This is a genomic window from bacterium (genome assembly GCA_035308905.1).
Taxonomy (GTDB): Bacteria; Sysuimicrobiota; Sysuimicrobiia; order Sysuimicrobiales; family Segetimicrobiaceae; genus DASSJF01.
On sequence record DATGFS010000029.1, the window covers coordinates 1 to 56,401 of the forward strand.

The window sequence follows — 56,401 nt, forward strand, 5'->3', positions numbered from 1 at the left end:
CGCTCAACGGATAAAAGGTACGCCGGGGATAACAGGCTGATCTAAGCCAAGAGTTCACATCGACGCTTAGGTTTGGCACCTCGATGTCGGCTCATCGCATCCTGGGGGTGTAGTAGCTCCCAAGGGTTGGGCTGTTCGCCCATTAAAGCGGTACGTGAGCTGGGTTCAGAACGTAGATCACACTGCGTCCCTCAGGAGTAATCCTGAGGTGTCTAACCGGCTGATATCGGTGGAACCCTCCCGCAGTTCCGAACGCTGCGGAGGGCAATACCGAGGGAAGAACGGGAGCCGATCAATGAAGGAGACGTTGATCGGGACTGTGTTGGGGGATGGATATCTCGAGCCACACGGCCGAGGCATCCGGCTTCAGGTGAATCACGCGGCCCGCTACAAAGCGTACGTCGCGTGGAAGCACCGGCAACTCACGGCGCTTCGACCTGGTCCCCTGCACCAGCACGACAACGGTGGGTATCCCTTCTGGCGGTTTGTGACGCGGTGCCATCCGTACCTGGCTGAACTTCGAGAACTCTTCTATGCGAACGGCAGGAAGATCGTCCCCGAGACGATCGGAACGCTGTTCAGACACCCGGAGTCGCTCGCAGTTTGGTTCATGGACGATGGCACGTGCGATCGACGGCAAGGATCGATGCTCTTCGAGACTCAATGCTTCGGCCCCGAGGATCTTCAACGGCTGCAAGCGGTCCTGCGGGACAACTTCGGCGTGAAGACCGCGGTGCACCGAAGCGGAGTGCGGAGAGGCCGGTGACTGTACGTGACAGTCGCCGAGGCCAGGAAACTGGTAAGTCTCATCGGTCCATATGTGCTGCCGGAAATGCGATACAAGCTCCCGTTCCCTGTAACGACTGATGGCTGCAAAGCCTGAGATGGAGCGCCTGCCGAAAAGGCAATCTGTGGTCTCCATCACACGCCGGCTCCTTCCGACTCCTTGGAAGGATGAAGCTATAGTCTGTGCCTCTGGAGACAGAGGGAAATCACACGCGTGAGACAGTTCGGTCCCTATCCACTGCGGGCGCAAGAGGCTTGAGGGGTGCTGCTCCTAGTACGAGAGGACCGGAGTGGACGCACCGCTGGTGTACCGGTTGTCCTGCCAAGGGCAAGCGCCGGGTAGCTATGTGCGGACGGGATAAGCGCTGAAAGCATCTAAGCGCGAAGCCCACCCCAAGATGAGGCCTCTCATCGGGTAACCGAGTAAGACCCCAGGAGGACTACCTGGTTGATAGGCCGGAGGTGTAAGGGCCGTAAGGTCTTGAGCCTACCGGTACTAATCGGTCGAGGGCTTGAGGGTACGAATTGTAGGGGCAGCTGTATGGAGCTTGCACCGTGGCTCGGAGTCGCAGGCAAGGGCTTCTGATGCACTAAGAAGCCTGGGATCCGAACGCACGAGCCATGGGCGAAATGTGCGGACGCGCGCGCTCGGATGCAACTGCGTCCGCGGCAAGGTTCCCGGCGGCGTTGCCGGAGGGGTCACACCCGTTCCCATTCCGAACACGGTCGTTAAGCCCTCCAGGGCCGATGGTACTGCGCCGGCACCGGCGTGGGAGAGTAGGTCGCTGCCGGGGTTATGTCGGTGGGGGAAGGTCAATCCTTCCCCCACCGCATCCCCTTCGAATCTCGAACGATACGGCGCAGAACCGTGGGCACACGTTAGAGATACGTTAGTCATTCTGTTGCGCACATCGCTCAACAGCCGATCGGTGCGCGGCATCATCGTGGAGGAATCGGCATGTCGATGATCCGCCCTCCGCTTGAGACGCTCTTGGACAAGGTCGACAACAAATACGCGCTCGTCATCGGCGTGGCCAAGCGCGCCCGTCAGCTCAAAGAGGGCCAACTGCCGATGGTCGATATCCCGAGCACGAACCCGGTGACGGTCGCGCTCGAGGAAATCGCCGCCGGCAAGGTGCGCGCGGAGAAGTCTACGGAGCCGATCAAGGAAGACTAGCGGGCGCAGAGAACGCACGGCGGCGGGGTCCGGATCTCAGATCCGGACCCCGTTTCGTTTTTCCGGGCCCGCGCGGCCGCCCGCCGGCGGCGGCGGCCGCAGGGGCTCGACTTTTAACTCCCGAAGGCTCATGCAGTGACAAGCCGTCGCCCGGAGCACACGCCGGGCGACGAGTCGTCGGCGCAGCGTGGAGGACAGTCGTGGAGAGCGGCTGGCAGTTTCGTAAGGCGCTGGTCACGAGTCACCGCGGCGTCGTCGCGGCGAAGCATCCGCTGGCGGCGCGGGCGGGCGTCGACATGCTGAATCGCGGCGGCAACGCGGTCGACGCCGCGGTCGCCACCGCGTTCGCGATCGGCGTGATCGAGCCGTGGATGAGCGGGTTGGGCGGAGGCGGCTACATGGTGGTCGGCCGTCCTGCCGGCGCCTCGGGCCCCGCGGACGCGGCCAGTGTCGTCGAATTCGGCATGCGCGCGCCGCTCGCGGCGCACGCCGAGATGTTCGAACTCGAGGACGGCTACGATACGGAGCTGTTCGGGTGGCGGCGCGTCCGCAACCAGGCCAACATTCACGGCCCGCGCTCGGTCGCGGTGCCCGGCGTGCCGGCGGGCCTGGCGCTCGCGCTCGAGCGCCTCGGGACGATGCCGCTGGCGGAGGTGCTGCGGCCGGCGATCGCGCTCGCGCGGAACGGCTTCCCGGCGGACTGGACCACCACGCTGCAGGTCGCGCTCGACGCCGCGACGCTCCGGCGGTACGAATCCGCGGCGTCGCTCTTCATGCCGGGCGGGCTGCCGATCGTCCCCGCCGCAACGCCGCAGCCGCATCTCGTCAAGCAGCCGGACCTCGCCCGCACGCTCGAGGCGATCGCCGCCGAGGGCCCGGATGCCTTTTACCGCGGGGCGGTCGCCAAGCGGATCATCGAGGATGTTCGGAGCCACGGCGGCATTCTGGACACGGAGGACTTCGCCCGGTACGAAGCGCGGGTCGCACCGGCGCTCGTCTCGCGCGCGCTCGGCTACGACGTGATGCTGTCCTCGGGTCCGAGCGGCGGCGCCACGCTTGCGGAGATCGCCGGCCTCACGGCGGGATCGCCGCTGGGGCGGCTCGGCCACAACACCGCGCCGTACCTGCATCTGTTGATCGAAGCGACGCACGCCGCGTTCGACGACCGGCTGCGCCTTCTGTCGGACGAGGGCGGGTGGGACGCGCTCACCAGCGATGCGCACATCTCAACCCGGCGGACGGGGATCGGCGAGCGCGCCTCGGCGCCCGCGGGGGCAGGCGGGCGAACCGGCGCCGACCCCACGAGCACGACGCATCTCTGCGCCGCGGACGCGTCGGGCACCATGGTCTCGCTGACCCAGACGCTGCTGTCCCGGTTCGGCTCGAGAGTGCTGGTGCCGGGCGCGGGAGTTCTATTGAACAACGGGATGATGTGGTTCAACCCCGAGCCCGGCCACCGCAACTCCGCCGCGCCGGGCCGGCGCCCGCTCGCCAATATGACGCCGGCGGTGGTGGGCGTGGAAGGCCGTCCGGTGTTCGCGGTCGGCGCATCCGGCGGGCGCCGCATCATCGACGCCGTGCTGCAGCTCGTGCTCAACCACATGGAGTTCGGGATGGACGCCCAGGCCGCAATCGACGCGCCGCGCATGGACGCGAGCGGAGACGAGGTCGTCGTCGACGCGCGCATTCCCGCGGCGGTCCGAGACGATCTCGCGCGGCGCGGCCACCGGATCGTAGCGGCGGAAGAGACGATGGCTCCGAGGTTCTTTGCGAGTCCCGTCGCGGTGGCGCGGGATCCGTCGACGGGAGCGCTGTCCGGCGGCGCCGACCCGTACCATCCAGCGGCGGCCGTGGGAGCGTAGTCCCGGGGTTCTCGACGGCGGCCCGGCTCGCGCCGCCGGCTATCGGGCGCGCCGTCCGCCGCGCATCGCCGCGGCGAGCGACTGCCGGTGCCGCAGCATATCCTTCCAGGGGTCCGGCTCGTCGAGCCGCCGCGCGTAATTTCCGAGATTGAAGCGGGCGGGATCGAGCTTCGGCGACACCTCGGACCAATCCAGGGGCATCGAGATCGGCGCCTTCGGGCGGCGCCGCACAGAAAACGGCGCCACCACAGTCTGCGCGAATCCGTTCCGGAACGGATCGAGATAGACGCGTCCGCGGCGCGCCCGCACGCGGGCGGCGACGGTCAGTTCCTTGGGGTGCGCGTCGGCCAGGATGCGCGCGAAGGCTTCCGCGAACGCGAGCACCGCGGCGTTATCCGGGCCCGGCCGGAGGGGGACGAAGATGTGCATGCCGCGGCCGCCGGATGTCTTCGGAAACGACTTGAGACCGAGGGTGTCGAGTCGTGATTTGATCACCACCGCCGCCCGGGCGGCGTCGGAGAACTCTCCGGAGGTCGGATCGATATCGAAACACAGCCAGTCCGGCTTGTGAGGTGCGCGCCTCCGGCTCAGCCACGTGTGCACCGGGATGCAGCCGAGGTTGACGAGGGCCAGCTGCGTTTCCAATTTCCCGCCGACGACATACGTCGTGGAGCCGGTGTGATCGCGTACGTTCTGCGTCGGGGTGCCGGGCGGCAGTCCTTTCGGGGCCTCACGCTGATAGAAGCACTGCCCGCGCATGCCGTCGGGGCACCGTTCCAGGACGAGCAGCCGGTCTTCGACATACGGCCGGAGGCGCGGGAACACAGCCTGATAGTATTCGGCGAGATTTCCCTTGGTGTAGCCCTCGTCCGGCCAAAACACTTTGTCGGGGTGGCCGATCGCGACGGCGGAACGGCCGCCGCGCGCCCGGGGCCCGGCGGTGCGGCGCGCAGGGGTGTGGCTCATGACGCGGCCTCCGGCAGAACGACTTCGCGGGCGTTCTTGTCGTCGCGCAATCCCAGAAACGCCGGCTGGCGGAGCTTCCGGTCCGCGGTCAATTCCTCGTAGGCGATCTGCGCGACGAGGCGCGGCTCGAGGTACGTCGCGTCGCGCTCCCGCGGAGGATTCTCGAACGGGGGCGTCCGGCGCACGAGGGGCCGGAACATCCGGTACAGGGAGGCCAGCGTGCGCTCGGTGAAGCCCGTCCCGACCTTCCCGACGTATCGAAGCCGGCCGTTCCTGTCGTGTGCGCCCAGCAGCAGCGCGCCGAATTTCGTCCGCGCGCCCCGCGGCGGCGTGTACCCGCCGATGACGAACTCGTCTTCCTGCCTTACCTTGACCTTCAGCCATTTGTTGGAGCGGCCCTGCACGTAGGGCGCCGCGGTGTCTTTCGCAATGATCCCTTCGAAGCCGCGCTTCTTTGCCTCGCCGTAGGCGGTCAGGCCGTTCGCGGCCATGCGCCTCGCGCGATGGACCGTTCCGCGGATCCCGACGACGGTCTCCAGCGCGGCGCGCCGGACCGGCAGCGGCTCCCGCCGCAGATCCTTTCCATTCCGGTAGAGGCAGTCGAACACCACGTAGGAGCGCGGGGCCCGGCCCTGCTGAAGCAGTTGAAAGCGGGACACGCCTCGACGGTCGAACGCGGCGACTTCGCCGTCGAGGAGCAGCGTGCGCGCGGGAAGATCCTGCACCGCCCGCGCGACGTCGACGAACGCGGCCGTCCGGTCGTTGCCGTTCCGCGACACGAGACGGACGCGGCTTCCTTCTTTATACGCCAGGATCCGGTAGCCGTCGTATTTCTCTTCGTAGACCCATCCCGGCCGGTGAAACGGATCGCGGACCAACGTCGCGAGCATCGGTTTGACGCGAAAAGGAATGCGGCCGGACGCCGCGGAGGCGCCGGACGTCCGGCGCGCGCGCTCCGCGGTCACGCCGACCCCGACGGCGCGGCCGATCGGCGCTGCCGGCGGCGGGTACGCGGCGCGGAAGCCGGCGGCGTGCGCGGAGCCCCGGACTTCGTCGCCGCGGCGGACCCGGCGGTGGACGGCGCGGCGGCTTCACGCCGCTTGATCAGCAGCCACGCTTGCCGCGACCGGCCGGCGACGCCCAGCCCCGTTCGGACGAGCACCCAGGCGCCTTTGAGCCGCCGTCCGTCCAGCGTAAACCGGAGCTCGCCGCGGCGCAGCGCCGCATCGACGTTCGGATCGTCCGGGCGCCATATCCCCTCGTCCCAGATGACGACCGTTCCCGCGCCGTACTCGCCTTCAGGGATGCGGCCTTCGAACTTCGCGTAATCCAATGGGTGATCTTCGACGCGCACGGCGAGCCGCCGCGTGCCGGGATCGCTTGATGGACCCTTCGGCACCGCCCACGAGAGCAGCACGCCATTCCACTCGAGTCGAAAGTCGTAATGCAGCGTCCGCGCGCGGTGCTTGTGGGTAACATAGCGGAGACGCCTCGTCCCTCCGCGCGGGCGACGGTGAGCGCCCGACGGCTCGGGCGTCGCGGTAAAGTGCCGCTTGCGCCGGTACTCCTGCAGGCTCATGGCAGACGCTCCGGTTCTCCGCCGCCGCGGAGCGGCAGTCCTTCGTCTCGTCTTTCACCTTTAGCGTACCCGCGAACCCGTGGGATCTCATTCGGGACGTCACACGAGATATCCACGGCTTGTCCACAAGAACGATCGTTCCGGATTGTTTGCGCGTGTGTGATGTGCTACATTCTCGCATGCCGGCGAGCGCTGCACGCGGGTGAGAGTGAGGTAGCTCTTCGGAGCCAACCCGGCTTAACCCGTGCGGTCTCGCCGGCGCTACATTTCCTCGAAGAACCGCATCAGCGCGCGAATGCCCTTGTGGAAGTGCTCGAGATCCAAGCTCTCGTCGGGGCTGTGGGCGTTCGCATCCGGCAGCGACCATCCGGTGACGACGACCGGGAGCCCCAGCCGTCCCGCGAACTCGGACACGATCGGAACCGACCCGCCCATGCGCACGAACACCGCCTCGCGGCCGAACGCTTCCGTGAGGGCGCGCTTCGCCGCGGCGATCGGCGGCGCGTTCGATGAGATGACCACCGGCGGCGCCCCGTGGCCCATCTTGACCTCCGCGCGCACGCTCTTCGGCGCGACCGCCAGCACGTGCGTGGTAAAGGCGCCCGCGATTTCGTCCGGGCGCTGGTCGGCGACGACACGCATGCTCACCTTCGCCGCGGCCCGCGCGGGGATCACGGTCTTGGACCCGGCGCCCGTAAACCCGCCCGGCATCCCATGGATCTCCAACGTCGGCCGGGCCCACATGCGCTCGAGCGCGCCGTACCCGGGCTCGCCGATCAACGCCGGCGCGCCGATCTCATTCCGGAGAAACGCCGCTTCGTCGAACGGCAGCCGCTCCCACCCGGCCTTCTCCTCGGCCAGCGGCGGCGCCACGCGATCGTAGAAACCGGGGATCAGGATGCGCCCGTTCTTGTCCTTGAGCGCGGTCAGGATTTCGGCGAGGGCCTGGAACGGGTTCGGCGCCACCCCGCCGTAGATGCCGGAGTGAAGATCCCGCGCCGCGCCCGAGACCTCGATCTCCCCCCCGACGATCCCGCGTAGTCCGAGCGTGATCGCGGGAACGCCCGGCGCGGCCATGCCCGAGTCGAGCACCAGGCAGGCGTCCGCCCGCAGCCGGTCCGCGTGGTCGCGGACGTACGCCTCGATGCCGGCCCCGCCCGACTCTTCCTCGCCTTCGATGAGCAGCTTGACGTTGATCGGCAGCCTGCCGCTCGTCTGAAGGTACGCCCTGATCGCCGCGATGAGCGTGAGGATCTGTCCTTTGTCGTCGGCCGCGCCGCGGGCAAACAGCCGTCCGCCGCGGACGGCAGGTTGAAAGGGCGGCGACGTCCAGAGATCGACCGGATCGACGGGCTGCACGTCGTAGTGGCCGTACCCGAGGAGGGTGGGGCGGCCGGGGGCGCCGAGCCACTCCGCGTAGACCAGCGGATAGCCGGCGGTCTCGATGAGCTCCACCGGCAGGTCCATCGACCGGAGATTCTCGGCGAGCCAGTGGGCGGCGCGGCGGGTATCGTCGCGGTGCTCCGGCAGCGTGCTGATGCTCGGAATGCGGAGCAGATCGCTGAGCTCGGACTCGAAGCGTGCGCGGTGGGCGTCGGCGAACTCGACCGGGCTGGGCATCACGTCCTCCTGGCGTCTCGCGGTGATGCGACGGTGCCGACGGTTCGGGTTCCGCGCGGACCTGGAGCGCTCCTTTGGCGACTCCGTGGTGGCCTGGCCGCGCGCGTCCCGGTGCGGCCAGGCCACCAGCTAAGCGTCTTACTCGGCAAAGTCCTCCGTCACCAGTAGTTCGGCGCCGGCGGTGGCGATGCCGATCCCGACGCTGCGGAACCGGGGGTCCAGCATGTTCTCCAAATGACCGCGGCTTGCCTCAAACGCGGCCTCCACTTGGGTGATCGTGCCGCCACACGCGACGTTCTCCCCCACAAACTCGCCGGGTCGCAGCACCGTGCCCAGGCGCTCGAGGAACGCTCCGGAGGACGGCGATCCGTGCCCGATGAACCCGCCGAGTGCCATCTCGCGTGAGTGGCTCCGTGCGGTGTTCCGCAAGACGCCGTTCATGACAAGGAGCGGCAGGCCGTGTTGCCTCCGGGTTCGGTTCAAGAGGTGGAAGAGCGCCGTCTCGGCATCGGGGACGAATTCAGTTTGTGTTGCCGGCATGTTGGTCGGCACCATCACGGCGCCGAGGTCGAGGACGGTCTGGCCCGCCGCGCCCTCCGCCATCACAAGGCTGAGGGCCGTCGTAACCAGCACAACCACGGGCAATGCCGGGAAGCCGCGAGTGCGGGCAACCGATCGGGTCTTCATCTATCGCTCCTCCTTCGGCAGCCCGGCTGACCCTATGCGGGTCCCGTGGCTTTGCGCCCCTGGGTCGCCCCAGGTTTGCCGTTATCGGGAGGAGGGCCGAACCTGCGAAGGCACTCCCCCGGCCTATAGGCACCGGACACTGCGCCGGTGCGAAGAACCTACCTCGCGAGCATCGCGGGTGCGCGGGCGGTCTTCTCGCTCTTCTTCATGTCATAGAGGCGGGCGTCGGCCACACCCATCAGGATCTCCAGGGAGTCGCCGTCCGCGGGCCACGATGCGACGCCCCACGAGACGGTGAGCTGCGAACTCCCCGGCGCGTCGCGCAGCGGCACCGCGATGCGCCCAACGCGCTCCAGCAGTTGGTGCGCCTGCGCCGCGGTCGTGCCGGGGAGGAGCAGCACAAATTCATCGCCGCCCCACCGGACCACTCGGTCGTGGGTGCGGGTACACGTTCTGAGCGCCTCGGCGACTCGAATAAGCGCCATATCGCCCGTTGCGTGGCCGAGCGTGTCGTTGACGGCCTTGAAGCCGTTGATGTCGAGCATGGCCACGGCGAACGGACGGCCGGTCCGGCGGCTGAGGCTGATTTCGGTTTCGGTCTGATCGAGAAACGCCCGCCGATTCATCAAGCCGGTGAGAGGGTCGGTGGCGGCAAAGGCGCGGCGCTCCTCGGACAGCCGTGCCACCTCACAGGCACCTGCCAGGTACCCGGCCACCGCGGTTAGAACCTCGAGTTCCGTCGCAGAGAACGCGTCCACCTCGCTGCGGTGGGCGCTCAGGACCCCGATGGCGCGCCCCTGTACGCTCAGTGGGGCATAGATCCCCGAATGCATGCTATCGCCCAGGGAGAACACCCACGGCTCGGTTCCCGCGTCGGGAACGTACAAGGGCCGGCCGGTTTCCAGCACCGCCCAATGCTGTCCTTTCTCCCGAGGGATCGTCAATCCACGAAAACGCCGCCACAGCCCTGAGGCTCCGACGAGCGTCAAGATCGAAGGATCGCGCTCGTCACGCAGGCCAATCGTGCAGGATTCGAAGCCAACCTCCGCGTCGAGCGCCTCGAGGGCGCACTCGGCGAGTTCCGGCAGACTGAGGAGGACGGTAAAGTCGGTCGCCAGGCGGGCGACAAACGCGGTCGGTTTGTGAGCCTCCGTCGCGGTGATCATTTAGATCGCCACCCGATCGCTGTGCATTCCGCGCAAGGCGTCTGCCGCCGTCGCGGAAGTCGGCAACAGATCGGCCCTCGGCGCCAGCACCCCATCGCGGATGCCGTTGAGCGACGCCGTGAGCGGGGCCAGCATGCTCACGCGGTGGTCGTCCGCGCCGCTCACCTCATCCTGCACCAGCATCTTGAGAAAGGCCTCGCCGACCCGGGGGTCAAAGTGGCGGCCCAGTTCGGCGCGAATATACTCGCGGGCGCGATCCTCGCTCCACGCCCGGCGATAGGGTCGATCCTGTGTGAGCGCGTCCCACACGTCCACCACCGCGAAGATTCGCGCGGCCAGGGGGATCTGCTCGCCCTGCAGCCGGCGGGGATAGCCGGTGCCATCCCATTTCTCATGGTGGCAGTACGGAATGTCCAACGCCGGTCGCAGGTAGGGGATCGACATCAGCAGGTCACGGGCGTATACCGGGTGGCGCTCCATCAGCTCCCGTTCGGTCGAGTTGAGCCGGTCGGGCTTCAGCAGCACCGTGTCGGATATGGCCATCTTCCCGATGTCGTGGAGCAGCGCTCCGTGCCGGAGGTGAATGAAATCAGAGTCCGCCACGCCGAGTTGACTTGCCAGCCGCAGGGCCAGCTCCGTCACCCGTTGTGCGTGGCCGGCGGTTTCCTTATCTCGGAGTTCGAGCGCGCGGGCCCAGCCCGCCAGCGTCGTGTCGTAGGCCAGCATGAGGTCGTCGTGGGATCGCTCGAGCGCCCGGAGCTGCTGGGCATCGCTGATCGCGATCGCCGTCTGCCGGGCGAGCATGTCGAGGAACTCCAACCATTCGTGGTTGGGCGTCAGCGGCCGCCGGTAGAGCACGTGCAGCACGCCGAGCAACTGGCCTTTCGCGATCAGCGGGACGGCGTAGGCGGCCCGGAACCGCTCGCGGCGTCGATGCGTGACGCCAATCAACTTCAAGGCATCCGGGGCCTCGTCGAGGTTCGCCACGCCGACGCACCGCCGTTCGAGCGCGGCCAGTCCGGCCAGACCCTCCCCCAGCTTGATCCGCACGTTACGGGACCCGTCCGTCAGAAACCCCTGCCCCGCGGCGTACTCCAGCGCCTGCAGGCGAGGATTGAACAGCAGCACGCAGGCCGCATCGGCATCGAGTTGTGCCGCAGTCTTGGCCAGCACGACGCTGAGGCTCGCCTTCAGGTCCAGGCTGCCGGTGATCACCTGATCGATTTCGTGCAGCGCCTGGAGCTGAGCCAATCGCCGGGTCGCGTCGTCATACAGGCGCGCGTTCTCCAAGGCCGCCGCCAGCTGGTGAGCGTATGCTTGGAAGAACTCGACGCGGTCCGGCGTAAAGAACGCGGCGTGATTCGCGTACAGGACCAGCGCCCCGAAGGTACTCGTACGGCTGATCAGCGGAAAGATTCCCGCCGCCCGCACACCCAGGTCGGCCGCGAGCGCCGCAGGCACCGTCGCGTCGGGGTCCTCCCCGACGTTCTGCACCACGACGGACCTGCGGGCCGCGAGCGGCGCACGAATGGCGTCGCAGGCCGTCGAGCCGGCCCAGTCCTCAATGAGCGAGCCGAGGCGCGTCTCACTCGGATGGTGGGCCAGGCATTGCAACCGGTCAGCCTCGTCAAACTTCGCGATCCATGCGACCGTCGCGCCAAACACGTGCACGCAGCGGTCCACAGCTTCGTCCGCAAGGCTCTGGAGATCCAACGTCTCGGCCATGCGCTGCGCACCTTCGTAGAGGCCGCGGACGTTTGCCAGTTCCTGCGCGACCTGCTGCGTGAGCTGCGTGCGGTCGATCGCATGACTCGAGAGTTCGGCCAAGGCCGTCGCGAGATCCGCGTCGCGTCGCGCAAACGGTTCGCGTATGCCGCCCCGGCGGCGCGCGATCACCAGAGCGCCGATCACGCGCTCCCCCTCTCGCAGGGGGACGGCGACGCAGGGCCCCATGCTGCCGCCGGGTACCGCGCCGCCACCCGCCCCAAACGCCGTGGTCAGGTCGGGAATCACGAGCGCACCCGCGCGTTCGACGGCCGCGGCCGCGATGCGCGGCCCGACCGCGACGGTGGCATCCAGCGCCACCCCTTTGACCGCGCGCACGCACACGGGTTGGAACGTACGACCGTCCGGCTGAAGCAGCACGAGCGCGGCGTGGTCTCCGCGCAGGAGCGCCATCGTACGCTCGGTAATGAGCGCGTAGATCTCGCCGAGGCTGGTGGTCCGTCGCAGCGCGGCCCCGAGGCTGTGCAGGGCCTCCATATCTCTCGCATGGGCGCGCACGTCGTCGAGCAGCTGCAGCCGCTCTGCCACCGTCCCGATCTGACGGCCGACGGCTTCGACCAGGCGAAGGTCCGCCGCGAGCCAGCGCCGCGGGCGCGCCGTCGTGATGAGCAACCCCCCGATTGGCCGGCCGTCTACCAGCAGAGGGCCCATGATCGACGCCCGCACCCCGGCCCGGCGAATCGCCGGCGCGAGGGCCTCGGGCAGAAGTCCGGCAGCGGCCTCCCAATTCTCCACAGCCTGGACCTGGGTCAGTTCGAGCCCGGCGGCCTCGGCCGCGGACATGACGGTCTCCATGCGAAAACCGGGGGGCATGTGGCGATTGAGGAAGGTGCCGGTACCCAGCCAGACGCCGCCGTGAGCGCCTTCGAGCGCCGCCAGCGTCCGGTCGAGCAGCGTGTCCAGGAACGTCTGCAGGTCGGCCGCCGCCGCCGCCGCCGTCACGATCTCGTTGAGCGCCTCGACGTGCGCCTGCGCCTGCTTGCGCTCGGTGATGTCGACGATCGCTCCTTCGTAGTAGGCGACGCCGGTGGAGGCATCGCGCGTCGCGCCGATGCTGGCCTGGACCCATACGAGCGAGCCGTCGGAGCGATTCATTTGGCTCTCGAAATCCATTACGCTGGCGTCGCCCTCGAGCTGAGTGCGCCATCGCTCCCAGAGCTCGGGGTCGAGGTAGAGATTGGCCGCGTTAACGGGGTCGAGCGCGTCGCGGCTCGGGTAGTCGAGGATGCGCAGAAATGCGGGGTTGACGTCGAGGATCTGCCCGTCTTCGGCAGCGCGATAGAGCCCGACAGGGACTCCCTCGAACAAGCTCCGATACCGCTTGTACAGCCCTGAGTTTTCGAGTGCGAGCGCCTCGCTCTTCAGCGTGCGGCCGGTCACAATGAGGAGCAACGAGGTGAGCAGGCCGATGAACGCGAGCCCGGTCGCGAACATCGCCCACAACTGCCAGGACCCCCGCGGGCCCAGGTATCGGAATCCCGGGGTGGCGTGAACGACCACGGCCAGCGCGAAGGCGGCGACCAGCGGAAGGCCAACGGCGAGCCGCCTGGCGCGCCACACCGCGCGGGGCTGCCCCACCCAGATAAGAATCAGCGGGGTCACGACCATGACGCCGATTGACCCCCCGACCCACCAAGTCCACCAATTGAACGGATAGTAGAACCACGGGTCGATCCCCGCGAGCGCGAGCACGGCAACACTCCACGCCGCGCCGAGAACGCAGGCCACGGGTCCCCCGAGGATCAGGAATTTCGCGACGTCGGCGGCTTCATCGAGTGCCGCCGGAAATCCGACGAACCGCCGGATGAGCGCCGCCCCGGTGGATGCCTGGAGCACTACGCCGGCCGCAAGACCCGCCGCGACACCGGCAGACCGAAGGACCGCGGCGGCGCCGGCCGGATGGAACGACGGTCCCATTGCGGTGAAAAACGCGCCTATCAGGATGCCGGGCCACACCCGATATCCGAAGAGCAAGAGCCCGGCGAGGGCGATTCCCGCCGGAGGCCATACGGCCGTCGGGTAGTCCGTGGGGTTGGCCGTCAGCAGGTACAACCGGCCGAGGGCGTAGTAGGCCAGCGCCAAACCAAGTGCCCAGATCACGCCGCGGTCGAAGGCTGGCTCCAGCCTCGACTGGCCCTCCGTGCGTACCGCCGCCGCGGTCGATTCAATCATCTGACTCGTCGGTGCCGATCAGCCGAAGAGCGTTCACCGGGACCTTGTTGTCACGGTCGCCGGCGCGTGCCGCGTCGATCTCAAGCCGCAGCTCGACTTCCGCGAGCCATTCGTTCTCAACGGCGAACGCCGCCCGAGTATCGGCCAGCCGGCGGTACTCCGCCTCAAGCGCCGCCCGTTCCGCCGCGAGCCGCGCCTGCTCAGCCTGCAGGTCTCGCTGCAACGTCGCGAGGCGCTCCCGCTCCTCGCGCAGCTTGGACTGGGTCAACGAAAGCGCCCCAATCGAGCCCTGTTCGAGTCCCGCGCGTCCCGCTTCCACCGACGGACGCACCTCGCGGAGCGATCCCTGCGGCGCGTCGAGGGTCGCAGGTCCGGCCGGAACCGCGGCAGCCGCCTGCGGCGCGAACGAGCTCATGGCCTCCTCTTCCTCGGCCGAGCAGACGTGGGGCGCATCGAAGTAGTACACGACCGCGCCGATCACCCGGCCCGCCCGGCTGAGCGGCCAGGTGCAGACCGACCGCAGGCCGGCCCGTTCGAGCCGCTGCCGCACGGCATTGCGGAACGGCAGCTCGCGAGCGTCGGGCAGGAACCACGGCTTAGGGCTGTAGGCCCGCCCGCCCTTTGGCATATCCATGCACGTGAACTCAGGACACCGCATCAGGTGAACCCAGGGGTTGATGCCGTCCGGCGTGACCAGTTCACCGATGTAGGCGTCCGGCAGGTCATGGGACCACGGACAGGTGACCGTGCCTTTCGACGAGCGGAAGAACACCGCGGCGCGCGGCGCGCCGGTCAACAAGAGGACAGCGCGCCCGATCGCCTCGGCGGCCGACGCTGCCGAGGTGGCACCCGTGAGCATCTCCTCGGCTGCCGCGAAATTCGCGCGCTGCTCGGCGTGATCGATGAGGGGCCAGGCCGCGGCCATGTTACGCTCCCTCCCCGGACACGAAGATGACGCGCAGCAGTTCCTCGACCGTCGTAACCCCCTCGAGGACCTTCTCCACCCCGTCCTGACGCATGAGCCGCATCCCATCCTCTCGCGCCGAGGCCCGCAGCTGATCCGCCGAGCCGCCGCCCAGCACGATCGCGCGCAGCCGGTCCGTCATGACCATGAGCTCGAACACCCCGATCCGCCCACGGTATCCCGTGCCCCGACAGAAATCGCAGCCCCGGCCCCGGTATAGCCGCAAGGCATGGGGACGGTCGGAATCAAGCCCCAGCCGGCGAAGGGCATCCGGGGGAGGTGTGTACGCCTCCTTGCACTGCGGACAGATGACCCGCACCAGCCGCTGCGCCAGCACCCCGGTCAGGGACGCGGTGACCAGAAACGACTCGACTCCCATGTCCGCCAGCCGAGTCGCCGCCCCCGGCGCGTCGTTGGTGTGCAGCGTGGTCAGCACCAGATGTCCCGTCATCGACGCCTGCACCGCGATCTGGGCGGTCTCCCGGTCACGGATCTCACCGATCAGCACGACGTCGGGGTCCTGCCGTAGAATGCTCCGCAGGCCGCTCGCAAACGTCAACCCTGTCCGCGCATTGACCTGCACCTGATTGACCCGCGGGATCTGGTACTCGACCGGGTCCTCAACGCTCACGATGTTGCGGTCCGGCGTGTTGATCCGCTCCAGCGCGGTGTACAGGGTCGTCGTCTTGCCGCTGCCGGTAGGCCCTGTGACGACGACCATCCCGTGCGGCCTCGTGACCAGGCCTTCCCACGCCGCCAAGAGCTCGTTGGGCATCCCGATCCGGTTCAGCGCCACCCTCGTGCTCGACTGATCCAGCACCCGGATCACGATCTTCTCCCCCAGCACCGTTGGCAGCGTGCTGACGCGCAGGTCATACTCCTTGCCCTCGAGGCGCAGATGGATATGCCCATCCTGCGGCAGGCGGCGTTCCGCGATGTCGAGATTTGCGAGGATCTTCACACGCGAGATCAGCGCCGCCTGGATCTGCTTTGGTGGCGCCATGACATCTTGCAGTTGCCCGTCGACGCGGAACCGCACCTTAACCTCGCGCCGGTGCGGCTCGAGGTGGATGTCGCTCGCCGCCGCGCGCACCGCTTGGTGAATGATCTGGTTGACCACCCGGACGATCGGCGCTTCTTCCACCATCGTCCGCAGGCGCTCCACGGCGACCTCGTCGGTCCCCGCCGGTTCGTCTATCACCTCAGACTCGGGGGCCGGCGCTCCTTTGAGCAGGGCTTCCATTTCCGCATCGATCCCCTGCAGGCGGTTCTGCGCCCGCGCGATGTCGTCGGCGCTGGCGATGATGATGTCGACCTCCAGGCCCGTCAGCAGCCGGACATCATCGATCGCCACGACATTGGCCGGGTCGGCCATTGCGACGACCACACGATCCGCCGTCCGGTCGATGGCGACGACGCCGTGGCGCTGCGCGAGGGCCGGCGGGATCAATCGCGCCACCTCGGGGTGGCCGTCGTCCGAGAGTTCCGCAAAGGGGAGACCCCACTGCTGGGCCACCGCCCGGGCTAGCTCCCGCGCGCTGACGGCGCCCATCTCGACGAGAATGCGGCCGAGCTGGCCGCGGCTTTCGCGCTGGATCTCGACTGCCTGTCTTAACTGGTCCTCGGTGACCGCCCGTCGGGCGAGCAAGACGGTCCCGATCGAGTCGTTGCGCGACGGGAACGACTTGCCGTTTCGTTTGGTGGAGGGCGCCGGCGACGGCATGACCGCCATGAGTGCGGTCCCATCACCGGTTGACGGTACCTGCGTGGCGAGCACTTCGTGCATTGCGGTTTCCCCCCGGATCCTTATCGGTCGCTATCGAGTGGGTTTAGGGTACTCGAGCCTGTATCGTCAAGCGAGAGGAAGCCCACCCCTTTCATATGGGTGCCAGCATCTTTTGTGACCGAACTTTCACCTAACTGCTAGCGAGCTCAATGGAATATCCTGGACAGCTTGGCAGGGCCGGCCTGGGTGTTTTAGTTAAGATTTCGAGATGTCATATAGCTTGGACGAACTTTGAATAGGCCATAAGTTGATTTTGCCGATCAGCCGCAATTCAGCGAAATAATATCAACGAGTTTGCCTGAAATCATCTGGGAAGGGGCATCAAAGTTAACCGCGCCGGGACTTTCGAAATCCTGTCGTGGCTCACAGTGGCAGCAGGGGGGAGATCATGACCACCGACACGCGCGAGGACGAGGACTGTTCATGTTCTAAGGCGCTCCGTCTTTCCAACGGAAATCTGGCGAGGGCCTGCACTCTGACTGTTGTTCTTCTTGCAATGGCGATCCGTATCGCCTTGCCGGTCCCTGCGCATGCCGCCACGAGCGGCAGCGGCAACGTGGTTATCACGGTGACCCCCGGCCAGTCCGTTGCGGTCACCGTCACCCCGGCAACGCTTAGCCTGTCCGAGGACGTTACGAGTCCGGGGACCGGATGGATGTTTGACGCCACGAACGCCGCCTGGATGCCAAACGCCTGGACCCACGGCACTTACTTCTACGGGGTCAGCGGGAGCGGCAATTGTCTCGCGATCACCATCAGCACATCGCTGTCGAACTGGGGGTTAACCGCCTATTACGGGGTTAGCGGCGGTCTGACGTCGGGCAATACCAGCCTGGCGCTCGCGCCATCGACCGCCGCCTGCGGCACTCCCACCAGCAGCCAGGTATTGAGCGCCAACAGCGGCGCTCAAACAACCCTCCAGACGAGTCAGAACGGTTCGCAGACGTTTTACTACTACGTCGCGGTGCAGCCAACGATCGCAACCGCCGCGAACGCGACGATCACCATTACCTTCACGGCGCAGTAGCTGCCCGCAAGCTGATGCGCCTTCCCCGGTTCTTCGCCGCGACGCTGCTGATCGCCGCGCTTGCGGTTCCGCTCGAACAGGGCGAGGCCGCCAATCCCACGATGGCGGTTTCGCCGGCGGCCACGAGTTTCGCGGAGGACGTCAACAGTCCCGGCTCGGGCTGGACGTTTGGCACCGGCGCCGCGTGGTTCCCCGCCGTCTGGAGCGACAACGCCGCCTATACGTACACGAGCTGTGTGCGGGTATCGGCGGCAAACGCCAACGGCAACTCCTCGTGGAGCGCCGAGTATACGACGAGCCCCTCCACCTCCCTACACGTGGGCCTCGCCGTCGCCGGTACGGCGTCCTGCGGCACGCCGGCAGCGGCCGGCACGGATATCGGCAACTCCAGTTTCACGACGCTGAATCAAACGGGCAACGCCACTGCCTATTACTATGTCGTCGTGCAGCCCACAGTGGCGGTCTCCTCCACTGTGACCATTAGCCTCACGTTCAAAGTCCAAAGCACCGCCGCCACGTTGGCCATTACGATGAGCCCCGGCAACGCGATCGCCGTCACGATCACACCGTCGTCTGCAGGCCTCCTTGAGGACGTTACACTTTCGGCCGGCAACAACAGCGGCTGGGCGTTCGCCGCCGGCAAACCATGGATCCCAGGCACGACCTGGAACGACAACAGCGCGTATACCTACGGCACCGGCGCGGCCGGCTGTTTCACCGTCTCCGTCCGCACGTCGGTGCAAAACTGGAATCTATCGGCTTTCTACACCACGAGCCCGACGCCGTCCAAGCCGATCAACGTCGCGCTCGCTCAGGCAGGCACGGGCAGCACCTGCAACGCTCCCGCCGCGGCAGGCACGGTCATCGGTTCGAGCCCCGCGACCGTGCTTGCGAATCAAGGCGGCACGCAGACCGTCGACTACTACGTTGTCGTGCAGCCTGCACTGGCGGTCACCTCGAACGTGGCCGTCACGATGACGTTCACGGCCCAGTAAGACGGAGGCAATGAAGATGAGCATGCCGCATCGTCTCATAGGGATAGCCGTCGTGATGGCCGCCCTCGCGGCGGCGCCGGGGCCGGTCCACGCGGCCGCCACGGTCCCGATTGCCAGCTTCGCCGCCAGTCCCCGGTTCCAAGCCGCCTCCGCCGCCAGCGGCGAGCCGGCCACCTTCCTGATCGACGTCCGAAACTTCAACGAACGTGCCCCGCTGCCGGTGAGTTTCGAGCTCGCCGACCTCGACGAACGGGGCTGGATTACGGCCCCGCATACGACGCCGTACAGTCTCGTCGGCTTGGCGACCCTGCCCGAACCCATGACCTTCGGTCCGGGTGAAACAAAGCGCGTGGCGGTTGTTGTCAAAAGCGATGGACGCACGCACTACGGCTCGGTGGTCGTCGTGGCGGGTCCCCCCGGCGCTCCGTTCGCGCGGATCGCGCTCAAGATCGTGATCACCGCTCCGGACGCCGCCGCGGAGCCGGACATCCAGGTCACCCCGGCGTCCTCCGGCACGATCAAGTTGGATCTTCGCAACACCGGTGACGGGCTCTTGAGTCTGCGCGGCGTGATCTTCTTATTGTCGCCGGACAACCGCTTCCTGGGGCGCCTGGATGTTCCCCTGGTGGCGATACTGCCGCATGGGAGCGCGTCGATCACGCTCCAGTGGCCGGAGAAGTTGCCTTCGGGCACGATCGCCCGCACAGTACTTACGCAGGAAGGGAGAAAGCCATTCGTCGTAAACGCCACCGTACCATAGCCGCGGTCATCGCGGTCCTCGGCGCGCTCCTGAGTCTTGTCCCCGCTCCCGCGGCCGCCCAGGACCACGGCCCGTCGTCCCCGGGAGCTCTGCGGGTGCGGGTCGGAGAGCAGCTCGTCCTGCGCGCACCGGCGGGCATGATTCATGCCGAAGCCGCAGATCCGTCGATCGCCGAGGTCACGATGCCGTCCTCCGACACCGTTCTCGTGCGGGGGATTCGCCCGGCCGATACGGTCTTGCTGCTTGTGAACAGCACGACCGCCGTCGCGCAGCCCCTCCGCGTCGCTCCGGCGTTGGCGATGTCCGGCACCGCGGCGGATGCGGCATCGCCGGTGGGATTCGTCGACCTCACCTACATTCCCGACGCACATGCGTTCTGGGCGGACGTCCACCGCCCGGGTCTTGATGCGACGATCAGTGCAGGCGGCTGGCAGGTCCATCTCCTCAGCGGCGGGCTCACGGTCGTCGGGGCGAGCGCGCTGCAGACCCCGCTTCAGAATTTCGGCGTGGCGCCGGGCGCAGGCGCGAGCATTCGCACGCCCGACGGATGGGAGCTTATCGCGAGTACAATGCAATCGCAGATCGTCCATCACTGGCCGCTCGGCGGGACTAATGAGGTGGCCCTCGCCGCCACGATGGCCGGACCACTCGCCACGCTGCACGTCGAGCGCGGCGGGGTGGCCGTGGACCTCGGGACCCTGTACGAGAACGGGGCGGCGCAGAGTGCGGGCGCGCTGACCGCGGCGATCGGGGCTGTTCTGGTGGCGTACACGTTCGGGCCGCAGGGAACCAGCCTGTCTGCCGAGATCCCCTTGGGCGGGTGGACGATCAGCGCGGCTACCGGTTCACAGGGTTTACAGATCGGTTTTGGCGGATCGCTTGGTACCGGCAACCGCGCGACTGTTTGGACCGGCTCTGGAAGCTACGGGTTCGGCATGACCGTGCCGATAGGCGCCGGAGGTACGATGACCATCGCCGCGAACCCAGGCGGCGTCTCCGCATTCGCCAGCACGGCGGAGAGTCCCGCCGCCGGGGTGACGACCACGACGGGGTTCGGCGCCGGCGCACTCACGTTGACGAGTCCGCCTCATGACGTTCCGGTCTTGGCCTCCGCCGCGGCGTTTGGGGCCTCTCCGGCGACGCAGGCCGAAGCGCGCGCGCCGTCCCTTCTTGTTCCCTATCTGGCGCGGGCGAGGATTGAAATTCCAGCGGAGCCCGTCGCCGCGCTCGCCAGAGCACCTCGATCGCCCAACGGCTTCGCAGGGGAGCCCGTGTCGATTCCGTCCGGTTCAGCCGCGCTCATTCTCCATGTGTGTCTCCATAGTGCGAGCCCGAAGACCATCTGCGATCCGGCCGATCCTACGGTAAGCCTTCGTCTTTATGTGGATGATCGGCCAATCGAACCCTCCGGGGTCGCGCTGCCGATCGTCCCGGGACCGCATGCCGTTGCGATCCGTCCGGAGGACCTCCCGCAATTTCTGGTCCCGCTCGGCGCGTTGACCTGTCCCATCAACGCAACGGCGGGCGGCATCGTTGTGTGCGACTTTGCCTTCCGGCGCGCCGGGGCGCAATGACACACCGCATCACGACGGTGGCAGCGACACTTCGAGGTCGATCGTTGGCGACACAACGAACTGTGCCGCTCGCGAGAGCGGTTAACCTCGTGCTCGTGGCGGGTACCGTATCAGACATCGGCGGCGGCGCCGGTGATTCGGGTTCCGCACGAACGGAGAGCGCTCCTTTGGCCTATGCTATAATGAGCGGTGCGCGGCGGCGTAGCTCAGGTGGTCAGAGCACGCGGTTCATACCCGCGGAGTCGGGGGTTCGAAGCCCTCCGCCGCCACCACCAGTCTCCCTGTCGTGCACCGTCGCGCTGTCACAGTTCGACCGGCCTCGCCGTCCGCATGGAGGTGAGCAGCGCCGTGATGACGCGCAGCGTGCCCACGGCGTCGTCGGGAGAATAGGGCACGCCGGTGTCTTGAAGGACGGCGTCGGCGAATCGCTCTGCCATAACCTGATACTGGTTGACGCCCGGCACGGTGAGCACCGTGCGCTCCGCTCCTCGTATGAGGTGGATCTCCGCATCGCCGGTCCCGGGGAGAAAGGCCTTCGGGACGGCGAGCCGTCCCTCCGTGCCGATGATGTCATACTCCTCACGCCGGGGCATCGTGAGGCCGCAGTCCAGCAGCGCCAGGCGGCCGGAGCCGAACGCCAGCACCGCGCCGACGAGTTCGTCGACCCCGGTCTCCCCGACGTACCCTTGAGCGAATACCTGCTCAGGTTCTCCCAGGAGCATCCGGGTCACGTTTACGGCGTAACACCCGACATCGTAGAGCGAGCCGCCGCCCAACGCCGGGTTGAACCGAATGTTCCGGCTTGGGTCCCGGGCCGGAAACGTGAACGATGCGCGCAGGAGTTTGAGGTCGCCCACCACGCCGCGGGCGACCATCTCGACGACCCGTTCTGTTCGCGGGTGGAACCGGTACATGAAGGCTTCCATGAGTTTCACGCCGGCCCGCGCGCACGCCGCGACCATCTCCCGGGCGTGCTCCGGCGACGTGGTCAGGGGCTTCTCGCACAAGACGTGCTTCCCGGCCGCCGCGCACCGCAGCACCCAATCGTGATGCAGCGCATTCGGCAATGGGACATACACGGCCTGGACCTCGTGATCGTCCAGCAACGCCGCGTACGAGCCGTAGGCCCGCGCGATGCCGAGACGTTGTGCGGCCTCGTCCGCTCTGGCCGCGTCCCGGCTTGCAATCGCAACGATGCGTCCGTTGCGAGACTGCTGGATCGCCGGGAGCACGACGCGCATGCCGATGTTGGCCACACCGAGGACTCCCCAACGGACGCGGTCCATTCGTGCGCTTCAACCTCTCCCGCGCTCCCGGAGGGGCGCCCGCCGCTTACGCTGTGAACAGCGCGTAATACCCGATTCCGAGCACCACGACCACCGAGACCAGCACCAGGACGACGACCGTCGTCGGGTCCATCACCGGAAGCGGCAGGCGCGCGTGGATCAGTTGCTGCAACGGCATCGTCACCGCGCCGGCCGCGCGCGACAGAGCGTCCCCCAGTCCCTGGACCGAACTGGTCAGCGAACCGGCGTTGACGGAGTTCAGGACATATTCCATGGCGGACCTCCGTTCAGCATGCCTTCGGGGGTTTCCTCTGGAGCAGGTGGAACCGGGCGCGGCGCCGCGCATGTCGTCGATCACCCAGTTCCGACCGTCGGGAATTGCGCGTGAGGCCGGCAGGGGCTACACTGAAGCCACGACGGCTTTGGACACTCGCAGGGATGGGAGAGGCCGCTACCACGACTTTTCGATCTCTTCATCATGAGATCTCATTCACACGGGAAGAATATGGGAACAGCCGCGTGACCCGCCCACGTTGTACGCGGTAGCGTCATTACGAGGTCGATCGCCGGTGACACAACGGATTGCGCCGCTCGCGAGAGCGGTCATTGTCGCACTCGTGGCGGGCACCTTGTCCGGCGTCGGAGGAAGCGCGCCCGGCGCGGTCATGCTGCCTGCCGCGGGGACACCCGCCGCGCCGGCGGTCCCCGGCCAACCCTGGCAGACACCCACAGTCCTCGTTCCGATTGGAGCCCAGGTCGCCGGCTCCGTGCTCAAGGTCGATGTCGACGACCGCCGCTACGTCACCGCCGGCACGGTGCTGATCGAATTGGACCCGAGCCGCTACCGGACCGCGCTCGCACAGGCGCGCGCCCGCGCGGCGGCGCTGACGGCGCAGGTCAACGCCGCCCAGGCCAGGCTTGCCGCGGGGCGGCATCAGGCCGCCGCCGGCGTCACCGCCGCGGTCGGCAGCGCGTCCACGATGCCGCCGCTGCCTTCTCTGCCGCCAATCGCCGTCCCGAAGGTCGACGCGGCGACCAAGGCGCAGCTCGCACAGGTCCAGCAGCAGATCGTGGCCGCCCGGACCGAGGTGTTGAGCGACGCGCAGTCCGAGGCGGCGTCCGCGCGCCAGACCGTTGATCGCGACCAGGCGCTGCTTGCGCAGGGCCTGATCGCCGCGCAGCAGCTCAATGCCGATACGGCCGCGTACACCGCGGCGCAGGGACAGGTCTCCGCCGCACGCACCGAGCTTCGGAGCGCGCAGGCGGGTGCGCTGCGGGCGGCCGAAACCGTCGCGCAGGCTCAGGCCGCGATCGCGGCGGCGCAGCGCCGCGTAAGCGCCGCGCAGGACGATGCCGCGGCCGCGACGACCGCGGTCGATCGCGACAAGGCGCTGGTGGCGCAGGGAGCGGTGGCCGTGCGGCAGATCACCGCCGATACCGTGACGCAGGACGCGGCGCAGGCGCGCCTCCAGGCGGCGACCGCCGAGCTCCACCGCGCGCAGGCCGAACTGACGGCGGCGCAGGCCGAGGCCGTCGCCGCGGCCGCCGTCCGCCGGCAGGCGCAGATCCTCCAACAGGCCGGGGCGGTACGCGCGCGGCATGCCGCGCAGACGCGGGTGTTGGCGCAGCAGGCCGCCTCCACGATCGTGACCGCCGCGGAGGGCGCGCGCGCTCTCGCGGCGCTTCAGACGGACGCCGTCAACGCGCAGACCGCCGCCCGGCGCGCCGAGGCGAATCTCGCCGAAACGGTCGTGCGCGCCCCGGCCGGCGGATGGGTGGTGCCGCCGGTCGTGCGGCCGGGCGACTCCGTCCGGCAGGGGCAATCGGTGGCGATGCTGGCCGTCGACGCGCAGCGTCAGACCGGTACGGCCGCCGCCGCGCCCGCGGGGGCCACGCCCGGCGCGTCGCAGCCTCGTGCCGGTCCGGCTCAACTCGCCCAGATCGCCGCGGGCGAACGGCAGGTCCTCGCGGAGCTCAACGCGGAAGCGGCGCGCATCTCGTCGATCAGCGCGACCGCCATCCCCGAGATCCCGCCCCGCCCGGGCGTCGTCCTGTACGGGCTACCGAACGGAGGAGCCGAACCGTTCAATCAGGCGAACGGCACCGTGCCGACGCTGCTCAACGGCGGAATGCCGTGGCCGATTCTCGGTCCCATCACGTCCGGCTTCGGATGGCGGGTTCATCCGATCTTCGATACGCCGGAGTTTCACACGGGCGTGGATATCGCGGCCTCGATGGGCGCGGTGATCGACGCGCCGGCCGCCGGCACCGTGATCTTCGCTGGCTCGCTGCCGGCCAACGGGACGCTCGTGATCCTGGACCACGGCAACGGAGTCACGACTACGTACTCGCACCTGTCGGTGTATCGCGTGTACGTCGGCGAACACGTGCAGCGCGGCCAGGTCATTGCCCAGGTCGGCAGCACGGGATGGAGCACCGGTCCGCACCTGTTCTTCGAGATCCGCAAGAACGGGCACCCGATCAATCCCCTGAGCTTGTAGCCGCGGCCTGCTATCCACGGGGCGCGGCCAACCGAACGCGGGCGAGGTGGGACATGGGCCGTGAGTGGTTCCATAACCTCCGCGAGGGGGGCATTCCGCGCACGCTGGCCGCCGGCATCCGCGCGCGGGTGTTTCCGGGCACGCACGTGATGCTCTCCGTCGTCGAGATCGAGCCGTGGTCCGAGTCGCCCGTGCACGCGCATCCCAACGAGCAGTGGGGGCTGTGCCTGGAGGGGGAATGGATTCGGATCCAGGACGGCGTCGAGTATCCGGTCCGGGCGGGCGATTTTTGGGAGACGCCGCCGAATGTGCCCCACGGGGGACGCGCGCTTGCCGGCCGCTGCGTCGTGCTCGACGTCTTCGCGCCGCCGCGGGACGATTATCGCCGCGCGGGCGCGGGCTACGGCGACGCTGAAGTGCGGGGGAAGGCGCGGGACGGCGCCTAGCGGGATGGCACGCGATCCGCTCGCGGCGCAGGTTCGCGAGACCATCCGAACGCACGCGATGCTCGCCGGCGGCGAGCGCGTCGTCGCGGCGGTGTCGGGCGGACCGGATTCGACCGTGCTGCTGTCGGTGCTGGCCGCGCTGCGGGAGGACCTCCGCCTCGATCTGCACGCCGCCCATCTCAACCACGGCCTCCGGCCCGAGGCGTCGCTCGATGCCGCCGCGGCGGCCGGGATGGCCGCCTCCCTCGGCTGTCCTTACCATGAAGCGACCGAGGACGTCGCGGCGGCGGCCGCGCGCGAGCGGCGCTCGATCGAGGACGCCGGCCGCGAGGCGCGGTACCGGTTCCTCGCCGGCGTCGCCGCGCGGATCCAGGCGGCGGTCATCGCGACGGGGCATACTCGGGACGATCAGGCGGAGACGGTGCTGATGCGCCTCCTTCGGGGGAGTGGACCGCGGGGACTGGCGGGCATCCCGCCGGTGCGGCCCCACGGCGGCCTGCGCGTGATCCGTCCGCTGATCGAAACGCCGCGCGCCGAGATCACCCGTTATCTCGCGCGGCACGCGCTCGACGCGCGCGAGGACGCGTCCAACCGCGATCTCAGCGTGCTCCGCAACCGCGTCCGCCTTGTCCTTCTGCCGATTCTTGAAGGGTATAATCCCGATGTGCGGCGGGCGCTCGCAAGGCTTGCCGGCGTGATGCGAGACGAAGCGGATGCGCTCGACGCGCTGAGCGCGCGTGATGTGGACGCGGTGCTTCGCGGCACCCGCGCCTCGGTGCGGATCGCTCCGGACGCGTTTGAGCGGCTCCCGGTCGCCCTGCAGCGTCGCGCGCTGCGGGAGGCGATCCGGCGGGTGCGCGGGAACGGCGACCAGATTGCGTTCGTTCATATAGAAGAGGCCCGTTTAGGGGTCCTCGGCGGCCGGTCCGGCGCGGTGTGGGAGGCGCCGGGCGGGGTGCGGATCTTTCGGCGGCCGGATGTGATCGAAGTGACGGCGATGTAGGCCCGGCCGTGTAGTAGGGATTACGTATTTCGAGGGTAACGGCGTGTGCTATAATTTATCGAAGTCGCGGCACGCTCAGGCTTCCGGACGGGTGACACCGGCGGGCCGGCTTCCGCGCGGAGGTCCCCGCGGTGTTCAATAAGTACGTGCGGAATTTGTTGGTCTGGGCCCTCATTCTGGTGGTCGTATTGTACCTCGTGCTGCCGCTGTACCACCAGCGCGCCCCCCGGGAAGAGATCTCCTACAGTGAGTTCATCGACAAGGCCCGCAGCGGTCAGGTCGCGCAGGTGACCGTCAGCGACGAGAGCGTCTCCGGGCAACTGAAGGACGGGCGGTCGTTCCGCGCCTACATTCCGTCGGGCGACGCGTCGTACATCGACCTGCTGCAGTCCAAGGGCGTCACGATCACGGTCGAGCCGCGGTCGCGCTCGTCGATGTGGCCCAACCTGCTGACGACGATGCTCCCGTTCATCGTGCTCGTGGGCCTGTGGATGCTGATGCTCCGTCAGGCGCAGTCCGGATCGAACCAGGCGATGTCGTTCGGCAAGAGCCGCGCCCGTCTGCACACCGAGGCGAAGACGCGGGTGACGTTTGAGGACGTCGCCGGGGTGGACGAGGCGAAGGAAGAGCTGGAGGAGATCATCGAGTTCCTCCGCCATCCGAAGAAGTTCCAGGCCCTCGGGGCGAAGATCCCCCGCGGCGTGCTGCTGGTGGGCCCGCCCGGGAGCGGCAAGACGCTGCTCGCGAAGGCGATCGCGGGCGAGGCGGGGGTGCCGTTCTTCTCCATCTCCGGCAGCGAGTTCGTGGAGATGTTCGTCGGGGTGGGCGCGAGCCGGGTGCGCGACCTGTTCGAGCAGGCGAAGAAGTCGGCGCCGTGCCTCGTGTTCATCGACGAGATCGACGCGGTGGGCCGGCAGCGCGGGGCGGGGTTGGGCGGCGGGCACGACGAGCGCGAGCAGACCCTCAACCAATTGCTGGTCGAGATGGACGGCTTCGATCCCAATGCCGGGATCATCGTGATCGCGGCGACGAACCGGCCGGACATTCTGGACCCGGCCTTGCTGCGCCCGGGGCGGTTCGACCGGCGGATCGTGGTGGACAACCCGGACGCGAAGGGCCGCCGGGCGATCCTGGACGTGCACGTGCGGGGGAAGCCGGTGAGCGAAGACGTGGCCCTCGACGTGCTGGCGCGCCGGACCCCGGGGTTCAGCGGGGCGGACTTGGCCAACATGGTGAACGAGGCGGCGCTCTTGGCGGCGCGGCGGGGGAAGAAGCGGATCGGCCGGTCGGAGATGGACGAGGCGATCGAGCGCGTGATCGCCGGCCCCCAGCGCAAGAGCCGCATCCTCTCGCCGAAGGAGCGGGAGCTCACGGCCTATCACGAGGCGGGGCACGCCCTCTTGGGCAAGCTCCTGCCGCAGGCCAACCCGCCGCACAAGGTGACGATCCTCCCGCGCGGGATGGCGCTCGGCTATACGCTGCCGCTGCCGCAGGAGGAGAAGTACACCCTCACGCGCGGGGAGATCCTCGCCAACATCACGGCGATCCTGGGCGGCCGGGTGGCCGAGGAGATCGTGTTCGGCGAGATCACGACCGGGGCGGCGAACGACTTCGAGAAGGCGACCGACCTCGCGCGCAAGATGGTGACGGAGTTCGGGATGTCGGACAAGCTCGGTCCGCTCACGCTCGGGGCCAAGCACGGGCCGGTGTTCCTCGGGCGCGACCTCGTGGAGAGCCGCAACTACTCGGAAGAGATCGCCTACGAGATCGACAAAGAGATCCGGCACATCATCGACGAGTGCTACAGCCGGGCCCGCCAGGTGCTGACCGAGCACAAGCCCGTGCTGGAGCGGATCTCCCGGGCGCTCCTCGAGCGGGAGTCGCTCGAGAGCGACGAGCTCGACCTGCTGATTGCCGGCCAGCCGCTGCCGCCGGACATGCCGGAAACACCGCCGCCGCTGCCGGGCGTGACGCAGGAGGTCAAGTCGTTCCCGCGGTCCGAGAACAAACCGGTCACGCCGTCGCTGAAGCCCGAGGCAACCGGGTAGTACCCGACCGAACCTACCGAAGCAATCCGGGAAGGAGGAGCCGCGCGGCTCCTCCTTCTTCGTGTAGAATGGACCGGTGAGGTTGGCGTAGGATGGCGAAGATCGGGCAGCTGCGGGGACGCCGCGGACATCGCACCAACTGGGTGCCGGTGGCGGTCTACGTGCTCCTCGTGCTGCTGGTCGGCGGAGGACTCTTCGCCTGGGACCAAGCCTACGAGGCGCGGCAGCGCGCGTTGTTCGCGCCGGCCTCTCCGCCGGTGATCGTCCGCAACATGATCGAGAGCATCGTCGGCGCCGGGGCCGTGTCGAACGTCAAGATCGACGACAAGGCGGGCACCCTCGACGTCACGGTCAAGGACGTGCTCGTCAAGCCCGGCCAGCCGCTCGACGAAAAGAAGAAAAACCTCTCCACCGAAGGCGCCCTCGCGATTCAGTTCGTGCAGAGCCGGCTTCGCTACAAGACCATGACCGTGCATCTCGTCCAGGCCAAGGACGGCAAGCCGCTGGCCACGGTCACGGCGGGCGGCCAGGCCGCCCCGAAGACCGAGTACGCGCCGGACTTGAAGTAAGGTTAGAAGGCGAAGACCGCGCGGACCTCGGCGGTCACCGGCATCGTGCCCGGCAGCACCGGCGTCGCCGGCGCCGCCTGCATCACCGCGAATCCCGGCCGCGGCCCCGTGACCACGCCCACCTGCTCGATTCTGATGAGGCGCAGGCCGCCGACGCCGGCCGCGCCCGCGATCGCGTTGGCGGTGGCCTGCGCGTTCTGCACCGCGAGCCGGACCGCCTGCGCCCGGTACGCCGTCGCATCGCGCAGGGTCCAATTCACGCTGTCCACGCCGTTCGCGCCGGCGCCCACGCCCGCATCGATGACCGCGCCGACGCGGCTGATATCGTCGACGGTGACGAGCACGCGGTTCATCGATTGGTATCCGATGATCGGTCCCGTCCCGCCCGAGTCCGGACGGTGCTGCGGGTACAGGGACACCGTCGTCGTCCGGCTAGCGGTTTGGGGAATCCCCGCGGCCACGATCGCGCGGACCACCTGCGCCATGGTGGCGGCGCTCTGCTGCTGCGCCTCCTGCGCGGTGGGGCGCTGCACGATCACGGAGAGCGCCACGGTCGCGCGGTCGGGCGTGGCATCCACCGAGCCGTCGCCGGTGACGACGATGGTGCGCTCGCGGGCGGCGGGCGGGCCTTCCGGCGCGGGCCTCGGCGTCGGGGCGGTCTGGCTGTAGGCGACGCCGGCGCACCCCACGGCGACGAGCAGCACGGTCGGGACAAGCCAGCGGAACGGCGACATTGTCATCACACCTCCTGATGGTAGCGCACGACTGCTAAAACGCCGCGGAGACGCGCGCGGTTCCTGCGGGGAAGGAACCCCCGCGGTTGGGCAGAACAAAAGGGAGTTCTCGCGCCCCGTGCCGGCGGACCGGCTGCTGTCGGCGGACCGGCTAACGCCGGACTCACCGACCACCATGAAATTACAGCCGGACCCGTCGGCCACCATGAAATGAAAGCACACGGCTCCGACGGAGGGTTGCATGTTCGCATTGAACTTTTATTCGCCGCTGCTGGCCGCCGCGCTCCGCGATGGGACGAAGACGCTGACGGTGCGGCTGGGGGACAAGCGTCCCAAGTATCAGGAAGGTCAAATTGTCTGGGTGACCGTCGGCCAAAAGCACGGCACGCGGCAGAAGGTCTTCACCGCGGTGATCGACCGCGTCGAGGCCAAGCTGCTCCGCGACGTGACGCCGCGCGAGATCATCAAGGACAATCCCGCCGCGCGGGAGCACGGCGATCTGCTCGAGTTTCTCTCGACGATCTACAGCCGGCGCGTCGGCCTCGAGGACACCGTCACCGTCATCCACTTTTCCCGCATCGCCAACGCCAGGGAGGAATGACGCGCCCACTCCGCTGATCGAATGCGTTCCCAACGTGAGCGAGGGCCGGCGGGCCGGCGTGATCGCGCGCATCGCCGGCGCGGCCGGTGCCGGGCCGGGAGCGCGCCTGCTCGACGTCTCTTCGGACGCCGATCACAACCGTACCGTGCTGACCGTGGCGGGCGCGCCGGACGCCGTGTGCGAGGCGGCGCGCCGGGTGGCCGCCGCGGCGGTCGCGGAGATCGATCTCAACGGACATGAGGGCGTGCATCCGCGAATCGGCGCCGTCGACGTCGTGCCGTTCGTTCCGCTCTACCGGGCGTCCATGGCGGAGTGCGCGGCGCTGGCGTACCGGTTCGCGGCGTACGCCGCCGAGTGTCTGCATCTCCCGGTCTACCTCTACGCGGAGGCGGCGCGCCGGCCGGAGTTCCGCAGCCTCGCGGCGATCCGCCGCGGCGGCTTCGAAGGCCTGCGGACCGCGATCGGGACCGCCGGGCGCGGGCCGGACCTGGGGCCGGCGCAGGTGCACCCGACGGCCGGCGCCGTGGCCGTCGGCGCCCGCGGGGTGCTGATCGCGATGAACGTCGACCTGACCGGCGCGGACGTGGCGGTCGCGCGCGCGATTGCCCGCGCGGTCCGGGAGTCGTCGGGCGGTCTGCCCGCGGTCCAGGCCATGGGCGTGTGGCTCCCCCGCCGCGGCGCGGCGCAGGTCTCGATGAACCTGCTCGACTACCGCCGCACGCCGCCGCTGGCCGCGTTCGAACGGGTGCGCGACGAGGCGCAGCGCCGGGGCGCCGGCGTCGCCGCCGGGGAACTGATCGGCTGCGCCCCGCGTGACGCGCTGCCCGCCGATCCTGTGACCGCGCTGCGCCTGCGGGCGTTTCACCCGGGTCAGATCCTGGATCCGGAGCGTCTCGCGGGCGAGCTCGACACCGCCCGCGCGGACGGGCGCCCCTGATCGGGGAGTCCCGGGTGCCGGAGCCGCCCGCCCGGCCCGCCCCGCTGCGGTGCGGGCAGACCGTGTTCGAGTTCGGGCGGCGCACCTTTCTCGTCGGCATCGTCAACATGACGCCCGACTCTTTTGCCGGCGACGGCCTGAACGGCGACGCCGGCGCCGCCGAGGCGATGGGGCAGCGGTGGAAAGAGCAGGGCGCCGACGTGATCGACGTCGGCGGGCAGTCCACGCGCCCGAGCGCGGTGCGGGTGCCGGTCGACGAGGAACTGCGGCGAACGATTCCCGCCGTGCGCCGGCTCGTGTCGGTCGGACTGCCGGTGAGCGTCGATACGTCGTCCGCGCGCGTCGCCGCCGCGGCGCTCGACGCCGGAGCGGCCCTGATCAACGACGTGACCGCGCTCACCGGAGATCCCGCGATGGCCGGTGTCGTCGCGCGCGCCGGCGTGCCCGTCGTGTTGATGGACGGGCGCAACCGCCGCGGCGCCGCGGACATCATGGCGGAGACGCACGCCTACCTCGCCGGCCGCCTGCGCGCGGCGGGCGCGGCCGGCATCGAGCCCGTCCGGGTCGTCGTCGATCCGGGGTACGGATTCGGCGTTTCGCTCGCGCAGAACATGGAGATGCTGCGGCGTCTCAGGGAACTCACCGCGCTCGGCCGTCCGATTCTAATCGGCACGTCGCGCAAAGGGAGCATCGGCAGGGTGTTGAACCTCCCCGTCTATCAGTTGATGGAGGGCACGGCCGCCACGATTGTGATCGCCATCGCCAACGGCGCCGACTTCGTGCGCGTGCACGACGTCCGGGCGATGGTCCGCGTCGCGCGGATGACGGACGCGATCGTGCGCGGTCTTCCGTGAGCGACCGCATCGTGCTGACCGGGCTCGCCTTCTACGCCCACCACGGCGTGGGCGGGGAGGAACAGGAGCGCGGGCAGGTGTTCACCGTGGACGTCGCGGTCGAGGCCGATCTGCACCGCGCCGGACACACCGACGAGCTCGCGGACACGCTCGACTACCGCGACCTCTACGCGCGGATCAGGGATGCGATGACCGGGACGCGCTATCATCTGCTGGAAGCCGCCGCGGAAGCGGTCGCGCACGCGGTGCTCGGCGTCGACCGCGTGCGCGCGGTGACGGTGTGCGTGCGCAAGCCGCACGTGCGGCTCGGCGGCCCGCTCGAGAGCGCCGCCGTCGAAGTGACCCGCCGCCGGGGACCGGTGTGAGCCGCGCGTTTCTCGGTCTCGGCTCGAACGTCGGCGACCGCGCGGGATACCTGCGTGACGCCGTCCGCGGGCTCGATGCCCCGGATCTCCGCGTGACGGGACGATCCGGCGTGTACGAGACCGTCCCCTGGGGGCTGACCGGCCAGGCCACGTACCTGAATCAGGTGGTCGCCGTGGAGACCACGCTCTCGCCGCGCGCGCTGCTCGGCCGGTGCCGCGCCGTCGAGGCGGCGCTGGGGCGCGTGCGGGGTGAGCGGTGGGGTCCCCGCACCGTCGATGTGGATATTTTATTGTACGGAGACGCGACCATCCGTGAGCCCGGCCTGGCGGTGCCCCACGTGGATCTGGCCCGCCGCGCGTTCGTGCTCGTGCCGCTCGCCGAGGTGGCGCCGGGGTTGCGGCTCCCGGACGGGACGGCCGTCGACTCGCTGCTCGCGGCCAGCCCCGACCGCGAGTCGGTCTGGCGCTGGGACGACGCCGACGCCGGCACGATCGGCCGCGAGGTTCGCTGGTACGACACGCTGCCCTCGACCAACGAGCTTGCCCGCCGCGAGGCCGAGGCCGGCGCGGCGGAGGGGCTGGTCGTCGTCGCCGAACAGCAGACCGCCGGGCGGGGACGGCTCGGCCGCGTCTGGGTATCCCCTCCGGGTGGACTCTGGTTTTCGATCATCTTGAGGCCGTCTCTCGGGGTGGCGCAGATCCCGCTCGTCGGGCTGGCCGCGGCCATCGCGACGGCCGCAGCGATCGAGGAGACGACGGGCCTGCACCCGCGCCTGAAGTGGCCGAACGACGTGCTCGTCGGCGGCCGCAAGGTCGCCGGGCTGCTGCTCGAGGCCGGACCCGTCCGCCGCGACTCGCCGGCATGGCTCGTCGCCGGCATCGGCATCAACGTGAACGTGGCGCCGGAGGCCCTGCCGTCGCGCCCGCGGTATCCCGCGACCTCGCTTGCCGCGGCGACGGGCGGCTCCGCCGATCGCGGGCGGCTGCTGCGGGCGCTGCTCCGCCGGCTGAACCGGGACTACGATGAACTCCGGACGCGCGGCGGGGAGGACATCCTGGCGCAGTGGCGGGCGCGATCGGAGACGCTCGGTCGGGTCGTGCACGTGTCCACCGCGTCGGAGACGATCGAGGGCTTGGCCCGCGACGTCGACGAGACCGGGGCGCTGCTGGTTCGAACGCGCGGCGCCGACCGGCGGATCGTCGCGGGCGACGTCACCGGCGAGGCGGAGGCGGGGGCACAATGACCGGGCCGGGGAGCCGGCGGTGACGCACCGCGCCATCACCGACGTGCCCGGCGTGGCGGTCGGGCATGCCACGGATGGCGGGCATCTCACCGGATGCACCGTCGTCGTGTGTGAGGCCGGCGCGATCGCGGGGGTGGCCGTGCTGGGCGGCGCGCCCGGCACGCGCGAGACGGATCTCCTGCGTCCCGAGGCGCTCGTCGATCGCGTGCACGCGATCGTCCTGGCCGGCGGCAGCGCGTTCGGCTTGGCCGCGGCGGACGGCGTGATGCGCGTCCTCGAGGCCCGCGGCATCGGATTCCAGACCGGTGCAGGGCCGGTGCCGATCGTCCCCGCGGCGGTCCTCTTCGATCTTGCGATCGGCAGCGCCGCGGTGCGTCCGGACGCGGCGATGGGTGAGGCGGCGTGCCGCGCGGCCCGGCCGGGACCGGTCGAGGAGGGGAACGTCGGCGCCGGCACGGGCGCCACCGTCGGCAAGCTGCGGGGCGCGGAGAGCCGGATGAAGGCAGGCGTGGGCACGTGGAGCGTGCGCCTGCCCGGCGGCGCAACGGTGGGCGCCCTCGTGGCGACCAACGCGTTCGGCGACGTGCTCGATCCCCACACCGGCCGGATTCTTGCCGGCGCCCGAGATCCCAAGACCGGCGCGTTTCTCGACACCGCCTCGCGGCTCATCGAGGACGACGCGCCGCTCCGCCGTCCGTTCCAGAACACGAGCATCGGGGTGGTCGCGACCGACGCGGTCCTCACCAAGGCCCACGCCGCGCGGCTGGCCATCGCGGCGCACGCCGGCCTCGCGCGCGTCGTCTCGCCTTCGCACACGTCGGCCGACGGCGACACGTTCTTTGTTCTCGGCACCGGGACGACGGCGGCCGGCCGGCTGGCGCTCGAAGCCGCGGTCGCCGGCGCAGTCATGGAGGCCGTCGCGCGATCGGTGCGGCTCGCGAAGAGCGCCGGCGGCGCGCCGGGGCTCGCCGGGTAACGCCCGGACTCCTTTGCGCGTTTAGACAGGAGAGCCGCTCGGGTGGGTCAAACGGACGGGGGCAGATGAAGCGCGTCGTGAGCGTCAGCCTCGGCAGCAGCAAGCGGGACCATCGCGTGGAGACCGAGATCCTCGGCGAGCCGTTCGTCATCGAGCGGATCGGCACCGACGGCGACATGGGGCGCTTCGAGGCGCTGGTGCGCGAGCTCGACGGACGCGTGGATGCGATCGGCATGGGCGGGATCGACCTGGACCTCCGCGCGGGGCGGCGGCGCTACCGGATTCGGGACGCGGCCCGCCTCATCCGCGGCGTCCGCCGCACCCCGGTCGTCGACGGCAGCGGGATCAAGGCGTCGTGGGAAAAGCACCTCATCCTCGAGTACCTTCCGCGGACTTCGGGGATCTCGTTCGCCGGGCGGCGCGTGCTGCTGGTCAGCAGCGTCGACCGGTACGGCATGGCGGAGGCGTTCGCGGAAGCCGGCGCCGTCACGCTCTTCGGCGATTTCTACTTCGCGCTCGGTATTCCGATCCCGATGCGCCGGCTCGTGACCGTGCGCATCCTGGCGGCGTGCCTGCTGCCGGTGATCACGCGGCTGCCGTTCCAGTGGCTCTATCCCACGGGGGAGAAACAGGAGCGGGTCACCCCCAAGTACCCGCGGCTGTTCGAGTGGGCGGAGGTCGTCGCGGGCGATTTTCACTTCATCCGCCGCTACATGCCCGACGATCTCGCGGGCAAGACGATTCTGACCCAGACGATCACCGCCGACGACACCGAGGCGCTCCGACGCCGGGGCGTGCGCCGGCTCATCACCGCGGCCCCCGAGATGGAAGGACGGTCGTTCGCCACCAACGTGCTGGAGGGGATCGTCGTCGCGCTCTCCGGCCGGCGCACGGACACGATGGCGCCGTCCGAGATCATCGGCTGGCTGGAGCGGGCCGGCGTGCGGCCGCGCGTGGAGACCCTCACACCCGACCGCGACGGGACGGCGTCGTGAGCGCGCCCGCGTCCGCCGGGCAAGGTATCGTGGGCACGCCCGCATCCGCCGGGCCCGGCCGCTTCGCCTTCGTCATCCATCCTCTGTACGTCCAGCAGTACGCGCAGAAGTTTCCGATTACGCGCTACCTGCCCGGCCGCCTGGTCGAGCGGGTGTTCCGGGCGGTGCCGCCGTTCGAGGCCTCCCACATCACCGGCATCGTCTCGCCGCTCGGTGCGCGCGCGGAAGGCTGGTTCATCGCGCTGCCGTGGACGCCGCGGGTGCTGCTCGAGGCGCCGGTCGAGCTCGTATACCGGCGGCTCGTCCAGGCGGGGCGGATCGCCGAGCGGCTCGGCGCCGGCATCCTCGGCCTCGGCGCCTTCACCAAGATCGTCGGGGACCGCGGCGTGACCGTGGCGCGCGAGCTCGCGATCGGCGTGACGACCGGGAACAGCCTCACCGCGGCGACGGCGGTGGAGGGGGCGCTGGCGGCGGCGGCGCGGATGGACATCGACCCGGCGCGCGCCCGCGTCGCGGTGCTGGGCGCGACCGGCTCGATCGGCGCGGTCTGCTGCCGGCTGCTGGCCCCGCAGGTCGCGGGGCTCGTGCTGGCGGCCCGAAACCTCGAGCGGCTGGAGTCGCTCGCATCGCGGCTCCGCGCGGAGGGACCTGCCGACGTCGCGGTCACCTCCGATGTGCGGGAGGCCGTGGGGGCGGCCGAGATCGTCCTCACCGTGACCTCGGCCACCGACGTCCTGGTCGAGCCGGAGGACCTGCGTCCGGGCGCGGTTGTCTGCGACGTCGCGCGCCCCCGGAACGTCTCGCGGCTTGTGTACGAGCGGCGGCGCGACGTCCTGGTGATCGACGGCGGCGTGCTGGAGGTGCCGGGCCCGGTCGACTTCGGCCTCGACTTCGGTTTCCCGCCCGGAACCTGCGAGGCGTGCATGGCCGAGACGATGCTGCTCGCGCTCGAACACCGCTATGAGGATTACACGCTCGGCGGCGACCTCGATCTCGACCGCGTGCGGGAGATCCACGCGTTGATGCACCGCCACGGGTTCCGGCTGTCGGGGCTGCGGCGGTTCGAGCGCCGTATCGCCGACGAGGAGGTCGACGCGATCCGCCGCGCAGCGCGGAGCGCGGCGCCGCGATCCCCGGCGCGGGTCGCCGACGCGCCGGCGGACTCGGCCGTCCGGCGGGCGTGATGCCCGCGCCGCCGCAGCGGGCGCCTTTGACATTGCAAATCGCCTTGGGTATACTCAGGGCCGAGGTCGAGACTGAGGGAACGTCCCTCGGTCTCGTCCCCTGTTATTGTCGAAAAAGTTGGAATGGACCGGTGAGCTGAGCCGCATGGACGAAAAAGAAACGATCCTGACCCCCGAAGGCCTGCGCAAGCTGGAAGAGGAACTTGAGTTTCTCAAGTCCGTCAAGCGAAAGGAAGTCGCGGAGCGGATCAAGCAGGCGAAAGAGTTCGGGGACCTCTCGGAAAACTCCGAGTACGAGGACGCCAAGAACGAACAGGCCTTCACGGAGGGGCGGATCCTCACCGTCGAGGGCATGCTCCGCAACGCCAAGGTCATCAACAACCACGACGTGCGCTCGGACGTGGTGTCCATCGGCAGCACCTTGAAGCTCTTGGACGAGTCCGGCGAGGAACTGACGTTCACGATCGTGGGCTCGCCCGAGGCCGATCCCGCGCACGACAAGATCAGCAACGAGTCCCCGGTGGGGCGCGCGGTGCTCGGCAAGCGGAAGGGCGACACCGTGACCGTCCAGGCGCCCGCGGGTACACTTAAGTACACGATCAAGGGGATCAAGCGGTAATTTCCGCGTCCGCGGGCCGTCCGGTCCTCCGCGTTGCCCTGGGGTAGCCCCCCGAATCAGTCCCGTCACCCGTTCCCGTCCACCCGCGTCCCCGTCCGCCTCGGCGTGCCGCCGTGCCGTCCGCGCGCCGCCCGGTTCTGTGAAGGCCGTGTAACGGCGGCCGGAGGCGACGAGGCCGGCGCACGGCGGCCCGGAGGTCCGATGTCCGGCCGGTGGTCGGACCATGAGGGTCTGCACCTCGACGCAGCGGGGAAAAACAGTAGTGCACGAACGGTGTCGCAGAACCTCGCGCGCCGTGAACCACGCAGACGGCAGGAGTCGGAAGACAGGCGAAGAAAGAGGACGCAGCGGCGGAGCCCCGGATCTGGATCGAATCATCATTTCGAGGAATCGTCGGTGAAGCCGCGGCGTATCATTCTGATAGGGAACGTGGGAGGGGGGAGAGCCTTCCCAGACTCTGCCGGGCCTGCCGGGGTTCAGCGATCCACCCGAGCCCTTGGTGCGAACATAGAGAATGCATGGATCGTAGAAGCGAGAGAACAACGATGCTGACGACGCAGCAGACGGCGCACTTGAGGCTCAGGCAGAGAGGGGGTCGACCGCAGGATGTTTGAACGGTTCACCGAGCGTGCACGCCGCGTCATCATCCTGGCGCAGGAAGAGGCCAAGCGGCTCAACCACAGCGCAGTCGGCACCGAGCACATCCTCCTGGGCATCATCCGGGAGGGTGAAGGCGTTGCCAGCAAGGTTCTCGAGTCGCTCAACATCAACCCTGAGCGCGTCCGCGCCGAGATCGAGAGCGCCATCGGCCGCGGCGAGCGCACGCCGTACGAAGAAGTCGCATTCACCCCGCGGGCCAAGAAGGTCCTCGAACTCGCGCTGGACGAGGCCCGCCGGCTGGGTCACAACTACATCGGGACGGAGCACCTGCTCCTCGGATTGATCCGGGAGGGCGAGGGAGTCGCCGCCCGCGTGCTCGAGGCGATGGGTGCCGATCTCGAGCGCGTCCGTTCCCAGGTGGTCTACCTGCTCGGCGAAGAGGGCACCGCCTCCTACACCAAGCAGGCCAGCAAGACGCCCACCCTCGACGAGTTCGGCCGCGACCTCACGAAGCTTGCGCGCGAGAACAAGCTCGACCCGGTGATCGGCCGGGAGCGCGAGATCGAGCGCGTGATTCAGGTGCTGTCCCGGCGGACCAAGAACAACCCGGCGCTCATCGGCGAGCCGGGCGTCGGCAAGACCGCGATCACCGAGGGCCTCGCCCAGCGCATCGTGCGCGGCGACGTGCCCGAGGTGCTGCGCAGCAAGCGCGTGGTGCAGCTCGACCTGGCCGCGCTCGTCGCGGGCACCAAGTACCGCGGCGAGTTCGAAGAGCGGATGAAGAAAGTGATGGAAGAGATCCGCAAGGCGCAGGGCGAGGTCATCCTGTTCGTGGACGAGCTGCACACGCTCGTCGGCGCCGGGGCGGCGGAAGGCGCGATCGACGCGAGCAACATCCTCAAGCCGTCGCTGTCGCGCGGCGAGCTGCAGTGCATCGGCGCGACGACCCTCGACGAGTACCGCAAGTACGTCGAGCGCGACGCCGCGCTCGAGCGGCGCTTCGCGCCGATCCTCGTCGCGGAGCCCAACGTGGATCAGGCCGTCGAGATTCTGCGCGGGCTGCGGGAGCGGTACGAGGCGCACCACGGCGTCAAGATCGGCGACGACGCGCTGGTGGCCGCGGCGCAGCTCGCGGACAAGTACATCTCCGACCGGTTCCTGCCGGACAAGGCCATCGATCTGATGGACGAGGCGGCGAGCAAGATCCGGCTGCAGGCCAGCTTCCTGCCGCAAGAGGTGCGGCAGGCCATGGAAAAGGCCGACCGGGCGCGCCGCGAAAAGGAAGACGCGATCAAGAACCAGGACTTCGAGAAAGCCGCGGGCCTGCGCGACAAGGAAAAGGTGCTCCGGCAAAAACTCGAGGAGCTGGAGAGTTCCTGGAAGACCGACAAGGGCCGGGACATCACGACCGTCTGCGCCGACGACATCGCGGACATCGTCTCGAGCTGGACCGGCATCCCCGTGACCCGCCTCGTCGAAGAGGAGACCGAAAAGCTCCTCAAGATGGAGGACCAGATCCACAAGCGGATCGTGGGCCAGGAAGAAGCGGTCACGGCGGTCGCCCGGGCCGTTCGGCGGGCGCGGGCCGGGCTCAAGGACGCGCGGCGCCCGATCGGCTCGTTCATCTTCCTCGGGCCGACCGGCGTCGGCAAGACCGAGCTGACGCTGGCGCTCGCGGAGTTCCTCTTCGGGGACGAGAACGCGGTCGTGCGGATCGACATGTCCGAGTACACCGAGCGGCACACCGTATCCCGCCTCGTCGGCGCGCCTCCGGGCTACGTCGGCTACGAGGAAGGCGGCCAGCTCACGGAGCAGGTTCGCCGCCGGCCGTATTCGGTCGTGCTGCTCGACGAGATCGAGAAGGCGCACCCGGAGATCTTCAACGTGCTCCTCCAGATCCTGGAGGACGGACGCCTGACCGACGCGCAAGGGCGCGCGGTCGACTTCAAGAACTGCGTCGTGATCATGACGAGCAACGTCGGCGCGCCGCAGATCCAGCGCGAGGGCCAGGGGCTCGGCTTCCGCGGCGTGGCGGACGTGGAGCTCGACGCGCAGCGGCAGTACGACAAGATGAAGTCGCACGTGATGGACGAGCTGCGGCGGGCGTTCCGGCCGGAGTTCCTGAACCGCGTGGACGAGATCATCGTCTTCCGCCCGCTGAACCGCGACCAGATCACGGCGATCGTCGACATCTTGATGGACCGCGTGCGACGCGAGATCCGCGGCCAGGGCATGGGTCTCGCGGTTACGGAGGCGGCGCGCGAGGTACTCGCCAAGGAGGGCTTCGATCCCCAGTACGGGGCGCGGCCGCTGCGGCGGGCGATTCAACGGCTCGTGGAAGACCCGCTGTCGGACGCAATGCTGCGCGGCCGGTTCAGCGCCGGCGACGAGATCATCATCGACGCGCACGACAACGAGCTCGTCTTTGAGAAGAAGCGCGAGCCGGTGACGGTGGACAAGGGGTAGATTCAAGTCCGCCCAGGCGGACGACACGCTGCGGTACGACGGCCCGGGCTCTGAGCCCGGGCCGTCGCATAGTCCGGGGGGCGAGCAATGCCGAAAGCCACGCGTTCAGGCGGCGCGGAGCCGCGGACCGTTTTCGTCTGCCAGGAGTGCGGGTACGAGTCGAGCAAATGGCTCGGCCGCTGTCCCGGGTGTTCCGCGTGGAACAGCCTCGTCGAGGAGCGCCTGGCGGCGCCCGCGGCGGGACGGCGGCCCGGACCGCGGCGTGACCCGGCGCTGACCGCCGCCGCCGACCAGGCCGGCGGGCCGGGTCCGGCGGGGGCCGTGCCGATCGCCGAGGTCGTCCTCGACGACGCCGTGCGCCGCCGGACCGGGCTCACCGAGGTCGACCGGGTGCTCGGCGGCGGCGTCGTGCCGGGATCGCTCATCCTCGTCGGCGGCGACCCCGGCGTCGGCAAGTCTACGCTCGCGCTCGCCGTCGCCCACCACATGGCCACCTCCGGCGGCGCGGTCCGCGACACCCACCCGGTGCTCTACGTCTCCGGCGAGGAGTCGGTCCGCCAGACCAAGATGCGGGCCGCGCGTCTCGGCGTCGATGCGCCGAACCTGCTCGTGCTGGCGGAGACCGATCTCGACCAGATCATCGCCCAGATCGACCGGCTCCGGCCGTCGCTCGTCGTCGTCGATTCGATCCAAACCGTATACCGCGCCGACATCACCGCGGCGCCGGGCAGCGTCGCCCAGATCCGGGAGTGCACCGGCGATCTCCTCCGCGTCGCGAAGACCGACGGCGGGCCGGCGGTGCTGGTGATCGGCCACGTCACCAAAGAGGGCGCGATCGCCGGGCCGCGCGTGCTCGAGCACATGGTCGACACGGTGCTGTACTTCGAGGGCGAGCGCCACCACGCGTACCGCGTCCTGCGCGCGACGAAGAACCGGTTCGGCTCGACCAACGAGATCGGGGTGTTCGCGATGAGCGGGCGGGGCCTCGCGGAGGTCGCGGATCCGTCGGCGCTGTTTCTCGCCGAGCGGCCGGAAGGGGCGTCCGGGTCCGCGGTCGTGTGCGCCATCGAAGGGACGCGGCCGCTGCTTCTCGAGGTGCAGGCGCTCGTGACGCGGACGCCGTTCGGCATGCCGCGGCGCACGGCCGCCGGGATCGACTACAACCGCCTGCTGCTCCTGCTCGCCGTCCTCGAAAAACGCGCCGGGCTTCACCTCTCGGCGCACGACGTGTACGTCAGCGTGGCCGGCGGCGTGCGGGTGGACGAACCCGCCGCGGATCTCGGCGTTGCACTGGCCGTGGCGAGCAGCCATCGGGACCGGCCGGTGGACGCCGGCGCGGTCGCCGTCGGCGAGGTCGGGCTGGGCGGCGAGGTGCGCGCGGTGAGCCAGATCGACCGCCGCATCGCCGAGGCCGCGAAGCTCGGGTTCCGGCGTGTGGTCGCGCCGCGGGCGAACTTGGGGGGGCTCGACGAGATACCCGCGGGCGTCGAGATCACCGGCGTGGACAACGTCGCCGAGGCGCTGGACCGCTTCGTGACGTAGCCGGAAGACGGCGACCCCCCGCCTGCGCGGGGGGTCGCCGATGCCCGTCTCTTCGCCGTTTATTTCAGATTGAAGATGCCGAGCGTCTTGATGCGGCTGTGCTCCTTCTTGCGGATCGCCTCGAGGTCGAGGTCGAGCAGATTGCACAGCGCGGCGATGTAGAAGAGCTCCGACCCGATCTCGCTCTCTACCGCCTCCGTGCAGCGCTCGCACAGCTTCCCGTCGAGATGCGTCTGCACGTACTGCCGGATGTCCGAGAGGCCGACGTCGTTCGGGAACTGCTGCTTGGTCGCCGTGACGGAGATGCACCCGCAGTTGGTGACGGCCTTCGCGATCGCGCGGTTGACCCGGGCCGTCGCCTCCTGGAGCTTCGTCAGCACATCGAGCACGCTGCGGTGCCGCACCAGGTATTCGTCGACCTGCGCCTGAAACGACGGACTCGTCTCTTTCATGAACAGCGCACCCCCCAAGGGCTGGAACGCGCTGTCATTATAGGCGCGGCGTCGCAACAGTGTCAAGAAATCGGCGCGTCGCACTCCTCCGGCGCACTCCGTCCCGCGCGCGGAGCCGCCGTCTCGCGGACGTGTTATGATGGTGGGCGAGATGCGCCGGCTCATTCGTGGCGTCGGTCTCGTGCTCGGCGCCGTCATCGGGTATCAGATCGCCGACGCCGTCCGTTTCGAGATCGCCCGGAGCGGCGGCGAACCGGCGCGCCTAGGGACCTTGGCGGCCGGCATCGTGCTGGGCGCGCTCGTCGGCGCCGCGGCGTCGCACCGGATCGCGGTGTGGTTCGTGTCGTCGATGGGATGGGCGCTGCGCCGGCTCGCGGAGGTGCCGCTGCGAGACGTCGTGTCCGGCGCGGTGGGCCTCCTCGTCGGCCTCTCCGTCGCGTTCCTCGTCAGCATTCCCCTCCAGCGCGTGCCGATCATCGGCGCGTACATCATTCCGATCGCCGCGGTGCTGGGGTTCGGCTACCTCGGCCTGCACCTCGGCATTCAGCGGCGCGAAGACGCGCTGGCGGCGTCCGCCCGGCTTGTGGAGTGGATCGGCCGCGAGCGTCAAGGCCTGCGGCTGCCGTCCCACGGCGGCCCGCGGGGGGGCGCTTCGATTTCATGGTCGCCGGCGGCTGAGTCCGCCGGCAGGCAGGAGGCCGGCGCGCGACCCGTCTTCGCGGGGCGGTACGGCCGGCAGGGCGCCGGTCTGCCCAAGATCCTCGACACGAGCGCGATCATCGACGGGCGGATCGCCGACATCTGCCGTACGGGATTCCTCGAAGGCCCGCTGCTGGTGCCGCGCGGCGTACTCACCGAGCTGCAGCACATCGCGGACTCCGGCGACGCGCTCCGCCGCAACCGCGGCCGGCGCGGCCTCGACGTGCTCGACACCATGCAGCGCGAGCTGCGCAGCGTCCAGGTCTATGATGACGGCCCCGCCGTCCCCGGCGAGCCGGTGGACGCACAGCTGGTGCGCCTCGCGGCGTCCCTCGGCGCCGTGATCGTGACGACCGACTACAACCTCAACAAAGTCGCCGGCCTCCAGGACATCCCAGTGCTGAACGTCAACGAGCTCGCGAACGCCATCAAGCCGGTGATGCTGCCCGGCGAGGATCTGATCGTCCACTTGATCAAGGACGGCAAAGAGGCCGGGCAGGGGATCGGCTATCTGGAAGACGGTACGATGATCGTCGTCGAGGGGGGCAAGAAGCACATCGGGGAGACCCTGCCGACGGTCGTGACCAGCGTGCTGCAGACCGCGGCCGGCCGTATGATCTTCGCACGGCCGAAGGCGCTCGAACGGGACGGCGCGCCGCGGTGAACCGCTCGTTCCGGGTTGCCGCGGTGGTCCCGGCGGCCGGCAGAGGCGAGCGATTTGGCGCCGGCGGACCAAAGGCGCTCCTCCCGCTGCGGGGACGTCCGCTTGTCGAATACGCGCTCGCCGCGCTCAGCGCCGCGCCGGCGGTCGAGGCCATCATCGTCGCGGCGCCGGCGGACGCCGTCGAATCGGTCACGCGCGCGGCCCGCCGCGCCGCCGGCTCGAAGCTCGCGGCGGTGGTGCCCGGCGGGCCGGACCGCCAGGCCTCGGTGGCCCGGGGGTTGGCGGCGCTGCCGGCCGGTCCGGGAATCGTGCTCGTACACGACGGCGCCCGTCCGTTCGTTCCGGTCTCGCTGATCGACGCGGTCGCGGCGGCCGCCGCCGAGGACGGCGCGGCCACGGCCGCGGTCCCGGTGGAGGAGACGGTAAAGCGCGGCGCCGAGGGATGGGTCCGGGAGACGGTCGACCGCGCCGGATTGTTCCGCGTGCAGACCCCGCAGGCGTTCCGGCGCGCGCTGCTCGAAGACGCGCACCGCGAGGCCGAGCGCGCCGGGTTCCGCGGAACGGACGACGCCGCGCTCGTCGAACGGCTCGGACGCCCCGTCCGGCTCGTCCCGGGCGCCCCGCATAACCTGAAGGTCACGGTCCCGGCGGACATGATGCTGGCCGAGGCGCTGCTGCGCCGCGACGCGCCGGCGCCGCCTGCGCCCCGTGTCGGCATCGGGTTCGACGCGCATCGGCTGGTGCCCGGCCGGCCGCTCGTGCTCGGCGGCGTGACCATCCCGTTTCCGCGGGGGCTCGACGGCCACTCGGACGCCGATGTGGTCGCCCACGCCGTGATAGACGCGCTGCTCGGCGCGGCGGGCCGGGGCGACATCGGCGCGCTCTTTCCCCCCGGCGATCCCGCCTACCGCGGCGCCGACAGCATGCGGCTGCTCGGCAGCGTGCGCGCCCTGCTCGCGGAGCACGGCTGGCGCGCGGCGCACATCGACGTGGTCGTGATGGCCGAAGCGCCGCGCCTCGCCCCCCACGCGGAGGCGATGCGCGCGGCGATGGCACGGGCCCTCGACACCGAGCCCGGCCGAATCAGCATCAAGGCGACGACCCTCGAGGGGATGGGCGCCATCGGCCGCGAGGAGGGCATCGCCGCCCAGGCCGTTGCGAGCCTGGAGCCTGTGCCGGCGGAGGCCGGGCGGTGAAACACGGCGTGCGCCGCAGGCCCGCGCTCGCCAAGGGGCGTGACGTCCCCGGCCGTTGGATCGCCGGCCGCTTCGTGCGGCCGCAGCGCAACCTGCTGCCGATCCTGATCGAGGAGGCGGTCACCGACGAGCCCGTGACCGTCGAACCCATGCCGGGCAAGCCCGCCTCGAGACCGGCCGGGATCTGGCGCGGGTCGGAGTTTCATCACGTCGTGAGGCTCTTCGGCCGCCGCTTCGAGCGCGACGCGATGTACGTGCGGCTGCTGAGCGAGCGCGGCCAAGTCTTCGAGCTGCGCCGCACCCTCGAGATGGACCCCTGGACGTGGCGCAGCCGGTGGCGGTGGGACCTCGTCGCGATCATTCGGCTCGTGTCGGTCAGGCGGCTGCCGTCGGATCCGCAGCAGTGGATCTGGCCGACGGGGGCCGGCGTCCGGTGACGCTCAGAGTCTACAGCAGCCTGGCACGGCGCAAGGAGCAGTTCGAGACCGTGCATCCCGGCGAGGCGCGCATGTACGTGTGCGGGCCGAACGTGTACGGTCCCTCGCACGTCGGGCACGCTATGTCGTACGTGGTGTTCGACGTCGTCCGCCGCTATCTCACCTACCGCGGCTACCGCGTCCGCTTCATCCAGAACTTCACGGACATCGAGGACCGGATCATCGAGACCGCGGCGGCCGAAGGCACGACCATCGAGGCGCTCGCGGAGCGGTATATCGCGCGGTTCCTGGCGGAGATGGACGGCCTCGGCGTGCGGCACGCAGAGGCGTATCCGCGCGCGACCCAGGCGATCCCAAAGATGATCGAGGTCATCCGGGTGCTCGAGTCCCGGGGCCTGGCCTACGCCGCGGGGGGCGACGTCTTCTTCCGGGTGACCGCGTTCCCGGGGTACGGCCGTCTCTCCGGCCGATCGCTCGACGAAATGATGGCCGGCGCGCGCATCGACGTGGACGCGCGCAAGGAACACCCGATGGACTTCGTGCTGTGGAAGGCGGCGAAGCCCGGCGAGCCGGCGTGGGATAGTCCTTGGGGACGCGGCCGGCCGGGTTGGCACATCGAATGCACGGCGATGTCGATCGAGCACCTCGGCCCGCAGTTGGATATCCACGGCGGGGGACAGGACGTCGTGTTTCCCCATCACGAGAACGAGATCGCGCAGTCGGAGGGCTACACCGGCAAGCCGTTCGTCCGCTACTGGATGCACAACGGCCTGCTGCGCCTCACGGGCGGCCCGGAGAAGATGACGCGCCATCTGGGCGGCATCATCACGATCCGCGAGGCGCTCGACCGCTACCACCCCGACACGCTGCGCGTCTTCTTCCTCTCGTCGCACTACCGCAACCCGCTCACGTGGACGGACGAGGCGCTGGCCGCCGCGGCCGGCGGGGCGGAGCGCCTCCGCACGGCGCGGGAGAACGCGGAGGATCTGCTCGCCCTGACCGCGGCCCCCGCCTCGGATGCGCCGGAGGTCGCGGGCGCGCTCGGTGCGCTCGCGGAGGCCGCCGTGTCTGCCCGGACCGTGTTCGAAGCGTCGATGGACGACGACTTCGGGACGCCCGGGGCGCTCGCGGGGCTCTTCGACCTCGCGGCGTCGCTGAACCGCGTCACCGATGCGGCGGTCCGCCGCCGCACCGCGCTGTCGGGTGCCGGCGCGCAGACCGTTCGCACCGCGCTCGACACGCTGCGTGAACTGTCCGGCGTGCTCGGCCTGCGCCTCGTCACCGCGCTCACGCCGGCGCAGGCGGCCGCGTTGGCGGAGCTTGCGCGCCGCCTCTCGGAGGAGCGGCCGGATCTCTTCAAGCCTGAGGAACGGCCGGACGGCGTCGGGCCGGCGGAGGCCGGGCCGGCCTTCGTCGCCTACATTGCCCGCGGCCGGGTGGAGGCGCGCCGGCGCAAGGACTGGGCGATCGGCGATCGCGTACGGGCCGATCTCTCCGGACTCGGCATCCTGCTCGAGGACACCCCGGCCGGTTTCAAGTGGCGCGTAAGATAGGCAGCCCCCGCGCGAATCCGTGGAGTGGTTCTCGTCCCGACGACGCGCCCGAAACCGCGCTCGTCGGCCGGCACGCGGTTCTCGAGGCGCTGCGCGCGGGGCAGCCGGTCTCGCGCGTGCTCGTCTCGCGCACCGCGCGCGGGGCGGGGCCGCTGCGGGACATCGTCGAGACCGCCCGCCGCCGCGGCGTGCCGGTTCAGCCGGTCGACGCCAGGCGCCTCGACGGCCTCGCGCAGGGCCTGCCCCATCAGGGGGTGGCGGCGCTCACCGCCGTCCAAGCGCTCGTCGGCCTCGATGACGTGCTCGAGGTCGCGCGGGGGCGCGGCGAGCCGCCGTTTCTCATCGTCCTCGACGGTGTGGAGGATCCGCACAACCTCGGCGCGGTGATCCGCACCGCGGAGGCCGCGGGCGCGCACGGCGTGGTTATTCCCCGCCGCCGGGCCGCCGGGCTCACCCCGGCCGTGGCGCGCGCCGCCGCGGGCGCGACGGCGCATCTCGCGGTCGCGGGCGTCGGCAATCTCGTCGCCGCCCTCGAGGAACTGAAGCAGGCGGGGGTGTGGGTGATCGGCGCCGATCCCGAGGCCGCGGAGCCGTACGACGCCGGCGCGCTCGAGCCGCCGGTGGCGCTCGTGGTCGGCGCGGAAGGACGCGGGCTGCACCGTCTCGTGCGGGAGCGATGCGACCGTCTCGTGCGGATTCCGCTGCGCGGACAGGTGCGGTCCCTCAACGTCTCGGTCGCCGCGGCGCTCCTGCTGTACGAGGTGGCGAGGTGCGCCGGCCGCGTCTCGGCCGGAGGCGACACAACCACCGCGCGATGAGAATCGTTTCTCGCCGCGCCCCGTCTGACGCAGGACCTCCGGCCGCCTTCTGGGCCTACGGCGTGAGCCAAAGCGCGCCTCCTGCCGCGCGCAGTCGATGGCGCCGCGGGCGCATGAATACCGCGTCCGGAGCGATTCGCTTATTGACTCCGCAACCTCCGGTTGTATAATGTGTGTAACTTGCGGCAACAGCCAGAAGCGGTGCCCAGGGGGGAGCAGGCCGGCCGGCCGACACAATCGGACAGCCGGCACCTCGGCCATCCACGTGACGGTCAGCCAGCGCAGACGGTGGTATCCCATATCACAGCGGGAAGACACTCTGGGCGGAGGCGAGACTTGTGGTAGTTGCGCGCAAGGTGGCGGCAGTTGTACCAAGCTACCAGGATATGGGCGATGAACAGCTCGTCGATTGCGCGAAGGGCGGCGATGAATTCGCCGCTGAGTACCTGATCAACAAATACCGCAACTTCGTCCGCGTCAAAGCCAAGGCGTACTTCCTCATCGGAGCCGATCGGGAAGACATCATCCAGGAAGGGATGATCGGGCTCTACAAGGCGATACGGGATTTCCGGCGCGAGAAGCTGTCGTCGTTCCGCGCGTTCGCCGAGCTCTGCATCACCCGCCAGATCATCACCGCGATCAAGACCGCCACCAGACAGAAGCACATTCCGCTTAACTCGTACATCTCGCTCAACAAGCCGATCTACGACGAAGACTCCGACCGGACGCTGCTCGACGTGATCAGCAGCATCAAGGTGTCCGATCCCGAGGAGCTCGTCATCAACCAGGAAGCCTCCCAGACGATGCGGGAGCGCATCCGCAAGAACCTGAGCGACCTCGAGTGCCGCGTGCTGACCGCCTACCTGGAGGGCAAGTCCTACCAGGAGATGGCGACGGAGCTCCACCGCCACGTCAAGTCGATCGACAACGCGCTGCAGCGCGTGAAGCGGAAGCTCGAGCGGAATCTCGAGGGCGAGGAAGACTAGGCGCCCGGCGAGGCAGGCACGAAGCCAACGAGGCGGGTCCGTGATGGACCCGCCTCGGCGTTTCTTCGGCCAGACCGGGCCGGAGCGCTCAGCCGCCGATCTGCGACATGATCCGCTGCTTGGGGATGACGTTGCGCGCGAGGCCGTGGCCCCAGGGCTTCCGGAAGGCCGCCGCGGCAAAGCGCTCGCGGACCTCTTCAAAGGACGCCCCCGCCCGGATCGGCGTCCGCAGATCCACCTCGTCGTCGCGCAGCAGGCACAGGCGCAGCCGGCCCTCGGCCGTGAGCCTGAGGCGCCCGCACTGCGCGCAGAACGGCTGGCTGACCGAGCTGATGAAGCCGAGCGTGCCGCGCGCGCCGTCGAGCCGGTAGGTCCGCGCCGGATCGTAGCCGCTCGTGTCGATCGGCCGCAGCGGGCCCAGCGCCGCTTCGATCCGCGCCATCGTCTCCGCGGTCGGCACGTACGCGCTGGTCTGGAACCCCGCGACGGTGCCGAACGGCATCATCTCGATGAACCGGACGTCCCACCCGCGTTCGAGCGTGAGCCGCGCCAGGTCGGGCGCGGCGCCGTCGTTGAAGCCGCGGACGACGACCGCGTTCACTTTGACCGGCGAGAGACCCGCGCGCTCGGCCGCGTCGAGGCCGCCGAGCACGTCGTCCAGGCGGCCCCACCGGGTGATCCGGTGGAACTGCTCGGGGTCGAGCGTATCGAGGCTGACGTTGACGCGCTTGAGGCCGGCCTCCGCGAGCGGCTGCGCCAGCCGGCCGAGCATGACGCCGTTCGTGGTCATCGCGACGTCGTGAATCCCGTCGATCGCCGCGATCCGCCGGACGAGCTCCACGAGGCCGTGACGAACCGTCGGCTCGCCGCCGGTCAACCGCACCTTGCGCACGCCGAGATCGGCGGCCGCGCGCAGCACCAGCAGGATCTCATCGTCGTTCAGCAGCTCATCCGTGGGCTTGAACTGCATCATTTCGGGCATGCAGTAGACGCACCGGAGGTTGCACCGGTCGGTGAGCGAGATGCGGAGGTCCCGGATCTCTCGTCCGTACTGATCCTTCATCAATGTGCATTATACCAGGAAGAGCCCGGCGGAACGGCGCGTCTCAGGCGGGCAGCGGCGGAGCCGCCGGCGAACAAGCTAGACTCACGAGGTCCTAATGGGCACCGACGAGGAGCGACATGGAATCGAGGTCGGTCAGCGCGCGTCGCTGACCCGTGCGATTTCTGACGAAGACATCGAAGCCTACGCCAGGCTCACCGGGGACTACAATCCGCTCCACGTCGACGAAGCGTTTGCCGTCCGCGGCCGCTTCGGCCGGCGGGTTGCGCACGGTCTGTTGAGCGCCGGCCTCATCTCCGCGGTCCTCGGAACGCGGCTTCCCGGGCCCGGCGCGATCTATCTTCAGCAGACGTTCCGGTTCGCGCGGCCGGTCTATCCCGGCGACACGATCACGGCGACGGTCGAGGTCACCGCGTACCGCGAGGACCGGCGGATCGCCACGCTCACCACGACATGCACCGATCAGCGCGGCGAGGTCGTCCTCGACGGCGAAGCGGTCGTGCTGCTGGACCCTCCGGGGGGGCTCTGATACACTGGCGGTGACGTATCGGCCCCCGTAGCTCAACTCGGCAGAGCACCTCACTTGTAATGAGGGGGTTACCAGTTCGAATCTGGTCGGGGGCTCCAGGTTTACCACGGCTTTGCTCGTGGTTCACCGCTCGCGGCGAGTCCTTACTGTAGCCAAACTGTAGCCAATCTCGCCCTTCGCACGTTAGATCGGCGGCGGTTAACAGTTCTCACGGTGCCGAACGGGTTCAGGCCCCGGAGAGAAGCCGCTTGAACTCCCGGATGGCCCTTCCCACTGCTGATTCTCCGCTTTGATGAGGACCCGCTTGTACGACCCCCTGCACCCCGCGCTCGTGATGCGGGAATCCTACATCGAGCAGGTCGTCGATCAACGGTACTAACCCGCCCGCGCTCATCGTACTGCCTCACGGGCAGGTCCCACCGGCGCGCTTGGATTACCTGCTCCGGGTAAGAGCCACCTTTAATTCCTCGCCGTCGGGGAGCGATCGGGTCACGGTAACCTTCTGACCGTTCATGAGGTCTGCGACTTGGTCCGGTCGGATCGTGATCTTCAGCGTCCCCACATGTGAGGCATCCAGGCGGGCCAGTCACCGGGCCGGCCCGGATAGCCCGAGGCGGACCATCCCCCGTGCATCCCGAAGCCGCCGACGAACGTCACGAGGACCAAGACCGCGAGGATCAGCACCAGGATGAGACTGAAATGCGCCCCGCGTCCCTGGGGCTCGGGCGCAAGCTCCTCGTGCATCTGCCGGTACTGTTCCGGGGGTCAGTTCCCCGCGTGCATATCGGTTATCCAGGATATCGCGGGCAGGGGATCGCAGTGCAGCGGGAGCGGCCGGGAAGAGCCAAGCGGCCAGCCCGAAGGCCAGCATGATCACGAGGACCCAGAACACGAGCATCCACGCCATCATGCCGGGCCACATGGCGCATCGCTCCTCCCGTCTCCGAACGGGTTCACCTCACCGGCTCGCACGATCGAGCCGGTGAGGCGAACCGCCGTGTCCCGCAAGCCGTGCCTGCGGGGCTCAGTTGAGCTCCTTCTCCTGGACAAAGGTCCCGTGCCAGCGATGATACCAGACTTGGCCGGTGTAGGCGTTTACGCTCAGCATCCCGACGACCTTGCCGTCGCGGGTCACATCAAGCGTGTAGTACCCGGGGAAGGTGTCGACGTTGCGCACCTTTGTCCCGGGCAGTTGAGCGGTGAGGAACGACTGCGCGATCGTCTTGGCTCGCGTCGCCGTGATCTGGGGCTGCGCCGTTGTCGCGGACCCGGGGCCCACGCCCGGTCCCCGCTGGCCGCCGGGGCCATAGCCATAGCTACCCATCATCCCGCCGCCTGTCGTGCCACCGGGACCGTAGCCAGAGCCGCCGCCCATCATCCCGCCAGGGCCGTACCCGGAACTGCCGCCCATCATGCCCGGGCCGCCCCGGCCTGCCATGTGCCCAAACTGGGTGTTCCACATCATCGTCTGCGGCTCAGGATGCACGAACCCCGTGGACCGGTCAATCAGGAACTCAAACGCGCCCTGACCGCTGGTCTTGTACTTCACCGCCACGTAGAAATTGTTGGAGAACTCCTGGATCTCGTCCAGCGTCAGGCCGCTATAGCCGCCTCGCGCCAGGACTTGGCGGGCGATCTTCTCCGCCTGTTCGATCGAGACCGGTTGCCAGGTCGCTGCTTGGCTCTGCCCCATGTGGCCCGGCCCCGGCATCCCGTACGGCGGTGCGTACGACTGTGCCAGCACCGGAAGCGCGAGCATGCTCACGACGCCGAGCACTCCCAGGACGATCCACATCCGCGTGTTCATCTCCCCAGGCCTCCTCGCCGTGGTGAGTTGGTACTTCCCGGACGTGTCCACGGCTGCAATTCTGCACCCTTAAGGTACCCGGCCTCCGGGGAGCCCGTATGCGGCTTGTGTGATGATTCTGTGAAGCCGCGGACGCCATCTTCGAGGATCCCGCAGGCCACTGGGGTGGGCGAGGGGCGTGCTGGGTTGGGTGGTCGCCTATGTCACCTGCGGGAGGACAATCGTGAACGTGCTCCCGCGGCCCGGCCCGGGGCTCTCCGCCCGGATCGTGCCGCCGTGCGCCTCGACGAGGTGCCGGGCGATCGTGAGTCCGATCCCGCTTCCGCCGCTGGACCGCGCCCGGGACCGATCTACCCGGTAGAACCGGTCGAAGACATGTGGCAGGTGTTCGGCGGGGATTCCGATTCCGGTATCGGACACGACGATCGCCACCCCGTCGGGATCGCGCCGCACGTAGACGCGCACATGCCCGCCCGCTGGCGTGTACTGCAGAGCGTTGCCAAGGAGATTCGTAAGCACCTGGCCGATGCGGTCGGGGTCCACCGGCACCGCCGGTAGTCCATCGCGAGCCCCGACCTCCAGTGTGACCCCCTTGTCATCGAACTGCGGGCGTAGCCTGGCTGCGGCGGCGTCGATGAGCGCCCGGACATCAACGCGGCGGAGGTGGAGCGGCGCCTGGCCCGCCTCCGCCCGCGAGAGCGCCTGCAGATCGTCCACCAGCCGCTGCAAACGCTCGGTCTCGCGGTGGACACGGTGAAACGTCTCCGGCTCCGGAACGATTACACCGTCCAGCATGCCTTCCATGTTGCCGGCGATGCTGGCGAGCGGCGTCCGGAGCTCATGGGCCACATCCGCAATCAGGTCCCGGCGCCGCGCCTCGACGTGCTGCAGGGTCTCGGCCATGCGGTTGAAGTGCATAGCCAGCTCGCCGAGCTCGTCCTCCGAGGGGACCGGCACCCGGTCGCCGTACCGGCCGTCGGCGACACGCATGCTGGCCCGCGTCATCGCGAGAATCGGTGTGACAATGCGCCGGGTGACAAACACGCTGACCGCAAGCGCGGTCAGGATCGCAGCAACCGTCGCGGCGGCGAGCGCGGTGGTCATGGCCCCGAAGATGCTGTTGAAGAGCGTCGCCACCAGGTCGGGATGCCCACTCAGCAGGCGCGTCATGAGTGCGATATGTGGTGAGAGCGCCGCCGGCGCAAGCGCCTGGACCGTGGTCCACAGCACGACGGCACCGACCATAACCACGAGGAGGTAAGAGGCAAAGAGCTTCCAACCGAGACGGCGCCGCAGCGTCCGAATGCCCCTCATGCCGGGGCATCCCGGAACTTGTACCCGATCCCGCGCACCGTCTCGATTAGACGTGGACGGCCGCGATCGTCGGCGAGCTTGCGGCGGAGGTCCTTGATGTGCGCGTCCACAACGCGGTCATCGCCGAAGTAGTCGGCGCCCCACACGCGTGCGATGAGCTGCTCGCGGCTCAGCACGTGCCCGGGATACGAGGCCAGCGCGTAGAGCAGATCGAACTCCCGGGTGGTCAATTCGAGCCGGACCTCGTCCTTCCAGACTTCGCGCCGCGCGGGATCGATGCGCAGCGTCCGAAACGCCAGCACGCGCGACTGCTCGGGGCCGCGCTCTCGCCTCAGGATGGCGCGGATACGGGCGGTCAACTCGCGCGGACTGAACGGCTTCGTGACGTAGTCGTCCGCGCCGAGGGACAGCCCCACGACCTTGTCCGTCTCCTCCGCTTTGGCCGTAAGCATCACGACGTAGGCGGACGATTCGGTGCGCAGGCGGCGGAGGACTTCCAGGCCGTCGAGGCCGGGGAGTCCGATGTCGAGGACGACCACGTCCGGCTGGAACTGGCGCGCTCTGGCCAGCCCCGCGGCCCCGTCTCTCGCCACCTCGACCTGCAAGCCTTCCCGTGTGAGGTAGGCGCTCAGCAGATCCACGATGCTCTGGTCGTCGTCGATCACGAGCACCTTTACCCCCGCCATGAGCGTGGTGGTTCGAGGCGCGGACACAGAGCCCCCGCTCGCCCTCTTCCGGGCCGGCGACAAGCGCTTGAGGGGAGCCTCTCCGGCGCAGACCTGAAGACCGAATGCGACCTGGAACCGATGCCGTTACGTCACCCGGTCGCTACGATAGCCTTGGGTTTTCTTGCGTTCTACAACGATGAGGTGAGCACGATGATGTGGCCATATGGATACGGTCCGGGGTGGGGCTGGATGATCGGGGGGTGGGTTATGATGCTCGTGTTTTGGGCGCTGGTGATCATCGGTATCGTCGCGTTGGTTCGCTACTTGAGCGATCGGGGCGGCGCGACGCGGTTAAAGGAGCCAGAGGCGCCTCTCGATATCCTTCGCCGCCGATATGCGGCCGGGGACATCACTAAGGAACAGTTTGAGGAGATGAAGCGGAACGTGGCGTGAGAGGCGACGGTCGGCACGAAATCTCCGGCCATGATGCGATCGCATGCCGTGGAGGTGGAAGATGCTGCCAGCCGGTGCCTTGATTAAGACGCTCCGCCGGATCATCGCCGCTGTCGTGCTTGTTCCGGCGGCGCTTCAAGTGATCCCGGTTGCGTCCATCGGTTCGGTTCCCCGATCAGTAGTCGTGATCGATGCGCAAGATCCGCACCCCCTCTCCTCGGTCGTGCAATCGCGACGATGCACTACCTCGCCTCGATGCGACAACGGCAAGGACGGCATCGATATTGTCGAGTTGCTCACGGGCACACTACCCGCACTCCCGATGCTCGCTACGGTGCTGACGGACACGGACTGCGCTCCCGACCGCTACGGTATTTCGCATTGCCTCAACGCCCTGCGGCTCCGGAACGGAGACCGATTGGTGGTCCGCCACAATCACAATATGACCGCGTATCCTTGCCTCACGCCGGGTGACACCGTCCGCGTGACGAAGGCTAGCCAGACGAGGTGACCGAGACCACGTACAACAGACCCTCAAAGAGAAACTCGGCTCGACATTCCGGCGGCCATGCATGATTCGTCGGCTCGACTGGTTCTCGTCGTTGAGCCATGGTTCCCGTCACTGCGCGCCTATGGAGCGTGAAGCATGCGCTACCGTTTCTCTGGATATGTGAGCCCTGTTCTCCTCGTGGTCGCGCCGTTCTGCCGCGAAGCGGGCCAGCATGATCAAGTGCCTGCCTTGGCCGACAGAACCACGACGGTAGCGCGGCGACCACGACCACGTCGCTCACCCGAGCGGAATCGGCCAGATGACAGAGATCTTACGTTCATTAACCCCTTGGCAAGTGTGCCTCACAGAACCCGTGGGCGGGTTGCACTGAGCCTTTCCAACGCTCAAGAAAAGAGGTGAGCGTCGTGGCACACGCGGGGGCTCGTTCTGATCAACGTGGGCGACATGTTCACGCTGCAATGCCGGGGGAGCCCCGTGCCGACGGCGTGACGGACTTCGAGCAACTCCATCGTGCGCTTCGTCCAGGGATACATCGCTATCTTGCGGGTCTCGTCGGTGAGGATGAGGCGGAAGACCTGACCCAAGAGGTCTTCGTCAAGGTAAGCGACAGCCTCGGTGGGTTTCGAGGAGAGTCCAGTGTCTCCACTTGGGTTTATCGAATCGCGAAGAACGTTGCGATCGACCGGCTGCGAAGCGTAGCGTCCTCATCACATCTCGCGACGGAGTTGTCGAACAAGATCGCTGCGGAACAAGCGCCACCTCCTGTCGAGCAACAACACGTGCGGAAGGAAATGAATGACTGCATCCGACAATTCGTTGCGAACCTTCCACCGGACTATCGGTCGGTCATGATTCTCAGCGAGTTGAAGGGGCTTAGTAACCGCCAGATTGCGGACGCCCTGGGGCTCACGCTCGACACGGTCAAAATCAGGCTGCATCGGGCGCGAGCGCGGCTCAAGGCGGACTTGGCCGCTGGCTGCAGCTTTTACCGGGACGATCGAAATGAACTGGCATGCGAGCCGAAGTTCGAGCCTGTATCCTTTTCCCCTCGACCTCCGTCTATAGGGCTGAATGACGGCGGTGGACGCCGTCAATAGGCGAGAGGAGGAATCGACGATGTGGGTACCGTGGGGGGCGTGGGGAATCTTTCCGCTGGTGTGCCTGTTCATGATGCTGGTTTGTGGCGTCATCATGCTTCTTGCTATGAGCCGAGGAGGCGGGTTCACGGGTATAGCGCGGCATTGCTGCGCGGGCCGGCACGGCGCGTCGGAAGGGCCGAAGCGCGACGCGGCGTAGGCGGGAGACTACGATGAAACACCATACGCCTGATTATTCTGTCGGTGTTGCCGGAGTGGAGGGCTTCTGCCCCACGGGC

General features: G+C 68.9%; 50 protein-coding genes, 2 tRNA genes, 2 rRNA genes and 1 riboswitch. Of the genes, 36 read left to right on the top strand and 18 right to left on the bottom strand.

The window, feature by feature from the left end:
* From VKT83_08120 to VKT83_08135, 4 genes are all read left to right on the top strand, one after another.
* Positions 1 to 1,306 (top strand): 23S ribosomal RNA (locus VKT83_08120); the annotation flags it as partial.
* A 157-nt stretch (positions 1,307 to 1,463) separates the two neighbouring features.
* Positions 1,464 to 1,580, top strand: a 5S ribosomal RNA gene (rrf, locus tag VKT83_08125).
* A 164-nt stretch (positions 1,581 to 1,744) separates the two neighbouring features.
* Positions 1,745 to 1,963 (top strand): DNA-directed RNA polymerase subunit omega, encoded by a 219-nt coding sequence (rpoZ, locus tag VKT83_08130; protein ID HLY22421.1) that lies wholly within the window; start codon positions 1,745 to 1,747, stop codon positions 1,961 to 1,963.
* A 200-nt stretch (positions 1,964 to 2,163) separates the two neighbouring features.
* Positions 2,164 to 3,825, top strand: coding sequence for a gamma-glutamyltransferase family protein (locus VKT83_08135; GenBank protein HLY22422.1), 1,662 nt, complete (start codon positions 2,164 to 2,166; stop codon positions 3,823 to 3,825).
* Positions 3,826 to 3,864: 39 nt separating this feature from the next.
* Here the strand turns inward: VKT83_08135 and ligD (VKT83_08140) are convergent, their stop codons facing one another.
* The 9 genes from ligD (VKT83_08140) to VKT83_08180 all read right to left on the bottom strand — a co-directional run bounded on the left by ligD (VKT83_08140) (position 3,865) and on the right by VKT83_08180 (position 16,496).
* Entirely contained in the window at positions 3,865 to 4,791 is a 927-nt protein-coding gene (gene ligD, locus VKT83_08140) for a non-homologous end-joining DNA ligase (GenBank protein HLY22423.1), read from the bottom strand.
* Positions 4,788 to 5,756 (bottom strand): non-homologous end-joining DNA ligase, encoded by a 969-nt coding sequence (gene ligD / locus VKT83_08145; GenBank protein ID HLY22424.1) that lies wholly within the window; start codon positions 5,754 to 5,756, stop codon positions 4,788 to 4,790. The genes ligD (VKT83_08140) and ligD (VKT83_08145) overlap by 4 nt, the downstream gene beginning before the upstream one ends.
* Complete coding sequence (locus tag VKT83_08150; protein ID HLY22425.1) at positions 5,753 to 6,370, bottom strand: DNA polymerase ligase N-terminal domain-containing protein; 618 nt, start codon at positions 6,368 to 6,370, stop codon at positions 5,753 to 5,755. The genes ligD (VKT83_08145) and VKT83_08150 overlap by 4 nt, the downstream gene beginning before the upstream one ends.
* A gap of 261 nt (positions 6,371 to 6,631) precedes the next feature.
* A complete protein-coding gene (locus VKT83_08155) occupies positions 6,632 to 7,990 on the bottom strand; it encodes a dipeptidase (protein HLY22426.1) in 1,359 nt (452 codons plus the stop codon).
* A 138-nt stretch (positions 7,991 to 8,128) separates the two neighbouring features.
* Positions 8,129 to 8,677, bottom strand: coding sequence for a CAP domain-containing protein (locus tag VKT83_08160; protein HLY22427.1), 549 nt, complete (start codon positions 8,675 to 8,677; stop codon positions 8,129 to 8,131).
* A gap of 13 nt (positions 8,678 to 8,690) precedes the next feature.
* Positions 8,691 to 8,767, bottom strand: a riboswitch (cyclic di-GMP riboswitch).
* A 68-nt stretch (positions 8,768 to 8,835) separates the two neighbouring features.
* Positions 8,836 to 9,843 (bottom strand): sensor domain-containing diguanylate cyclase, encoded by a 1,008-nt coding sequence (locus VKT83_08165; protein ID HLY22428.1) that lies wholly within the window; start codon positions 9,841 to 9,843, stop codon positions 8,836 to 8,838.
* A complete protein-coding gene (locus tag VKT83_08170; GenBank protein ID HLY22429.1) occupies positions 9,844 to 13,800 on the bottom strand; it encodes a GAF domain-containing protein in 3,957 nt (1,318 codons plus the stop codon).
* Positions 13,793 to 14,725: a GAF domain-containing protein gene (locus VKT83_08175; protein HLY22430.1), complete on the bottom strand. Its 933-nt coding sequence runs from the start codon at positions 14,723 to 14,725 to the stop codon at positions 13,793 to 13,795. The genes VKT83_08170 and VKT83_08175 overlap by 8 nt, the downstream gene beginning before the upstream one ends.
* A gap of 1 nt (position 14,726) precedes the next feature.
* Positions 14,727 to 16,496, bottom strand: a complete 1,770-nt coding sequence (locus VKT83_08180) for a GspE/PulE family protein (GenBank protein ID HLY22431.1) — start codon at positions 16,494 to 16,496, stop codon at positions 14,727 to 14,729.
* A 442-nt stretch (positions 16,497 to 16,938) separates the two neighbouring features.
* On the opposite strand from VKT83_08180, the gene VKT83_08185 reads away from it, so the two are divergent.
* The 5 genes from VKT83_08185 to VKT83_08205 all read left to right on the top strand — a co-directional run bounded on the left by VKT83_08185 (position 16,939) and on the right by VKT83_08205 (position 21,178).
* Entirely contained in the window at positions 16,939 to 17,577 is a 639-nt protein-coding gene (locus tag VKT83_08185) for a hypothetical protein (GenBank protein ID HLY22432.1), read from the top strand.
* Positions 17,578 to 17,591: 14 nt separating this feature from the next.
* Complete coding sequence (locus tag VKT83_08190) at positions 17,592 to 18,572, top strand: hypothetical protein (protein ID HLY22433.1); 981 nt, start codon at positions 17,592 to 17,594, stop codon at positions 18,570 to 18,572.
* A 10-nt stretch (positions 18,573 to 18,582) separates the two neighbouring features.
* Positions 18,583 to 19,332: a hypothetical protein gene (locus VKT83_08195; GenBank protein HLY22434.1), complete on the top strand. Its 750-nt coding sequence runs from the start codon at positions 18,583 to 18,585 to the stop codon at positions 19,330 to 19,332.
* A gap of 95 nt (positions 19,333 to 19,427) precedes the next feature.
* Entirely contained in the window at positions 19,428 to 20,906 is a 1,479-nt protein-coding gene (locus VKT83_08200) for a hypothetical protein (GenBank protein ID HLY22435.1), read from the top strand.
* Between the two features lie 195 nt (positions 20,907 to 21,101).
* Positions 21,102 to 21,178, top strand: a tRNA-Met gene (locus tag VKT83_08205).
* 30 nt (positions 21,179 to 21,208) lie between these two features.
* Here the strand turns inward: VKT83_08205 and VKT83_08210 are convergent.
* A complete protein-coding gene (locus tag VKT83_08210; GenBank protein ID HLY22436.1) occupies positions 21,209 to 22,192 on the bottom strand; it encodes a Gfo/Idh/MocA family oxidoreductase in 984 nt (327 codons plus the stop codon).
* Between the two features lie 46 nt (positions 22,193 to 22,238).
* Positions 22,239 to 22,466 (bottom strand): hypothetical protein, encoded by a 228-nt coding sequence (locus VKT83_08215; GenBank protein ID HLY22437.1) that lies wholly within the window; start codon positions 22,464 to 22,466, stop codon positions 22,239 to 22,241.
* A gap of 295 nt (positions 22,467 to 22,761) precedes the next feature.
* On the opposite strand from VKT83_08215, the gene VKT83_08220 reads away from it, so the two are divergent.
* The 5 genes from VKT83_08220 (at position 22,762) to VKT83_08240 (ending at position 28,759) form a co-directional block, all read left to right on the top strand.
* Complete coding sequence (locus tag VKT83_08220; protein HLY22438.1) at positions 22,762 to 24,693, top strand: peptidoglycan DD-metalloendopeptidase family protein; 1,932 nt, start codon at positions 22,762 to 22,764, stop codon at positions 24,691 to 24,693.
* Positions 24,694 to 24,746: 53 nt separating this feature from the next.
* Positions 24,747 to 25,139 (top strand): cupin domain-containing protein, encoded by a 393-nt coding sequence (locus VKT83_08225; GenBank protein HLY22439.1) that lies wholly within the window; start codon positions 24,747 to 24,749, stop codon positions 25,137 to 25,139.
* Between the two features lie 4 nt (positions 25,140 to 25,143).
* Positions 25,144 to 26,142 (top strand): tRNA lysidine(34) synthetase TilS, encoded by a 999-nt coding sequence (gene tilS, locus VKT83_08230; protein ID HLY22440.1) that lies wholly within the window; start codon positions 25,144 to 25,146, stop codon positions 26,140 to 26,142.
* A 131-nt stretch (positions 26,143 to 26,273) separates the two neighbouring features.
* A complete protein-coding gene (gene ftsH / locus VKT83_08235) occupies positions 26,274 to 28,190 on the top strand; it encodes an ATP-dependent zinc metalloprotease FtsH (GenBank protein ID HLY22441.1) in 1,917 nt (638 codons plus the stop codon).
* A 92-nt stretch (positions 28,191 to 28,282) separates the two neighbouring features.
* Positions 28,283 to 28,759, top strand: a complete 477-nt coding sequence (locus tag VKT83_08240; protein HLY22442.1) for a hypothetical protein — start codon at positions 28,283 to 28,285, stop codon at positions 28,757 to 28,759.
* Between the two features lie 2 nt (positions 28,760 to 28,761).
* Here VKT83_08240 and VKT83_08245 read toward each other — a convergent pair whose 3' ends face one another.
* Positions 28,762 to 29,499, bottom strand: a complete 738-nt coding sequence (locus VKT83_08245) for an SIMPL domain-containing protein (GenBank protein HLY22443.1) — start codon at positions 29,497 to 29,499, stop codon at positions 28,762 to 28,764.
* A gap of 235 nt (positions 29,500 to 29,734) precedes the next feature.
* On the opposite strand from VKT83_08245, the gene VKT83_08250 reads away from it, so the two are divergent.
* The 11 genes from VKT83_08250 to radA all read left to right on the top strand — a co-directional run bounded on the left by VKT83_08250 (position 29,735) and on the right by radA (position 41,876).
* On the top strand, positions 29,735 to 30,094 hold the full coding sequence (locus VKT83_08250; protein ID HLY22444.1) for an ASCH domain-containing protein: 360 nt from the start codon (positions 29,735 to 29,737) through the stop codon (positions 30,092 to 30,094).
* 16 nt (positions 30,095 to 30,110) lie between these two features.
* Positions 30,111 to 31,031: a glutamate formimidoyltransferase gene (gene ftcD / locus VKT83_08255; protein HLY22445.1), complete on the top strand. Its 921-nt coding sequence runs from the start codon at positions 30,111 to 30,113 to the stop codon at positions 31,029 to 31,031.
* A 14-nt stretch (positions 31,032 to 31,045) separates the two neighbouring features.
* A complete protein-coding gene (folP, locus tag VKT83_08260) occupies positions 31,046 to 31,885 on the top strand; it encodes a dihydropteroate synthase (protein ID HLY22446.1) in 840 nt (279 codons plus the stop codon).
* Complete coding sequence (gene folB / locus VKT83_08265) at positions 31,882 to 32,250, top strand: dihydroneopterin aldolase (protein HLY22447.1); 369 nt, start codon at positions 31,882 to 31,884, stop codon at positions 32,248 to 32,250. The genes folP and folB overlap by 4 nt, the downstream gene beginning before the upstream one ends.
* Complete coding sequence (locus VKT83_08270) at positions 32,247 to 33,494, top strand: biotin--[acetyl-CoA-carboxylase] ligase (protein HLY22448.1); 1,248 nt, start codon at positions 32,247 to 32,249, stop codon at positions 33,492 to 33,494. The genes folB and VKT83_08270 overlap by 4 nt, the downstream gene beginning before the upstream one ends.
* A gap of 19 nt (positions 33,495 to 33,513) precedes the next feature.
* Entirely contained in the window at positions 33,514 to 34,470 is a 957-nt protein-coding gene (locus tag VKT83_08275) for a P1 family peptidase (protein ID HLY22449.1), read from the top strand.
* Positions 34,471 to 34,535: 65 nt separating this feature from the next.
* Positions 34,536 to 35,465, top strand: a complete 930-nt coding sequence (locus VKT83_08280) for a quinate 5-dehydrogenase (protein ID HLY22450.1) — start codon at positions 34,536 to 34,538, stop codon at positions 35,463 to 35,465.
* A complete protein-coding gene (locus VKT83_08285) occupies positions 35,462 to 36,649 on the top strand; it encodes a shikimate dehydrogenase (protein ID HLY22451.1) in 1,188 nt (395 codons plus the stop codon). The genes VKT83_08280 and VKT83_08285 overlap by 4 nt, the downstream gene beginning before the upstream one ends.
* Before the next feature lie 145 nt (positions 36,650 to 36,794).
* Positions 36,795 to 37,268, top strand: a complete 474-nt coding sequence (gene greA, locus VKT83_08290; GenBank protein HLY22452.1) for a transcription elongation factor GreA — start codon at positions 36,795 to 36,797, stop codon at positions 37,266 to 37,268.
* Positions 37,269 to 37,874: 606 nt separating this feature from the next.
* The gene (locus tag VKT83_08295; GenBank protein HLY22453.1) at positions 37,875 to 40,334 is read left to right on the top strand and encodes an ATP-dependent Clp protease ATP-binding subunit; all 2,460 of its coding nucleotides are present in this window, start codon (positions 37,875 to 37,877) and stop codon (positions 40,332 to 40,334) included.
* 87 nt (positions 40,335 to 40,421) lie between these two features.
* Positions 40,422 to 41,876 (top strand): DNA repair protein RadA, encoded by a 1,455-nt coding sequence (gene radA / locus VKT83_08300; protein ID HLY22454.1) that lies wholly within the window; start codon positions 40,422 to 40,424, stop codon positions 41,874 to 41,876.
* A gap of 59 nt (positions 41,877 to 41,935) precedes the next feature.
* Here radA and VKT83_08305 read toward each other — a convergent pair whose 3' ends face one another.
* Positions 41,936 to 42,328: a DUF1573 domain-containing protein gene (locus VKT83_08305; GenBank protein HLY22455.1), complete on the bottom strand. Its 393-nt coding sequence runs from the start codon at positions 42,326 to 42,328 to the stop codon at positions 41,936 to 41,938.
* Positions 42,329 to 42,464: 136 nt separating this feature from the next.
* On the opposite strand from VKT83_08305, the gene VKT83_08310 reads away from it, so the two are divergent.
* From VKT83_08310 to sigH, 6 genes are all read left to right on the top strand, one after another.
* Positions 42,465 to 43,691: a PIN domain-containing protein gene (locus VKT83_08310; GenBank protein ID HLY22456.1), complete on the top strand. Its 1,227-nt coding sequence runs from the start codon at positions 42,465 to 42,467 to the stop codon at positions 43,689 to 43,691.
* On the top strand, positions 43,688 to 44,887 hold the full coding sequence (gene ispD, locus VKT83_08315; GenBank protein ID HLY22457.1) for a 2-C-methyl-D-erythritol 4-phosphate cytidylyltransferase: 1,200 nt from the start codon (positions 43,688 to 43,690) through the stop codon (positions 44,885 to 44,887). The genes VKT83_08310 and ispD overlap by 4 nt, the downstream gene beginning before the upstream one ends.
* On the top strand, positions 44,884 to 45,324 hold the full coding sequence (locus tag VKT83_08320) for a hypothetical protein (GenBank protein ID HLY22458.1): 441 nt from the start codon (positions 44,884 to 44,886) through the stop codon (positions 45,322 to 45,324). The genes ispD and VKT83_08320 overlap by 4 nt, the downstream gene beginning before the upstream one ends.
* Positions 45,291 to 46,877, top strand: coding sequence for a cysteine--tRNA ligase (gene cysS / locus VKT83_08325; protein ID HLY22459.1), 1,587 nt, complete (start codon positions 45,291 to 45,293; stop codon positions 46,875 to 46,877). Before VKT83_08320 ends, cysS begins: the two co-directional genes overlap by 34 nt.
* Positions 46,862 to 47,695 (top strand): 23S rRNA (guanosine(2251)-2'-O)-methyltransferase RlmB, encoded by an 834-nt coding sequence (rlmB, locus tag VKT83_08330; GenBank protein ID HLY22460.1) that lies wholly within the window; start codon positions 46,862 to 46,864, stop codon positions 47,693 to 47,695. The genes cysS and rlmB overlap by 16 nt, the downstream gene beginning before the upstream one ends.
* 338 nt (positions 47,696 to 48,033) lie before the next feature.
* On the top strand, positions 48,034 to 48,681 hold the full coding sequence (gene sigH, locus VKT83_08335; protein HLY22461.1) for an RNA polymerase sporulation sigma factor SigH: 648 nt from the start codon (positions 48,034 to 48,036) through the stop codon (positions 48,679 to 48,681).
* 88 nt (positions 48,682 to 48,769) lie between these two features.
* On the opposite strand, the gene moaA is transcribed toward sigH, so the two are convergent.
* The gene (gene moaA, locus VKT83_08340; protein HLY22462.1) at positions 48,770 to 49,744 is read right to left on the bottom strand and encodes a GTP 3',8-cyclase MoaA; all 975 of its coding nucleotides are present in this window, start codon (positions 49,742 to 49,744) and stop codon (positions 48,770 to 48,772) included.
* A gap of 97 nt (positions 49,745 to 49,841) precedes the next feature.
* Here moaA and VKT83_08345 point away from each other — a divergent pair, with 97 nt between their 5' ends.
* Together VKT83_08345 and VKT83_08350 are read left to right on the top strand one after the other, a co-directional pair.
* A complete protein-coding gene (locus VKT83_08345) occupies positions 49,842 to 50,273 on the top strand; it encodes a MaoC family dehydratase (protein HLY22463.1) in 432 nt (143 codons plus the stop codon).
* Between the two features lie 21 nt (positions 50,274 to 50,294).
* A tRNA-Thr gene (locus VKT83_08350) sits at positions 50,295 to 50,371 on the top strand.
* Positions 50,372 to 50,822: 451 nt separating this feature from the next.
* On the opposite strand, the gene VKT83_08355 is transcribed toward VKT83_08350, so the two are convergent.
* The 4 genes from VKT83_08355 to VKT83_08370 all read right to left on the bottom strand — a co-directional run bounded on the left by VKT83_08355 (position 50,823) and on the right by VKT83_08370 (position 54,080).
* Complete coding sequence (locus tag VKT83_08355; GenBank protein HLY22464.1) at positions 50,823 to 51,017, bottom strand: hypothetical protein; 195 nt, start codon at positions 51,015 to 51,017, stop codon at positions 50,823 to 50,825.
* Between the two features lie 280 nt (positions 51,018 to 51,297).
* Positions 51,298 to 52,080, bottom strand: a complete 783-nt coding sequence (locus VKT83_08360) for a PepSY domain-containing protein (protein HLY22465.1) — start codon at positions 52,078 to 52,080, stop codon at positions 51,298 to 51,300.
* A gap of 198 nt (positions 52,081 to 52,278) precedes the next feature.
* Positions 52,279 to 53,394 carry an ATP-binding protein gene (locus VKT83_08365; protein HLY22466.1) on the bottom strand — a complete coding sequence of 372 codons (1,116 nt, stop codon included), beginning with the start codon at positions 53,392 to 53,394 and terminating at the stop codon, positions 52,279 to 52,281.
* On the bottom strand, positions 53,391 to 54,080 hold the full coding sequence (locus VKT83_08370; GenBank protein ID HLY22467.1) for a response regulator transcription factor: 690 nt from the start codon (positions 54,078 to 54,080) through the stop codon (positions 53,391 to 53,393). Before VKT83_08370 ends, VKT83_08365 begins: the two co-directional genes overlap by 4 nt.
* 249 nt (positions 54,081 to 54,329) lie before the next feature.
* On the opposite strand from VKT83_08370, the gene VKT83_08375 reads away from it, so the two are divergent.
* The 3 genes from VKT83_08375 to VKT83_08385 all read left to right on the top strand — a co-directional run bounded on the left by VKT83_08375 (position 54,330) and on the right by VKT83_08385 (position 56,123).
* Positions 54,330 to 54,515 (top strand): SHOCT domain-containing protein, encoded by a 186-nt coding sequence (locus VKT83_08375; GenBank protein HLY22468.1) that lies wholly within the window; start codon positions 54,330 to 54,332, stop codon positions 54,513 to 54,515.
* Positions 54,516 to 54,576: 61 nt separating this feature from the next.
* A complete protein-coding gene (locus VKT83_08380) occupies positions 54,577 to 55,026 on the top strand; it encodes a hypothetical protein (GenBank protein ID HLY22469.1) in 450 nt (149 codons plus the stop codon).
* Between the two features lie 485 nt (positions 55,027 to 55,511).
* On the top strand, positions 55,512 to 56,123 hold the full coding sequence (locus VKT83_08385) for an RNA polymerase sigma factor (GenBank protein HLY22470.1): 612 nt from the start codon (positions 55,512 to 55,514) through the stop codon (positions 56,121 to 56,123).
* Positions 56,124 to 56,401 lie beyond the last annotated feature (278 nt).

Excerpts from the sequence above, each read along its gene's own strand:
- VKT83_08160 (HLY22427.1), bottom strand. The coding sequence starts at position 8,677 with ATGAAGACCCGATCGGTTGCCCGCACTCGCGGCTTCCCGGCATTGCCC.
- ligD (HLY22423.1), bottom strand. The coding sequence starts at position 4,791 with ATGAGCCACACCCCTGCGCGCCGCACCGCCGGGCCCCGGGCGCGCGGC.
- VKT83_08190 (HLY22433.1), top strand. The coding sequence starts at position 17,592 with ATGCGCCTTCCCCGGTTCTTCGCCGCGACGCTGCTGATCGCCGCGCTT.
- VKT83_08380 (HLY22469.1), top strand. The coding sequence starts at position 54,577 with ATGCTGCCAGCCGGTGCCTTGATTAAGACGCTCCGCCGGATCATCGCC.
- VKT83_08345 (HLY22463.1), top strand. The coding sequence starts at position 49,842 with ATGGGCACCGACGAGGAGCGACATGGAATCGAGGTCGGTCAGCGCGCG.
- VKT83_08180 (HLY22431.1), bottom strand. The coding sequence starts at position 16,496 with ATGGCGGTCATGCCGTCGCCGGCGCCCTCCACCAAACGAAACGGCAAG.
- VKT83_08365 (HLY22466.1), bottom strand. The coding sequence starts at position 53,394 with ATGAGGGGCATTCGGACGCTGCGGCGCCGTCTCGGTTGGAAGCTCTTT.
- VKT83_08310 (HLY22456.1), top strand. The coding sequence starts at position 42,465 with ATGATGGTGGGCGAGATGCGCCGGCTCATTCGTGGCGTCGGTCTCGTG.
- VKT83_08165 (HLY22428.1), bottom strand. The coding sequence starts at position 9,843 with ATGATCACCGCGACGGAGGCTCACAAACCGACCGCGTTTGTCGCCCGC.
- VKT83_08370 (HLY22467.1), bottom strand. The coding sequence starts at position 54,080 with ATGGCGGGGGTAAAGGTGCTCGTGATCGACGACGACCAGAGCATCGTG.
- VKT83_08185 (HLY22432.1), top strand. The coding sequence starts at position 16,939 with ATGACCACCGACACGCGCGAGGACGAGGACTGTTCATGTTCTAAGGCG.
- VKT83_08305 (HLY22455.1), bottom strand. The coding sequence starts at position 42,328 with ATGAAAGAGACGAGTCCGTCGTTTCAGGCGCAGGTCGACGAATACCTG.
- VKT83_08355 (HLY22464.1), bottom strand. The coding sequence starts at position 51,017 with ATGCACGAGGAGCTTGCGCCCGAGCCCCAGGGACGCGGGGCGCATTTC.
- VKT83_08195 (HLY22434.1), top strand. The coding sequence starts at position 18,583 with ATGAAGATGAGCATGCCGCATCGTCTCATAGGGATAGCCGTCGTGATG.
- VKT83_08280 (HLY22450.1), top strand. The coding sequence starts at position 34,536 with ATGAAGCGCGTCGTGAGCGTCAGCCTCGGCAGCAGCAAGCGGGACCAT.
- VKT83_08210 (HLY22436.1), bottom strand. The coding sequence starts at position 22,192 with ATGGACCGCGTCCGTTGGGGAGTCCTCGGTGTGGCCAACATCGGCATG.
- VKT83_08295 (HLY22453.1), top strand. The coding sequence starts at position 37,875 with ATGTTTGAACGGTTCACCGAGCGTGCACGCCGCGTCATCATCCTGGCG.
- VKT83_08150 (HLY22425.1), bottom strand. The coding sequence starts at position 6,370 with ATGAGCCTGCAGGAGTACCGGCGCAAGCGGCACTTTACCGCGACGCCC.
- VKT83_08245 (HLY22443.1), bottom strand. The coding sequence starts at position 29,499 with ATGACAATGTCGCCGTTCCGCTGGCTTGTCCCGACCGTGCTGCTCGTC.
- VKT83_08360 (HLY22465.1), bottom strand. The coding sequence starts at position 52,080 with ATGAACACGCGGATGTGGATCGTCCTGGGAGTGCTCGGCGTCGTGAGC.
- radA (HLY22454.1), top strand. The coding sequence starts at position 40,422 with ATGCCGAAAGCCACGCGTTCAGGCGGCGCGGAGCCGCGGACCGTTTTC.
- VKT83_08215 (HLY22437.1), bottom strand. The coding sequence starts at position 22,466 with ATGGAATATGTCCTGAACTCCGTCAACGCCGGTTCGCTGACCAGTTCG.
- VKT83_08375 (HLY22468.1), top strand. The coding sequence starts at position 54,330 with ATGATGCTCGTGTTTTGGGCGCTGGTGATCATCGGTATCGTCGCGTTG.
- VKT83_08170 (HLY22429.1), bottom strand. The coding sequence starts at position 13,800 with ATGATTGAATCGACCGCGGCGGCGGTACGCACGGAGGGCCAGTCGAGG.
- VKT83_08175 (HLY22430.1), bottom strand. The coding sequence starts at position 14,725 with ATGGCCGCGGCCTGGCCCCTCATCGATCACGCCGAGCAGCGCGCGAAT.
- rpoZ (HLY22421.1), top strand. The coding sequence starts at position 1,745 with ATGTCGATGATCCGCCCTCCGCTTGAGACGCTCTTGGACAAGGTCGAC.
- VKT83_08250 (HLY22444.1), top strand. The coding sequence starts at position 29,735 with ATGTTCGCATTGAACTTTTATTCGCCGCTGCTGGCCGCCGCGCTCCGC.
- VKT83_08155 (HLY22426.1), bottom strand. The coding sequence starts at position 7,990 with ATGCCCAGCCCGGTCGAGTTCGCCGACGCCCACCGCGCACGCTTCGAG.
- tilS (HLY22440.1), top strand. The coding sequence starts at position 25,144 with ATGGCACGCGATCCGCTCGCGGCGCAGGTTCGCGAGACCATCCGAACG.
- VKT83_08225 (HLY22439.1), top strand. The coding sequence starts at position 24,747 with ATGGGCCGTGAGTGGTTCCATAACCTCCGCGAGGGGGGCATTCCGCGC.
- greA (HLY22452.1), top strand. The coding sequence starts at position 36,795 with ATGGACGAAAAAGAAACGATCCTGACCCCCGAAGGCCTGCGCAAGCTG.
- VKT83_08240 (HLY22442.1), top strand. The coding sequence starts at position 28,283 with ATGGCGAAGATCGGGCAGCTGCGGGGACGCCGCGGACATCGCACCAAC.
- moaA (HLY22462.1), bottom strand. The coding sequence starts at position 49,744 with ATGAAGGATCAGTACGGACGAGAGATCCGGGACCTCCGCATCTCGCTC.